The 55040-nt window shown below is 52.7% G+C and carries 67 protein-coding genes and 1 tRNA gene (2 of these 68 only partly in view); 44 read left to right on the top strand and 24 right to left on the bottom strand.

What is annotated here, in order from left to right; translation table 11 throughout:
• Together A6R74_RS02915 and pilB are read right to left on the bottom strand one after the other, a co-directional pair.
• Window positions 1-7: the 5' end (the start) of a type II secretion system F family protein gene (locus A6R74_RS02915; protein ID WP_064232961.1), read on the bottom strand. Its footprint begins 1226 nt before the window's first position; only the first 7 of its 1233 coding nucleotides appear in the window; its start codon is at window positions 5-7; the stop codon falls past the left edge of the window.
• 3 nt (window positions 8-10) lie between these two features.
• A complete protein-coding gene (pilB, locus tag A6R74_RS02910; protein ID WP_064232960.1) occupies window positions 11-1768 on the bottom strand; it encodes a type IV-A pilus assembly ATPase PilB in 1758 nt (585 codons plus the stop codon).
• A gap of 239 nt (window positions 1769-2007) precedes the next feature.
• Here pilB and A6R74_RS02905 point away from each other — a divergent pair, with 239 nt between their 5' ends.
• From A6R74_RS02905 to A6R74_RS02890, 4 genes are all read left to right on the top strand, one after another.
• Window positions 2008-2502 carry a pilin gene (locus A6R74_RS02905; protein ID WP_064232959.1) on the top strand — a complete coding sequence of 165 codons (495 nt, stop codon included), beginning with the start codon at window positions 2008-2010 and terminating at the stop codon, window positions 2500-2502.
• Between the two features lie 132 nt (window positions 2503-2634).
• The gene (locus tag A6R74_RS02900) at window positions 2635-3063 is read left to right on the top strand and encodes an anti-virulence regulator CigR family protein (RefSeq protein ID WP_064232958.1); all 429 of its coding nucleotides are present in this window, start codon (window positions 2635-2637) and stop codon (window positions 3061-3063) included.
• 94 nt (window positions 3064-3157) lie between these two features.
• Window positions 3158-3979, top strand: coding sequence for an inositol monophosphatase family protein (locus A6R74_RS02895; RefSeq protein ID WP_064232957.1), 822 nt, complete (start codon window positions 3158-3160; stop codon window positions 3977-3979).
• A 132-nt stretch (window positions 3980-4111) separates the two neighbouring features.
• Window positions 4112-4188: transfer RNA gene (locus A6R74_RS02890), tRNA-Pro, on the top strand.
• A gap of 138 nt (window positions 4189-4326) precedes the next feature.
• Here A6R74_RS02890 and A6R74_RS02885 read toward each other — a convergent pair.
• The 15 genes from A6R74_RS02885 to A6R74_RS02815 form a co-directional block, all read right to left on the bottom strand.
• Window positions 4327-5139, bottom strand: a complete 813-nt coding sequence (locus A6R74_RS02885) for a hypothetical protein (protein ID WP_064232956.1) — start codon at window positions 5137-5139, stop codon at window positions 4327-4329.
• 150 nt (window positions 5140-5289) lie between these two features.
• Entirely contained in the window at window positions 5290-6414 is a 1125-nt protein-coding gene (locus tag A6R74_RS02880; RefSeq protein ID WP_064232955.1) for a tyrosine-type recombinase/integrase, read from the bottom strand.
• A 1-nt stretch (window position 6415) separates the two neighbouring features.
• The gene (locus A6R74_RS02875) at window positions 6416-6619 is read right to left on the bottom strand and encodes an excisionase (RefSeq protein WP_039858369.1); all 204 of its coding nucleotides are present in this window, start codon (window positions 6617-6619) and stop codon (window positions 6416-6418) included.
• Between the two features lie 2 nt (window positions 6620-6621).
• Entirely contained in the window at window positions 6622-7137 is a 516-nt protein-coding gene (locus tag A6R74_RS02870) for a hypothetical protein (RefSeq protein ID WP_064232954.1), read from the bottom strand.
• Window positions 7134-7394: a hypothetical protein gene (locus A6R74_RS02865; protein WP_064232953.1), complete on the bottom strand. Its 261-nt coding sequence runs from the start codon at window positions 7392-7394 to the stop codon at window positions 7134-7136. The genes A6R74_RS02870 and A6R74_RS02865 overlap by 4 nt, the downstream gene beginning before the upstream one ends.
• Complete coding sequence (locus A6R74_RS02860) at window positions 7391-8011, bottom strand: HNH endonuclease signature motif containing protein (RefSeq protein WP_064232952.1); 621 nt, start codon at window positions 8009-8011, stop codon at window positions 7391-7393. The genes A6R74_RS02865 and A6R74_RS02860 overlap by 4 nt, the downstream gene beginning before the upstream one ends.
• Entirely contained in the window at window positions 8008-8826 is an 819-nt protein-coding gene (locus A6R74_RS02855; RefSeq protein ID WP_125410279.1) for a hypothetical protein, read from the bottom strand. The genes A6R74_RS02860 and A6R74_RS02855 overlap by 4 nt, the downstream gene beginning before the upstream one ends.
• Window positions 8823-9509 carry a hypothetical protein gene (locus tag A6R74_RS22900; RefSeq protein ID WP_064232950.1) on the bottom strand — a complete coding sequence of 229 codons (687 nt, stop codon included), beginning with the start codon at window positions 9507-9509 and terminating at the stop codon, window positions 8823-8825. The genes A6R74_RS02855 and A6R74_RS22900 overlap by 4 nt, the downstream gene beginning before the upstream one ends.
• Window position 9510: 1 nt before the next feature.
• Window positions 9511-9780, bottom strand: coding sequence for a hypothetical protein (locus tag A6R74_RS02845; RefSeq protein WP_064232949.1), 270 nt, complete (start codon window positions 9778-9780; stop codon window positions 9511-9513).
• A gap of 104 nt (window positions 9781-9884) precedes the next feature.
• Window positions 9885-10196: a hypothetical protein gene (locus A6R74_RS02840; protein ID WP_064232948.1), complete on the bottom strand. Its 312-nt coding sequence runs from the start codon at window positions 10194-10196 to the stop codon at window positions 9885-9887.
• A 12-nt stretch (window positions 10197-10208) separates the two neighbouring features.
• Window positions 10209-10532, bottom strand: a complete 324-nt coding sequence (locus A6R74_RS02835; protein WP_064232947.1) for a hypothetical protein — start codon at window positions 10530-10532, stop codon at window positions 10209-10211.
• Window positions 10529-10840 (bottom strand): hypothetical protein, encoded by a 312-nt coding sequence (locus A6R74_RS02830; protein ID WP_064232946.1) that lies wholly within the window; start codon window positions 10838-10840, stop codon window positions 10529-10531. Before A6R74_RS02830 ends, A6R74_RS02835 begins: the two co-directional genes overlap by 4 nt.
• Entirely contained in the window at window positions 10837-11250 is a 414-nt protein-coding gene (locus tag A6R74_RS02825) for a helix-turn-helix transcriptional regulator (RefSeq protein ID WP_064232945.1), read from the bottom strand. Before A6R74_RS02825 ends, A6R74_RS02830 begins: the two co-directional genes overlap by 4 nt.
• Window positions 11251-11382: 132 nt before the next feature.
• Window positions 11383-12297, bottom strand: a complete 915-nt coding sequence (locus tag A6R74_RS02820; protein WP_064232944.1) for a hypothetical protein — start codon at window positions 12295-12297, stop codon at window positions 11383-11385.
• A gap of 77 nt (window positions 12298-12374) precedes the next feature.
• Entirely contained in the window at window positions 12375-13106 is a 732-nt protein-coding gene (locus A6R74_RS02815) for a LexA family transcriptional regulator (RefSeq protein WP_082906569.1), read from the bottom strand.
• A 72-nt stretch (window positions 13107-13178) separates the two neighbouring features.
• Between A6R74_RS02815 and A6R74_RS22140 the strand changes: the two genes are divergently transcribed.
• Genes A6R74_RS22140 through A6R74_RS02780 form a run of 10 tightly spaced genes read left to right on the top strand, consistent with a single transcriptional unit; the run spans window position 13179 to window position 17602 of the window.
• Entirely contained in the window at window positions 13179-13445 is a 267-nt protein-coding gene (locus A6R74_RS22140; protein WP_082906568.1) for a hypothetical protein, read from the top strand.
• 40 nt (window positions 13446-13485) lie between these two features.
• Entirely contained in the window at window positions 13486-13815 is a 330-nt protein-coding gene (locus A6R74_RS02810; protein WP_064232943.1) for a hypothetical protein, read from the top strand.
• Window positions 13816-13819: 4 nt separating this feature from the next.
• Window positions 13820-14227, top strand: coding sequence for a hypothetical protein (locus tag A6R74_RS02805; RefSeq protein WP_064232942.1), 408 nt, complete (start codon window positions 13820-13822; stop codon window positions 14225-14227).
• Window positions 14214-15233, top strand: coding sequence for a hypothetical protein (locus A6R74_RS02800; RefSeq protein WP_064232941.1), 1020 nt, complete (start codon window positions 14214-14216; stop codon window positions 15231-15233). The genes A6R74_RS02805 and A6R74_RS02800 overlap by 14 nt, the downstream gene beginning before the upstream one ends.
• Window positions 15227-15955, top strand: coding sequence for a hypothetical protein (locus A6R74_RS02795; RefSeq protein ID WP_064232940.1), 729 nt, complete (start codon window positions 15227-15229; stop codon window positions 15953-15955). Before A6R74_RS02800 ends, A6R74_RS02795 begins: the two co-directional genes overlap by 7 nt.
• A gap of 2 nt (window positions 15956-15957) precedes the next feature.
• Complete coding sequence (locus A6R74_RS22720) at window positions 15958-16116, top strand: hypothetical protein (protein WP_165603346.1); 159 nt, start codon at window positions 15958-15960, stop codon at window positions 16114-16116.
• Window positions 16104-16232, top strand: a complete 129-nt coding sequence (locus A6R74_RS23195; protein ID WP_276204767.1) for a hypothetical protein — start codon at window positions 16104-16106, stop codon at window positions 16230-16232. The genes A6R74_RS22720 and A6R74_RS23195 overlap by 13 nt, the downstream gene beginning before the upstream one ends.
• A complete protein-coding gene (locus A6R74_RS02790) occupies window positions 16225-16536 on the top strand; it encodes a hypothetical protein (protein ID WP_064232939.1) in 312 nt (103 codons plus the stop codon). Before A6R74_RS23195 ends, A6R74_RS02790 begins: the two co-directional genes overlap by 8 nt.
• A complete protein-coding gene (locus tag A6R74_RS02785) occupies window positions 16533-17042 on the top strand; it encodes a VRR-NUC domain-containing protein (protein WP_082906567.1) in 510 nt (169 codons plus the stop codon). Before A6R74_RS02790 ends, A6R74_RS02785 begins: the two co-directional genes overlap by 4 nt.
• A complete protein-coding gene (locus A6R74_RS02780) occupies window positions 17042-17602 on the top strand; it encodes a hypothetical protein (RefSeq protein WP_064232937.1) in 561 nt (186 codons plus the stop codon). Before A6R74_RS02785 ends, A6R74_RS02780 begins: the two co-directional genes overlap by 1 nt.
• 160 nt (window positions 17603-17762) lie before the next feature.
• Here the strand turns inward: A6R74_RS02780 and A6R74_RS02775 are convergent, their stop codons facing one another.
• From A6R74_RS02775 to A6R74_RS02765, 3 genes are all read right to left on the bottom strand, one after another.
• Window positions 17763-20738, bottom strand: a complete 2976-nt coding sequence (locus tag A6R74_RS02775) for a TrlF family AAA-like ATPase (RefSeq protein ID WP_064232936.1) — start codon at window positions 20736-20738, stop codon at window positions 17763-17765.
• A 122-nt stretch (window positions 20739-20860) separates the two neighbouring features.
• Window positions 20861-22960, bottom strand: coding sequence for a COR domain-containing protein (locus tag A6R74_RS02770; protein ID WP_064232935.1), 2100 nt, complete (start codon window positions 22958-22960; stop codon window positions 20861-20863).
• 61 nt (window positions 22961-23021) lie between these two features.
• Window positions 23022-23759 (bottom strand): hypothetical protein, encoded by a 738-nt coding sequence (locus A6R74_RS02765; protein ID WP_064232934.1) that lies wholly within the window; start codon window positions 23757-23759, stop codon window positions 23022-23024.
• 319 nt (window positions 23760-24078) lie between these two features.
• Here A6R74_RS02765 and A6R74_RS02760 point away from each other — a divergent pair, with 319 nt between their 5' ends.
• The 14 genes from A6R74_RS02760 to A6R74_RS02695 all read left to right on the top strand — a co-directional run bounded on the left by A6R74_RS02760 (window position 24079) and on the right by A6R74_RS02695 (window position 34317).
• A complete protein-coding gene (locus A6R74_RS02760) occupies window positions 24079-24609 on the top strand; it encodes a glycoside hydrolase family 24 protein (RefSeq protein ID WP_082906566.1) in 531 nt (176 codons plus the stop codon).
• Window positions 24610-24667: 58 nt separating this feature from the next.
• Window positions 24668-24991, top strand: coding sequence for a phage holin family protein (locus tag A6R74_RS02755; RefSeq protein WP_064232933.1), 324 nt, complete (start codon window positions 24668-24670; stop codon window positions 24989-24991).
• A complete protein-coding gene (locus tag A6R74_RS02750; protein ID WP_064232932.1) occupies window positions 24988-25440 on the top strand; it encodes a hypothetical protein in 453 nt (150 codons plus the stop codon). The genes A6R74_RS02755 and A6R74_RS02750 overlap by 4 nt, the downstream gene beginning before the upstream one ends.
• Window positions 25441-25699: 259 nt before the next feature.
• Window positions 25700-26260, top strand: coding sequence for a terminase small subunit (locus A6R74_RS02745; RefSeq protein WP_205634131.1), 561 nt, complete (start codon window positions 25700-25702; stop codon window positions 26258-26260).
• Entirely contained in the window at window positions 26226-28151 is a 1926-nt protein-coding gene (locus A6R74_RS02740) for a phage terminase large subunit family protein (protein WP_082906563.1), read from the top strand. The genes A6R74_RS02745 and A6R74_RS02740 overlap by 35 nt, the downstream gene beginning before the upstream one ends.
• Window positions 28148-28369: a hypothetical protein gene (locus A6R74_RS02735; protein ID WP_064232930.1), complete on the top strand. Its 222-nt coding sequence runs from the start codon at window positions 28148-28150 to the stop codon at window positions 28367-28369. The genes A6R74_RS02740 and A6R74_RS02735 overlap by 4 nt, the downstream gene beginning before the upstream one ends.
• Window positions 28370-28371: 2 nt before the next feature.
• Window positions 28372-30024, top strand: a complete 1653-nt coding sequence (locus A6R74_RS02730) for a phage portal protein (RefSeq protein WP_064232929.1) — start codon at window positions 28372-28374, stop codon at window positions 30022-30024.
• A gap of 14 nt (window positions 30025-30038) precedes the next feature.
• Complete coding sequence (locus A6R74_RS02725; protein ID WP_240488147.1) at window positions 30039-31268, top strand: S49 family peptidase; 1230 nt, start codon at window positions 30039-30041, stop codon at window positions 31266-31268.
• Window positions 31269-31319: 51 nt separating this feature from the next.
• Window positions 31320-31673 carry a head decoration protein gene (locus A6R74_RS02720; protein ID WP_064232928.1) on the top strand — a complete coding sequence of 118 codons (354 nt, stop codon included), beginning with the start codon at window positions 31320-31322 and terminating at the stop codon, window positions 31671-31673.
• Window positions 31674-31729: 56 nt separating this feature from the next.
• Window positions 31730-32755 (top strand): major capsid protein, encoded by a 1026-nt coding sequence (locus A6R74_RS02715; protein ID WP_064232927.1) that lies wholly within the window; start codon window positions 31730-31732, stop codon window positions 32753-32755.
• A gap of 54 nt (window positions 32756-32809) precedes the next feature.
• A complete protein-coding gene (locus A6R74_RS02710) occupies window positions 32810-33016 on the top strand; it encodes a hypothetical protein (RefSeq protein ID WP_064232926.1) in 207 nt (68 codons plus the stop codon).
• Window positions 33016-33336 carry a head-tail joining protein gene (locus tag A6R74_RS02705; protein WP_240488146.1) on the top strand — a complete coding sequence of 107 codons (321 nt, stop codon included), beginning with the start codon at window positions 33016-33018 and terminating at the stop codon, window positions 33334-33336. The genes A6R74_RS02710 and A6R74_RS02705 overlap by 1 nt, the downstream gene beginning before the upstream one ends.
• Window positions 33333-33905: a phage tail protein gene (locus tag A6R74_RS02700; protein ID WP_064232925.1), complete on the top strand. Its 573-nt coding sequence runs from the start codon at window positions 33333-33335 to the stop codon at window positions 33903-33905. Before A6R74_RS02705 ends, A6R74_RS02700 begins: the two co-directional genes overlap by 4 nt.
• Window position 33906: 1 nt before the next feature.
• A complete protein-coding gene (locus tag A6R74_RS02695; RefSeq protein ID WP_064233175.1) occupies window positions 33907-34317 on the top strand; it encodes a hypothetical protein in 411 nt (136 codons plus the stop codon).
• A 2-nt stretch (window positions 34318-34319) separates the two neighbouring features.
• Here the strand turns inward: A6R74_RS02695 and A6R74_RS02690 are convergent, their stop codons facing one another.
• On the bottom strand, window positions 34320-34805 hold the full coding sequence (locus tag A6R74_RS02690) for a hypothetical protein (protein ID WP_125410278.1): 486 nt from the start codon (window positions 34803-34805) through the stop codon (window positions 34320-34322).
• 61 nt (window positions 34806-34866) lie between these two features.
• Here A6R74_RS02690 and A6R74_RS02685 point away from each other — a divergent pair, with 61 nt between their 5' ends.
• The 10 genes from A6R74_RS02685 to A6R74_RS22715 all read left to right on the top strand — a co-directional run bounded on the left by A6R74_RS02685 (window position 34867) and on the right by A6R74_RS22715 (window position 45721).
• The gene (locus A6R74_RS02685; RefSeq protein WP_064232923.1) at window positions 34867-35859 is read left to right on the top strand and encodes a hypothetical protein; all 993 of its coding nucleotides are present in this window, start codon (window positions 34867-34869) and stop codon (window positions 35857-35859) included.
• Between the two features lie 72 nt (window positions 35860-35931).
• Complete coding sequence (locus A6R74_RS02680) at window positions 35932-36429, top strand: hypothetical protein (RefSeq protein ID WP_064232922.1); 498 nt, start codon at window positions 35932-35934, stop codon at window positions 36427-36429.
• Window positions 36430-36650: 221 nt separating this feature from the next.
• Window positions 36651-37466: a hypothetical protein gene (locus tag A6R74_RS02675; protein ID WP_064232921.1), complete on the top strand. Its 816-nt coding sequence runs from the start codon at window positions 36651-36653 to the stop codon at window positions 37464-37466.
• Complete coding sequence (locus tag A6R74_RS22610; RefSeq protein ID WP_125410277.1) at window positions 37450-37842, top strand: hypothetical protein; 393 nt, start codon at window positions 37450-37452, stop codon at window positions 37840-37842. Before A6R74_RS02675 ends, A6R74_RS22610 begins: the two co-directional genes overlap by 17 nt.
• Window positions 37843-37946: 104 nt before the next feature.
• Window positions 37947-40769 (top strand): phage tail tape measure protein, encoded by a 2823-nt coding sequence (locus A6R74_RS02670; protein WP_064232920.1) that lies wholly within the window; start codon window positions 37947-37949, stop codon window positions 40767-40769.
• A gap of 51 nt (window positions 40770-40820) precedes the next feature.
• Window positions 40821-41165 (top strand): hypothetical protein, encoded by a 345-nt coding sequence (locus tag A6R74_RS02665; RefSeq protein ID WP_064232919.1) that lies wholly within the window; start codon window positions 40821-40823, stop codon window positions 41163-41165.
• Window position 41166: 1 nt separating this feature from the next.
• The gene (locus A6R74_RS02660) at window positions 41167-42939 is read left to right on the top strand and encodes a WD40 repeat domain-containing protein (RefSeq protein ID WP_064232918.1); all 1773 of its coding nucleotides are present in this window, start codon (window positions 41167-41169) and stop codon (window positions 42937-42939) included.
• 3 nt (window positions 42940-42942) lie between these two features.
• Window positions 42943-43659, top strand: a complete 717-nt coding sequence (locus A6R74_RS02655; protein ID WP_064232917.1) for a hypothetical protein — start codon at window positions 42943-42945, stop codon at window positions 43657-43659.
• Entirely contained in the window at window positions 43652-45094 is a 1443-nt protein-coding gene (locus A6R74_RS02650; RefSeq protein ID WP_064232916.1) for a hypothetical protein, read from the top strand. The genes A6R74_RS02655 and A6R74_RS02650 overlap by 8 nt, the downstream gene beginning before the upstream one ends.
• A 342-nt stretch (window positions 45095-45436) precedes the next feature.
• Complete coding sequence (locus A6R74_RS22715) at window positions 45437-45721, top strand: hypothetical protein (RefSeq protein WP_064232915.1); 285 nt, start codon at window positions 45437-45439, stop codon at window positions 45719-45721.
• A gap of 105 nt (window positions 45722-45826) precedes the next feature.
• Here the strand turns inward: A6R74_RS22715 and A6R74_RS02640 are convergent, their stop codons facing one another.
• From A6R74_RS02640 to A6R74_RS02630, 3 genes are read right to left on the bottom strand one after another with little or no spacing between them, the layout of a single operon-like run.
• Complete coding sequence (locus tag A6R74_RS02640) at window positions 45827-47101, bottom strand: Y-family DNA polymerase (protein WP_064232914.1); 1275 nt, start codon at window positions 47099-47101, stop codon at window positions 45827-45829.
• Complete coding sequence (locus A6R74_RS02635; RefSeq protein WP_064232913.1) at window positions 47098-47547, bottom strand: LexA family protein; 450 nt, start codon at window positions 47545-47547, stop codon at window positions 47098-47100. The genes A6R74_RS02640 and A6R74_RS02635 overlap by 4 nt, the downstream gene beginning before the upstream one ends.
• Complete coding sequence (locus tag A6R74_RS02630) at window positions 47544-47774, bottom strand: DUF1654 domain-containing protein (RefSeq protein WP_064232912.1); 231 nt, start codon at window positions 47772-47774, stop codon at window positions 47544-47546. The genes A6R74_RS02635 and A6R74_RS02630 overlap by 4 nt, the downstream gene beginning before the upstream one ends.
• Before the next feature lie 130 nt (window positions 47775-47904).
• Here A6R74_RS02630 and A6R74_RS22135 point away from each other — a divergent pair, with 130 nt between their 5' ends.
• From A6R74_RS22135 to A6R74_RS02605, 6 genes are all read left to right on the top strand, one after another.
• A complete protein-coding gene (locus A6R74_RS22135; RefSeq protein ID WP_082906561.1) occupies window positions 47905-48312 on the top strand; it encodes an SOS response-associated peptidase family protein in 408 nt (135 codons plus the stop codon).
• On the top strand, window positions 48309-48563 hold the full coding sequence (locus A6R74_RS22130; RefSeq protein WP_082906560.1) for a hypothetical protein: 255 nt from the start codon (window positions 48309-48311) through the stop codon (window positions 48561-48563). Before A6R74_RS22135 ends, A6R74_RS22130 begins: the two co-directional genes overlap by 4 nt.
• 155 nt (window positions 48564-48718) lie before the next feature.
• Window positions 48719-49702, top strand: a complete 984-nt coding sequence (locus A6R74_RS22605; protein WP_125410276.1) for a hypothetical protein — start codon at window positions 48719-48721, stop codon at window positions 49700-49702.
• A 1493-nt stretch (window positions 49703-51195) separates the two neighbouring features.
• The gene (locus A6R74_RS02620) at window positions 51196-51885 is read left to right on the top strand and encodes a hypothetical protein (protein WP_125410275.1); all 690 of its coding nucleotides are present in this window, start codon (window positions 51196-51198) and stop codon (window positions 51883-51885) included.
• A gap of 112 nt (window positions 51886-51997) precedes the next feature.
• Window positions 51998-52306: a hypothetical protein gene (locus tag A6R74_RS02615; protein WP_064232910.1), complete on the top strand. Its 309-nt coding sequence runs from the start codon at window positions 51998-52000 to the stop codon at window positions 52304-52306.
• Between the two features lie 329 nt (window positions 52307-52635).
• Window positions 52636-55040: the 5' portion of a hypothetical protein gene (locus A6R74_RS02605; protein WP_064232908.1), read on the top strand. It continues 400 nt past the right edge of the window; only the first 2405 of its 2805 coding nucleotides appear in the window; it begins with the start codon at window positions 52636-52638; the stop codon falls past the right edge of the window.

Raw genomic sequence — 55040 nt, 5'->3', positions numbered from 1 at the left:
TAGCCATGCCTTACTCCTTGCTCACTCGGTTAACCTCTTCCAGACTGGTAATGCCCTGCATGACTTTCAATAATCCACTGCGGTGAAGGCCTGTATAGCCCTCCTTACGCGCTTGTTGATCAATATCTAAGGCGTTGGCATCACGCATGATCAGTTGTCGCATTGCTTCGGTAATCGGCACTACCTCATAAATGCCAACTCGACCTTTATAACCTTGGGTACAGTGCTTGCAACCTACCGGTTTATAGATAGTTGCCTGATGGATTTCTTCGCTGCTGAAGCCTTCTTTACGCAGTGCCTCGTGGGGAATATCACTGGTCTCTTTGCAATGTATACATAGTTTGCGAGCCAGACGTTGGGCAATGATCAAACTAACGGCGCTGGCGATGTTAAACGAGGAGACGCCCATGTTAGCCAGTCGAGTCAGCGTTTCTGCCGCTGAGTTGGTATGCACTGTGGAGAGCACCAAGTGGCCAGTCTGGGCAGCTTTAACAGCAATTTCGGCCGTCTCGAGATCGCGAATCTCGCCTACCATGACCACATCAGGGTCTTGGCGTAGAAACGCCCTTAGCGCATTGGCAAAATCGAGGCCGATTTTAGGCAATACATTCACCTGATTGATACCCGAGACTTTGATTTCAACCGGATCTTCGGCGGTGCAAATATTGCGTTCCACTTTATTCAGAATATTAATGCCGGTATACAACGAAACGGTCTTGCCACTGCCAGTGGGGCCAGTGACTAGAATCATGCCTTGGGGTTGTTTTAGCGCGTGCTCATAATGGCCCCGTTGCTCGTCGGTAAAGCCCAGTTGCTCAATACCTAGCTGCGCGGTGGTAGGGTCTAATATCCTCAGCACCAGCTTTTCGCCATAAACGGTAGGCAGTGAGTTAACCCGGAAATCGAGAGAGTGGGTGCGGGAAAACTTAAGTTTTATTGCCCCATCCTGGGGCAGGCGGCGCTCGGAAATATCAAGGCGCGCCATGATTTTTAGCCGGGCTGCGATACGGTTGCGCATGGCAAAGGGTGGGCGTGCCACTTCGATTAGCATCCCGTCAACACGGAAGCGAACCCGGTAGAGGGTTTCGTAAGGTTCAAAATGGATGTCAGAGGCGCCCCGGCGGATTGCATCTAACAGAATTTTGTTCACAAACTTAACAATGGGCGCATCTTCATTATTCTGAGAAGATTCTTCCAGCGGAATTTCATGACCATCGTTATTTTGCACGCCGCTCAACGAATTAACCGTATTATCCAGCTCACCGAACTGATCAAACATGCCACGCTCGTTTTGAGCAAGGTAGCTATTGAGTGCGACCATGATTTGATCAACGGGAGCGAGGATGCCTTCAACACTAAGACCGGTCGCAAACTGTAATTCATCCAGTTGAGTCAACGTGGCGGGGTAGGGCACTGCAACCGTCAGACGATGACCGTGGCGCGCTAATGGCAGTACGTTAAGGCTCTGCAGCACTTTAATGGGATAGTCCGAAGCGGGTGGGAGTGTCGTTAGTTTCACTGCCTCCAGGTCGATGACCGGTAGCCCGTACTCCCAACCAGCCGCCAGTGTCGCTTTACTAGGGGCGACCAGACCGCTTTCAATGACATGCTGAAGTAACGATATTTCCAAGTCCGCGGCGGTGGTTTCCGCCGTGGCGGCCTGTGCGTCGGTTAACAAGCCGTGCTTAACCAAGCGCTGGGCAATGCCAAGCAGGCCGCCACGCGCAGTGGCGTGGCTTAACGTTGACTCGAAGGAGGGCTGGCTCATCAAACAACCTGTTTTACATCGATATAAGCGTCTTACCTGTACCATAAACTAATGTTTATCGGCATTAAATGGCTGGTTATGCCATTTCGCTAAAGTGGTCGTCAATTAAGCTGGTAACGCCAATAGATCGTGTTGTAAAAACACATCACGTAAGCTAGTGTAATCCTAATAAGTTTTAACTCTTTGTGAGAAATCTCCAGCCTTACAAAGACTTACTTATTCCCTAAGGAGATGCCTTCATGCCGAGTGCCGCACAAGCTATTGCACAGAACACCAAACAAGACGGTTTCACTCTGATTGAGCTGATGATTGTTATCGCTATCATTGGCGTTCTGTCGGCTGTGGCGGTGCCGCAGTACCAATCTTATATTCAGCGCGCCGAAGCGACATCCGCATATTCCACTTTGAAATCCCTGCAAACAGGATTTGATACTGCGGTGATTTCTGGGGTGAATCCTTCTGAGGAATTTCAACAAAGGGATGGAGATGGTGCGTTCGTAGACTATGTCGGCTTTAATGAAGATGATCTAACGGGTGGAAATACCCTCACTTATTCAGATTTAAATACCAATGCTCCTACAATTACCTTTAACTTTGGATCTATAGGCGCAGCTGCATCTGGTGAAGACAGTGCATCAAACACAATGTCAGTCACTAGAGAAGCGAGCAACGGCAGTTGGACTTGTGAAGCAACTATTCCTGAGAATATCCTGCCACGCGGCTGCCAAGACTAAGCCGTTAAAAAAGTAAGTCGTCAAGTTTGCTTTTACTTTCCAGCTGCTCGTTGGAGCGCCTGTTTTGTTTCCATACTTCCTACGCATTTGTTCTTTACACTGAAAGCTCTGATCTTAAGCGAGGAGCTTACAGTGAAGCCTACCAATCTGATTGCCATAAGCGCGCTTGGCGCATTGCTACTCAATAGCGCCGCCTTCGCCCAGCCTGACCATGCCTCGGCTCACGGTGCCCGTGATAAAGGCCAGCAGCATGAATCTAACCGACCTAGCCAATCCTACGATGAGCGGGTTGACTTGCCACGCATCAACGAGCGTGAACTACGTCAATTGCTGAGCCGGAATGACGCACCACGAGCAGAATCTTTGCCGCCCGGTATTCAGCGCAACCTTGAGCGTGGCAAGCCCTTACCTCCGGGTATCGCCAAACGTTTTGACGGCCAGCTAGCGTCTCAATTGCCGCGCTACCCAGGCTATGAGTGGGAGCGTGTTGGCGCCGATGTGGTGTTAATTGAAGCGGCCACACGCATCGTTGTGGAGGTGTTGGTAGACGTATTGCGCTAACCACGATCATCAAAAGTCGGTTTGACTCGAAAATTACATCTGGGCGGCTTATGGTAGAGACTCATAGCATCATCGCGTTCTAAAGGGAGATTCAATGAGCGACCATACACTAGCCGCGCGTCTTGAAATTACTATCGCTATTGCTGAAGAAGCGGGGCAGATGATTATCAAGGCGCGGGAGCAGCAGGACTTTGCCCAGCGCTTAAAAAAGGATAACGAGCTAGTCACCGATGTGGATGTGGCCGTGGACAAGCTGATTAGTCAGCGCCTGGAAGAGCACTTTCCCGGTGAAGCGCGGCTGAGTGAAGAGCTTGCCCCCGAGAGCGCTGTGCATGAAGCGGCGCCGAAACTGTGGGTGGTGGATCCCATTGATGGCACGGTTAACTTTGCCCAAGGGCTTCGCCACGTAGCGGTTTCCATTGGCTGGATGGAAGAGGGCGTCGCCAAGGTAGGCGTTGTACATGCACCGTTTTTAGGCGAAACCTTTAGCGCTGCCGAAGGCGCCGGGGCTTTCTGCAACGGTAAAGCTATACAGCCCAGTAGTGCAGATTCACTGGCCCACACCTTGGTAGGTACGGGGTTTCCCTATCGTAAAGAGGAGCGTAAGCACCTTTTGAAGCGCTTGGAAGCCGTGCTGTTTGAGTGCCAAGACGTACGTCGTAATGGCGCTGCAGCGCTCGATTTATGCGATGTAGCCTGTGGTCGCCTGGATGCGTATTACGAAAGTGTATCGCCCTGGGATTTCGTTGCAGGCTGGGTTATTGCCCGGGAAGCCGGCGCACGGGTAGGGCACTTATACCCTGTGCCTTCAGCAGTGCCGGAAGATATTTACCCAGACCATTTAATCGTAACGGCCCCCGGTGTATATGACGCCATGGCCTATCTATTACTTGAGGCAGACCAACGTAAGCCATAAAGGACGATGAGAGGCATAGCGGTGTGTGACAAATACTTGAAAAGAAAGCGCTATAAGGGCTTTTCATTTATGCAAGAAACCGCTAGTATACGCACCGTCTTGAGGCAAAGATGTAGCGGCCAATAAAGACAGCGGAGCGTGGCGCAGCTTGGTAGCGCGTTGCAATGGGGTTGCAAAGGTCGCAGGTTCGAATCCTGTCGCTCCGACCAAAAAAGTTTATTAAAAACCGTCGCTTATGGGTCAAACCTAGCGGCGGTTTTTTGTTTGTTGGTAAAATTTTGGGAATATTTTGGGAAAACTCTTGCTCTTCTGTAGCTGTTGAGCAAGGTTGCAAACACCCTAAACGGCTAGTCGTCACACAGCGCGCAACGATCCACATCATCTACGTCTATTATTAATTTTCCTGACCAAGCCTTACGCAGTTTCCCTAGTACCAGTAAATGCATTCCTTCAAGCTCCCGGTCTAATTGGAAATTAAATTTCCTTTTAAAGTCATCGTACTTCTCAGGAGTGATTAAGATGCTGAGATCATCATACTTACCAGTATTGAGCCAAAAAGATCCGTCTGCAGACATGCCTGTATCGAAAATCAATCCCCAGTAGCCCCTGAACTCGTTTGCTAAGCCCTCATCTACTGCATCAAAATTTACGAATAATTGGTTTGCTGGCAAGGAAGTGTATCGGGGTAACTCAACAATTATGTTCGAATTGCGAAACTGTTCTGATTCAATGAGCGCTTTTAGCAACGGGCGAAGTCGGCGATTCATTGGTGAGGGGCCACGAGGGCCGTCTCCGGTAAAACGTCCGCCTCTTGTATTTGCTTTATCTACATCGCTCGGATCACCGTTTACCTTATCGTGAGCGCCGTAATTGATATCGATCCGAATATGGTTCATGGGGTTCCGCAAAATATCTTGAACCTCATTACTCCCCGGGCCTTTTTTACTGGGCGGGGCACCCAAACTGCAAGTTGGAGCATGGGGCCTCGCGCCGAAGCAAGCTCCTTGTCCACTGGTAGCGGCTCTTTTGAAATAAGCAGGCCACCTACACTCAACGCAGATTAGCTGACGCCGCTTAGATGCAATTTCACTCTCACTTAACTGAGCAAAATTGGCAATGTAATAAGGTGTGCCATCCGCAGTGCAATATGCTGTATCCATGTATTGTTCCCTAGCTGTTGAGTGCTAATTTACAAACTTAAATGAAATACAAGGCACATTGCTAGGTGTTGATTGTAAAAGTTGCTTACATTTCAGCCTTTTTGCAAGCAGTTACTTTATATAGAGCTGTTGTATAGTTTCATCACCCAATTACGGCTCAAGCAACGCCTCCATCGTAAACGGATTCCCCTTAGCTTGCTGCCACCTGGTGTCATGGCCATCCAGGTAGTGCTGCGTCATGCTTTCGTCAGCGTGGCCCATGAGTACCTGGATGTCGTTGACCGAGGTGCCTTGCAGCTCCAGCAGCCGTGACCCTAACGAGCGAATTTCATGGAAGGTGGGCTGTGCGTTGGCTGGCATGCTTTTAATACTGGTTACCTGCTCGCGTAGCTTCGCGAACTCCTTGGAAAGATAATCTCCAGACACCTGCGACCAATGTGCTTTGGCTTTCCGATCGTATATGCGTGCTGGCATGCGGTGCACGATAAAAGGTGAGACGGGAGCAATTAGCCGTGATCGGCGGATAAGGTCATCCAGCGCAGGCGTTAGCTCAATAGCCACGTAGGCCGTTTTACTCCGGTCTTTCGTTTTCTGGCGAATATAGTGCAGGCGCCCATCCTTAATATCATCGTACCTGGCGGCCGTTACCTCGGCGCGCCCAAACAGGCACAACAGTGACAGCTCCATGGCGATTTGCATCCAATCGGGAGCTATCGCGTGCATGGTCTTGAATTGCTCGACCGTTAAGCGCCTGCGCTGCTTGGTATAGTGGTTAGTGGTGCGGGTCGGCGTTACAGGGTCTCTTTCGACCCAGCCTTTGGTCTGAGCAAATTGGAATATCTGCGATAGCACTGCACGGTACTGCACGTAGGCACTGCCTGGGTGGTTCTCCGTGAGATACTCGGCACACCAGCGAGTGTTGATGTGCTCGAGCAGCATATTGCCCGCATCCTTAATGAGCCGGTTCCCACGGCCGCGCTTTGCCTTTTTAGTCCAGTCCTTCAGCTTAGGATCGGCCTCCACCCATTCTTTAAGCCATGCATTGATCGCTACGTTCAGCGTTATGCCGGTTTCCCCCATCACATCAGCCACCAGGTCGCCGCCAGACATTAGTCGGGCATTCAATATGCGCGCAGCATCCTGGGCTTTAGCTCGGTCTCTGCCCATGCCATGTTTGGAACCGGTGTCTGGGCGTCGATAGGTGTAGTACCCCTTGTGCTCATACAGATTAGGCTCCAGGCCTTTGTTTTTTCTTTTCCTTGGCCGTGGTGGCATATCACGCCTCCAGTACGCTATCTGCTAACTCATTGCCGGTTTGGCGGCGCTCTGCATCTAAATCGATAAACCAGGTACCGCCGATTTTTTTAGCTGGCACGTGTCCTTCCCGGCACCAGCGGCGCATGGTGGTAGGCGAGGGCGGATTGCCCTCAAAGCGCGCACGACTCCACTGTTCCAGCTCCATTAATTTACCCGTTTTCATCATCAGTCTCCCGTAAAACGCTGGCCGCCGGGGCCCCAACCTTGTCCATTACGCCAGTCGCGTTCCTGGCGCATGGTGCTGTCGTCTATTGCCTGCTGGCGCTGCTGATCGATCAAAGCTTGCACCTCGGGGTTTTGGGCGATACGCCGCAGGTTAAGTAGCTCCTCCTGCTGGCGCTTAATGATGGCGGTGGCCACCGTGGCCAGTTCCCAGCAGTCGGTGGGTGTTTCGCCTTCATCACCCACCTTCCCCAGGCCATAACAACCGCCGCAAGGTTTATCGCGATTGCCTTTAATATGATCGTGACCAGCGCCCAGGCAAATAGGGCAGTCGTCAGAGGCAAGCGCTCGCCACTGCCTTTCCCACTCCTGCAGGCTGGTGATGCTATCGATCCCCTTATCAAGATCGCGATAAAGCACCAGCCACTTTCCTTCCAAGTCCGTTCCAGCGCCTTGGTGCTGGGCGATCTCCTGAAATTTTCCGCCACGGTCACGGTGGGTATGCGTAGCTTTGGTCATTGATGTTTCAGAGCCGGAAGCCCTTCCTCATCAATCAGCTCGCCGGTGGGCATGAAATTGCTACCTGGTGCACGCTTGAGCAGCTTGAGCCTTTCGTTTTCAGCGCGGGCGCTATCCACTAATTGCGCGGATACATCGCTAACGGCTTTTGCACGCTGGATCTCTTCTTTCAATGCATCGCCCTTGATGCTTTCATCACCCAAGCGCTCAAGCTGGGCAAACAGGTGGTTACGTAGGTCGTCGACTTTGTTTTTCATTCCTGCTTGCTCCTGCGGTTGATTTTGCGGTTCAGAGCCCCGCGCAGTTGTACTATTTGTGGCAACGGCTCGGGTAAGTTGAGATAGCTGTTACGGCGCATTAGATCGGCGCGGCTTATTAGCTCAAGGTTGGCTGGCGCGAAGTTACGCTTATCGCCATCGCGGAATATCACCGCGTGGCCCTTCGGCACCGGACGGCCATTGTGCTTTTCCCACTCAATGTGGCTGACGGATACCCAGTCCTTGGGCGGGTAGCCGGTATCTGTCAATTTTCGTTCTAGGTAGCCGTCTTTCGTTACGCGCTCGCTGTCGATCGGCAACCACGTTGCTGGTTTGTGGCCTTTCTTGAAGCGGGTGCGCTCGCTACCCGGTGGGCTGAAATTCGTGCCCTTGTTCCAGGGCGTTAAGTTAGGCTTAAAACAGCCTGGCTTTTCGCGCTCCATGTACTCGGTAGATTTCCGCCAGCCGTGGTTTATGGCCTGATTTTTGATACTGGAAGCGCTGCGGCGGAACATGCGCGCAAGGGTGGCGTTGTTGGTATCCGGGTAGTTCCTTTCCAGCGCGGCTAGATCCTCTGGCGACCATGGCTTGCCGTTGTTGGCGAGGTAGTCAGTCATGGGTTGGCCTCCATCTTTCCCTTGAACCAGCAGCCCCAATGCTTGGAGCGCGGAAAGCCCAAGCGGTCAAGATGAGGGGGAATGCTTGTTCGAGCGCTGCGATCCGAACCGTAGTGATGGCCACCGGATTTGTTCAGGTGATCAATGATATGGTCGATGTGCAGCTCTTTTTCTGGATTACCTTGAAGTAGCTTTTCTACCTCTGCCATGGTGCGCTTGAAGGGCGTCATGTACTCGGTTTCACCACCCCGGGCACCTGGCGTGGCTATTCGCATATCTGGATTCAACTGATCAATAAGGTTGCTTGCCGTGCGTCGAGATCCGGGCTGTATCGTTGGCGCCAGCTCTCGATAGAGGGTATAGCGCTGCGGAACCAATTCCGTTTCGCCGTTGAAGCGCAACTCACGTGCAGGTTGCTTATCGATAGTCACAAGCCCTATGCCAAAGTCCCTCATGACCCGCATAAGAAGCTCACTGCGGCGTGCGCGTCCGCGCTGTACCACTACCCATATCAGGTGTGGCATACCTGTTTGATCTTCACGCTCAAACAATCGCCACCGTGCCGCTTGCTCAACGACCGAAAGGTTGAAGGATTTTTTGCACTCGATGACTTGGCAAATCCCTTGGCGCGTAGCGATGAGATCCGGTCTGCCGGGGAAAAAGGCAAGGACAACCTCGGGATATATTTCCCATGACTCTTGCTGCAGCCATTGATCAGTTACCTGGGCGATTTCTGTTTCAGCCATGCATTTATCCAGGGCGCCATCCTCCTTGCCTGTGCCTTCTAAATAGACCGGCATACTCCATGTACTCACTGGCAGACCTCCCTAATATCTGAGGCGGTAAGCGTGTAGGGCTGGGTATTCAACACCTGGTAAAAAACGGGGGCGCAATAGGTGGTAGCCCATGCCTCGATGAGCGTTTGCAGCACTTGAATTTGTGGCTCGCTGGCGCTCGGGTAATCTTCAGCCACTTCGCCCGCGTCGTCTTCGGCTTGTACCTGCATGCCTTCAATCACCAGCTCATCGATGTTGGTGGTGAAGTCAGTGGCTTTAGCGTGGCGCTTGGTACCGAAATAAACCGTATCGCCCGCTTGCAGCTGGCGCTCCTCGATCAGCTCCTGCAGATCGTCATGGTTGAACATTTCGTCATTGGTCGACCATAGAATGTCAGGCGTTGTTGTCGCTTCGATGGCGGCCGTCTCGGCGCGTTCTATGGCGTCATACTGGGCAGACAGCAGGGCCATAGCCTTTTCGATGTTACGTTTCGGGTCTCTGCTGGGTTTAAACCAAGCATCGTCCCAGGGCCAAAATGCGGGCGGCTGTCCATCCAGTGCCGATTTACCACCCTGCAACACATCTTCAGCGAAACAGGCATAGCAGGCAGCTGCCGCCGCTAACTGACCCTGTGTGTAACAGTCGTCATGTGCTGCGCTAAAACCTTCTTCATTGATCTGGCGAAGGCGTTCTTCCAGGGCCTTGATAATGACGTTTGACATCTCAGTTACCTCCTAACTGCTTAAGCGGGCGTGACAAAGCGTTAATGTTGGCCAGGATGATTGCCTTCCGTCGCTCTGCTATTTCGTGAGATTTCGCGTTCTGCTCGGCGAGGTGTGCTTTCATGTCCACGTGAGCGACTAGCGCTTGCCCGCGTTTGCCTTCGTGGTAGCGCCGCGAAACGGTCGAGACATGAATCCCGTGGCGTTTTGCCAGCTCGCTAAGCGTTACTCGCTCGCCAGTGGCGGGATCTTTCGTGTATATCGCGCTCATGACTGCACCTCGCTGTCCTCATTTTTTTCGCCGGCGTCGCCCTCTGCTGGCGCTGGCGTTTTGAATATCCGGTCAAACTGTTCGTCAAAATTCATAGCGGGCCTCTACATGCCGCCAATGGCGCGCTGGGTGTCTTCGGCGGGGTAGTTGGGGTTGTGATAGCAAAACTCCGAGCGGATCCGATGGGGGAAGTGGTATCCATCGCAGTAGCATGTCTGGTACCGCCAGCCACGCCGATCCGCCCACTTGTCGATACGCAGCGTGTCGAACTCCCCACAGCTTTTGCAGCGGATGCGGCGTAGGTACTCAGCGGGGTGCTTGGCTTTTACCTGGCGAGCACCGCACGAACGGCACCGACAATGGCGGCGGCGGTTGCCGACGATGATTCGCTGGCCAAGCCGGTTGAGCATGTACATACGCCAGCCCCCTCAAAACTGAACCAGTTGCTGAAACGGCACCGTGTCGGGCATGGCCAGCTGTGCCGGTGAGTTGCCACCTGTATTCAAAGAGGGGGCAGCAGGGCGCATGCCTGGGCAACTTTCCTCGGCAATCCCTTTGTAGTCCGGCTGGCCGGTGCGCTGTTCCAGCGGTACGCCGCGGGCTTCTTCGGCGGCCCAGATCGCGACATCCGTGCAGTAGCTAACCAGCCAGTCGGATTGCTCTTCCGCTTCGCTCTGGGATAGCTGGCCCAGGACGGTGACAGCTAGGATCATGAAGGCCGCCCAAACGGCTTTGGTGGCTTGGCAGCTCATGAAACACCCCCTTGGCTGCCATTCAGCAAGCTTCTGAGGTGATCGCAGATTTCGATAAGTGCCGGGTCTTTGCCGTAAAAGCAGTCAAAACGACGATGACTTACGTGCTGTGCGCTATGAGCGGCCAGCCAGGTATGACAAAAGATGCCGTGCTGGGTGGTTTCGAGCAGGACGGCGTAATGGCCTTGCAGATTGATAGCCACCGCCATCATTTGGCAGTCAGCGATTAACGCCAGGAACTCCCTGGGTAGGCCATTGCTTTCGAACATCTTGCGGGTGCGTGCATCGATAAACGTGGTGACTTTCATGAGTACACGCTCCCCACGTCACGACGTGACACGTTACGGCTGGCGCTGACTTGCTGGCGCGTGCGAGCCGGTGGGCGGTTACGCATGGCTTCCGTATCGGCATTGATGCCGCTGACAAGCAGGGCGATAAGAAGGGGAGCGATCCAGCCGCGGCGCATGGCTTCGGCAACGGCGCCAGCGGCTTTGTAGGTGCCCAAATGCCAGTAGAGAGCTTCAGCCACCGTGCGAATTGATGCCGGAGAAACACCGCGAATTTTGGCGATTTCTTTTTGAGTTAAGCCAGCAGCTAGCCCCGCTGCTACCTGTGCTTGTACTCGAGTAGGCAGTCCGCTATTGCGTGAGCCGTAATAGCAGCACCAACCTGAAAGGCTGATGAATTCAGCATATGGCTCTGATTTAAGGTTTTGCATACCGGGCCTCGTGGTTCACGTTGAGTACACTAATCGTGAACCATAGGTACTCGTCTATCAAGTACCAAAAGTACATTATTTTTTTTGGACAAAAAAAAGCCCGCAGTTGGCGGGCTTGTGCGTCGTATAAAATTATTGCCTTGGAAGGGATCTTGTCTGGTACATCGAAGCTATCATTTGAGCTTCATTCTGACCACCAGACAAAACGCCAGCTTTCTTCAAGATATAAGTCGGGAACTTAGTAGGAAGGTATGTCTCACGAAACCATCTACGAAATTCTGGTAAGGCTGCTTCTGGATAAGCGGCAGGCTTTTGAGGGTTACTCATTGATTGAGGGTAATATTCGGGATATATGTGTTCATATTGTATACGTTCGCCAAAATGTGCTGCCAATTCATTTGCTTTCCAATGTTTTGCCCAGGTTTGTCCAACGCTAATATCGGGTATTGTACGGTCGTTTACACTTAAGCCAGCGTTGATCAAGTCAACAGCCAAACCTGAAATTTCTTGAAAAATCGAAAAATATCCTACTGGTACGGAATTACTTAATATAGATACCCGATCATGGTGGTACTTCCATTTATCTGAAGGAGTGTATTGCAGTGCATCATAGATGAAACTGCGCAAACCATATGTTGAGAAGTCCCTAAAACTTTGTAGGGCTCTGGGGTTAGGTGTTCGAGCCTCAAAAGCGTAATATTCGATGATGGCCATACATACAATGTCAGGGTATGCATAATGTGGCGATCCATCTTTAGTAATTTCTATGTACAGACTTGGTTCATTAAAGCCCTGAGCTGCCAGCCGTTCCTTTAGAAACGAAAGCCTATCTTTGGTAAGTACCGGGTTGTTAAAGTTTGCAGACCATTCCTGGGTTATGTCGTAAAGTGAACTCCTTGGAGCGCCTGAAGCTTCAGCTAAGCCGCGTTGAGTCAAATAGGGGATGCCATTTTCAAGCACCCCCATTTCTACACCATTCACATCTCTTTCAACTTCGACAGTCAGATCGAGTGCATGCTGATATGGGGGGGGCGCGGGAAAGCTCATGGCTGCTCCTAAGGTTTTGTAATCAAATAAGAAAATGGTTGCAGCGACAGTGTTACTTTATACAGTTAATTGTGGTTTCAAGGCATATGCCTTGATGGCTTCACAATAGCTCCAACATAGTGGATATGTTCAACCTCGTTTTCCATTAGGTAGACCGGTTCAAAATCATCATTAATGCTGTCAAAGCGGTACTGCCCATCCCTTAACCAAAGAAAGATCTTAATCATGCACTGGCCATCATGAGTACATACCAGCACCTCATCACCAGCGACATAGATCTGATTTGGCTCAATCACTACGTACTCATGATGCTTGATCCTGGGCATCATGCTGTTACCAACGACTTTCAAACCATATGCGTCAATATCACGGCTCTCAATCATCAAGTAGCCATCACCTTGCTCCACTGGATAATTCAGAGCCTCAAAATATCCGTTTGGCCCCAATTGCGCAGCTCCTTTTACAGGCACTCGCCTTGACCTGACTTTTACCTCAGGCCCTACAACATTGGTTCCTGAGCCATGATTCACGAGGGTAGGCTCTACAATCACATCTGGGCTTCTAGCTCCGCGACCATATTCTAGCCATTCTTCACGTACACCTAACCACCTCGATAGCTTTAACAGCTTATCGTGGGATGGGCGGGCCTCTCCATTGAGCCATTTGCTGGCAGCCTTGGGTGTTACTCCCGCCGCTTTTGCTACGCGGGCACCCATTCCATGTCCATCCCTGCCAGCTTCATTCAGTGCATTTCTTAGGCGGTCACTGAATTCCCGCATCTCATTTTGATGAACCATAGGTTCAATCATCTCACTCCTTGCGTGTACTTGCAGTACTTGTTTATCATGTACTAATAGTTCACTTATAGAGGTTTTATTTTCATGAGCGAATTGCGTAAAGCAATCGATATTATCGGCGGGCCAGCTAACTGTGCCCGTATTTGCGGCATTTCTTCTAGGGGAGTCTACAAATGGCTTCAACGTGGCTCTCTTCCAAGAACAGAGTACACGGGCGAAACCCAACATGCGCAGAAAATGGCCGCCGCTGCAAATGGAGCTTTCACCACTGAATGGTTACTCGAGCAAGCTGGCCCATCTCAGGATGAATCCAAGGTTAACTCATATAAAACCCGAATAGCTTCCTCATGAACGCGGTGAATACATATACAGGTATTTGTGAGGTGCCCAAATGCGCAAAACATTAGATCAGTTCATTGAGGACTCCAAGCCGCCCCTGGAGAAAATGGCGCAATGGGAAATAGAAAGGGAAATAGGCCTTTTAATCGAAGACATCATGGCCAAGAAAAGCAGCGCGCAGCTTCATGAAATCAGGGCTAGGAAGTTCAGGCAAGAAGCACAATTAGCGACCGAGGCCCTGAAACGATGCCGCCAGCGCCTCGGCTTACCGCTTTCTTCAATTCCAGAGTTAAGAACTAAGGCAAAAGCTCGTCAATCTCAGACCACTCTGGAAGATCAGCCGTCTTCGTTCGGATCACCTTACACGCCTCGGGAGGAATAGATACATGTTGAAACTCCCCAGCCAGCAAGACGAGCAAGTCATTCAGGTGCATTTCCCGAGTCTCACTTGGCCGCAAGTGGTGAAGTTCTGCAGCACGTGCTTGGAGTACTTCAATGCCATGAATTGGCAACCCCAATCTGCGGTAACGGCTATCCAGATTCAGCTCCAAAAACATTGCCATAAATTGCTTCAGTACTTCTCGGATGACCTGGGCTTCTTCTTGCCTTGTACATGTTTGGTAATCAATTTCTGCGTGATGGCATTCATCTCTGAAGTGGCTATCCCACAGAGCAAAGTATTCGTTTTCAGCCATGTCGCTTTCCTTCTATTAGTTGATGGTGTCGCAACTACCACCTTAGCGGTTGGCGATGTGGCTTTCTATTCAAGCGGGGTGATGTATGAGCCTGCTTAATCTGCTGGACAGGCCAATAGCCTTCAACCGCACGTTCGTTGACTTGGGCGTGGGCATTACCGGCGCTCTCATGCTTTCACAGTGCGTGTACTGGTCAACACGAACCAAAGACGATGAAGGCTGGTTCTATAAAACCCAAGCGGAATGGACGAACGAAACGGGCATGACGCGTCGGGAGCAGGAAACAGCCCGTAAGAAGTTGGTCAGTAAGGGCTATTTAAAAGAGGCGCGTCGCGGCGTGCCTTGCAAAACCTACTACCGACTGGATCGCGAAGCGATAGAAGTCGACCTGATTCAACTTGCACAAAAGCGCCATTCCAGTCTGGCGGAATCCGCCAATCAGGAATGCAGGAAAGCGCCATCCAGTATGGCGGAATCCGCCAAACAAGATTGCACAAACCCGTCAGACAGTGATGGCGGAATGCGCCCAACTATTACAGAGACTACAGCAGAGACTACGGCAGAGAGTACGCAGATTGCGCCTGGGGCTAGCCCAGCCGCTGCCGGGGGGGATGACCTGGCCGCTGACGAACCGGAAGCAAAACCCGAAGCTGAAACCGCTGGCGCTCAGGAATCCGCCGATGATCTGCTGGCGCGTATCCCCAGCGATATGCCTGGCACCCGCGACCCCACCGCCAAAACCTTCAAACCCTGGGCCAACTATGCCTGTGCTTACCGTGCCCGTTACGGCACCTGGCCGGTGTGGAACCAGAAAGTGGGCGCGAACATGAGCCAGTTGGTTGACCGAGTAGGAGCAGAACGTGCCCCTGGGGTGGCCGCCCACTACGTGAAGCTGAATAACCAGTATTACACCGCCCGAATGCACCCTGTGGGCCTGTTGTTGCAGGACTGCGAGGCGATCGCCACTCAGCTCGCCACGGGCCAGCAGGTGACCCAGGCCAGGGCGCGCCAGCTGGACAGCACGCAATCCAACCTGAGTAACGCCGAAGAGGCCAAGCGCATCATGGCCGCCCGGCGCCAACAGCAGGAGTCTTCATCATGCTAACCGCCCAAGAGTCTGACCAGGTGCTTGAACTGGTTTACGCCACGGCCGAGGTGCTGGGCCAAGAGATCCGCCCAGCTGCCGCGGTATTGATCACTGACGACCTAAGCGGCTACCCGTTTACTGAGATCCGCCGCGCCTTGGCACGCTGCCGTGCCGAGCTACACGGCAAGCTGACCTTGGCCGCGATCGTTGACCGTTTGCCCAGCGCTAAGGCGCACTTGCTGCCCAATGAGGCCTGGGCGCTGGCGCTGCGCAGCATTGATGAGAGCGAAACCGTGGTATGGACACCGGAAGTTGCCCGCGCTTTTGCCGTGGCCAAGCCGGTACTGAACGGCGGTGACCAAGTGGGGGCGCGTATGGCCTTCCTGGCGGCATACGAGCGGGAAGCCGAAACCGTTAAAGCGGAAGGGCGCCAGCCCGTTTGGGAGGTGTCGTTGGGGCATGACCAGCAACGCCGTGAAATGGTGCTTCAGGAGGCCGTGGACGCAGGCAAGCTAGCCGCGCCTAAGGTGGCGCACCTGTTGCCGCCCCCTGAAAAGCCGTTAAGCGAGGAAGGTAGGCGTCAGCGTAAGCGCATGGTTGGCCAGCTACGCGAGCTCATCAATAAACCTGGCGATGCCAAGGCGCGTCAGCGTCGCGAACAAATCGAGCGCGAAGAGGCCCGCCGTCGTGAACTGCTGGAACAAGCGGGCGCGCCGCTAGCTGCAATGGGAGGGCATTAATCATGTTAAGCCGTGTTTATCACCGGCCTAAGTGCCCGGCCTGCCAATACCGCAAAAGCGCTGCCGACTTCCGCGACCCCGGTACCGGTGAACAGCTACCAGCGTGCAAGCAGTGCATGCGCAAATCCCAACGGGGAGGTGGGCAGCGATGGATGGCATGAGCTGGTTTCTGTTGGGTGTGCTGGCGGGTGTGTTTATCGCGGTGGCCTGTGCTGCTGGCGCCTTTTGCAAGAGAGTCGAAGAGCTGAACGATCAAGGGGAGCATGACGATGGGTGAAGCATTGAAAGGTGGCCAGCAGGCACGCCGTGCCGCGTTATTGTGCCAAAACGTGCGGTTCGGTTTGTATCTGGATTGCCGCCGCCGCCAGGCAAAAGCGCTTGAATATTGGCAACTGCCCGATGGTACCCACAGCCCGGAAGATTGCGCTGATTTCATCCGTCATTCGTGTGGCATCCAAAGCCGCGCCGAGCTGGATCATAATGACACGGCGCGGGCCATGCTGGAGCGGATCGTTGCCGATTACCAACGCTGGGAGCGCCAGCAGCGAATGCTCGATCAGTTGGCCGGGGGGATGGCGTGACGTTACGAATCCAAAAACCCCGCCGTCCTCGAGCACTGACCAAAAGCGGTATGCCCCGGGCAAAGCCAGTTGACTGGGAAGGGCAGGAGCAGGCGGTGCTTATCCGTTGGCTGTATGGCGAGAAGATGCGCGGCCAACCAGTAGGCGAGTTGTTTGATGCCACCTTTCATGTACCCAACGGTGGGCACCGCAATAAGAAAACCGCAAGCGACTTAAAACGCCAGGGCGTAAAGGCAGGCGTTAGCGATCTCCCCGTTCGGCAGGCCCGCGGCGGTTGGTTTGGCTTGTACCTGGAGTTCAAGGCCACCCCGCCCAAGGATGCGCCGTTAGCCGATAGCCAATTCAAGTGGCTGGAAGATAGTGAGTACGAAGGCTACTGCGCGGTGATGGCGCGGGGACTAGACGAGGCGAAGGCAGTGCTTAGGGAATACGCCAGTTGGCCCCGCACGCAAATAGTGGGGGAACGGCTGGCGCTGGAAAGCGGTACCGAGTGGAGGAATGGGTGATGACACAGCAGAAGGGAAGCAGGATGCAGTTTGATGATTGGAAGCGGGTAGCAAACCCCTGGCGTGTCGTGGAGGCTGCGAAGAGTGATGAACGAGCGCGTGACGCTGCAGTATCCCGCATCATCGACACGATGTTGGAGCTGCAGCTGGATTGCCTTCATGAGAACCCAGGTTACCAGCCGTTCAGTGTGACGGCTCTAGCGGGAGAGATACCGGGCGGCGGTGGGCGTAGTGACCAGGCAATGTTGGCCGCGTTGCGCTACCACCCTCAAAGCGAGTGGCATAAAGCCTGCGGCGTACTGCTCGATCAACTGCCCAAACGCCAGGCCGCGGCGATGCTGATGCAGGCCGCCCGCATCCGTCCGGAGAAGATGGGCCATAGCATTTGGATGGTGACTGCCAGGCAGATGGTGGAGAGGCAGGAGGTGCTGCTTAGGGCGCTGGGGCTCAATGAGAGGGTAAGGCATTTTGAGAGTGTGGAGGCATTGCAGGTGGCGGGTAAGCGAGCGCGTAAGCGACTGTGGCAGGTGTTGGCGGTGGGGGAGGTCGGGCAGGAATAGATTGGAGTGCGTTGGCCCCAAATGATGGCCAACGCGCTTAGCTATCTCAATGCTCTAGAGGAGTGGGCATTAGGTACTGCTTTTGGCCAATACCGGCATGCCCCCAAGAGCCGTCACGATGTTGTATCTGTCGTGGACGGGCTTGCCATCATAGTCCAACCTATCGATCGAGACGGACGCGAAGACGCCTCGCTCGTTCACGGAAAGCGGCTTCGCCACCTTCAAGGATGTCACAAACCACCTTGCGGATCGCAGCGTCCTCTAGCCCACCCGATATATAGCTGATCGGAGGCAGACCACCTGAGAGATGCGGACCTGCTTCGGCGACGATGATCTGATCCGCATCGGAGTTGATCACGAGATTGGCGTTGTGTGTCACCATGATCACCTGGCGTTTCGCCTTCGCCTCGATGAACAGCGCTACCAGCTCGTCGAAGACCGACTTTGGATCAAGATTTTCCTCTGGCTGGTCGATAATCAGCGGTCTGTCGTCGGAATCGTCGAGCGCGAGGTAGAGCAGCAACAGGACGATCCCACGCGTGCCTGGGGACAACTTTCGGATATCGACACCGTCGTAGGAGATCTCGTAGCGAACGGCAATGTGTTCGGTTCCGAAAAGCCAGTGCGCGAACCGCTTCGACCACGCGCGGAATTCAGTTTGCTGCGCTGGGGAAAATGGCGCGTGCGATAAGAGGTCTTTCAGGTATTTTCCCATAAAGGCCGTCATTGCAGACTGAACCTCAGCGGCAGAGCCGGTTTCCCATGCAGATTTGAGCGATTTCGTCGCGACCGCGATCAACGAGCCGCGCCCGTAAAAAGGGCCCGCCTTACGCCGGTCGAGGAGTTCCTCTTCGGCAAATGCGCCCCAGGTCTGGACATCGGCAATCCTGCGGACTGAAAAACTCAGCTTTTTGAGCGTGCCCGATGATGAGGATAGTCGCTCCATGAGCGGTGCATACAGGCCAGCCAGCTCGTTTTGCTCGTTTATGATGGCCTCGAACACGCGGCCATATGTGGCATCGCGTTCAGTCTGCAAGTCCTTCCGTCGTGCTGCCGCGCCCTTGGCGTCAGTGAGACGTGCTTCCAAGGTCTCAAGCGCGGAATTCTCTTGCGCAATCCGCTTAGTAAGCGCTGCGTATTGCTCACGAACTAGCTTGTCCGCGCCGAATAGCGCTTCAAGTCGTGCCATCTCTGCTGTGATCGGCGCAAGCGGAAGCATCGTGAGATCTGCGTCATCGGCAATCAGGGCAACCTTGGGATCGCCGGTCGATGGCGGATCACCGTTGAGCCTGCGAACCTCGCCGTCGGCCCATGCGGTGTAGGCCGTGAGGCTAGTGTCGACATCGCCCTTATAGATCAGCAGGAACTCGTCCCACTGATTGGCACCTAGGCCACTGTTGTTGTGTCGCGCCTGGATCTGACGGAGCATTTCGGGCGCGCCGGTGGCGCGCATACTGCGAACCTCGTCCTGAAGAGCGACGTAGGTTCGGCGCTGATTGTTGTAGGCTTGTATTTTGGTTCTTAGCTTCTGCGCCGCCTCGCTGAGCTGGGTGTGCCTTGCGACCTGCGCTTCGGTACCCTTGACCACCAGCTTAGCCTGATCAGCCGTATAGCCAGTGATCAGTTTCTTCTTTTGCTCAACTTGCTTGCTCAGGCTGGCAACGAGGCTCTCTTTCTCAAGCTCGGTACCGATGCTTTCGGAGATGTCGGCGATAGCCTCCGCCTCACGCTCGCGGGCTTGCTGGAAGCGAGCGGTTCGTTGCTCGCGAAGCTCGGTGAAGTCAAGCGCCCACTCGCGGTCGTCCTGCGAGTGGGAATCGAAGATAACCCGCTCGATCTCATCGACGAGACCATCGGAGACACCCTTGGCCGAGCACAGCTCCTCGACGAATTGCTGAGAAAGATATCTCGCACGAGGGAACGACATATGGCCGTTCGCGTCACGGCCATCAAGCGCACGTGTCTCCTTTGCGCCGCCGCCCCAAGTCAGTGTCGCGGAGGCGTCCCCGATCAGTTTACGTGCGCGTGTGAGGAACGATGGGCTGGCGTTTTCGTCAGCCTCCCAGCCAGCTGGAGTTATTGCATCGCAACCAGCAGCGATCACATCGGCCAGTGCCGTCTTGCCTGATCCCCGCGCGCCAATGATGGCGACTAGGCCAGAATTGAGCGAAATCTCGGGCGTGGCCGCCCAATCTGCGTCCTCAAAGTGAACATGCGAGATGACCTGCGACGGCATTGCCGACCTTGGTGGTTTCTCGCCGACATAGGCCCGGCCTTCCGGGTCGATGCAGGCCTGTCGTAGGGCATCAAATGTCAGTGCACCCTTGATCCACGAGAAGCGATTGTCGACTGGCTGCCCAACGGACTCCTGGTCGTGGGAATCGCTGCCATGGAGACACGGCTTGCACCCGTCATAACGCGAGCGCAGTTCTTCGACACTGACGTTCCGTTGACCGATCCAGAATTCACGCTGTGCGGGGTTGCTGGAGAAAATGATGTGGGCGAATTTCTCTATTTCCTGGCGCACGGTCACGTCTGCGGCCTGACGGACGCCGGAAGTGCCGTCACTGGAACCACCAGCAACAGCGATCAAAATGTTCTTTTTCGCCCATTCGCTCTCGGCGATAACCTTTCGCAATTGATCGAAGTTGACTTTGAACTGTGTGGCGCCGTGTCGGAGCGCAGCGCCGTCGTCAGTGATGGTAGTGTCTGAATGTTTGCCCAGCTTTATCAGTTCTTCTCGCGTGCAGTCGAATCGGTCGCCAAAAGCATGGAATTGAAGGCGCTTCATGATGCGCTTCACCTCTAGGAGGTGTTCAGGGTCTTCAGGGCTGACCAACAAATGGACGTTTACGAAGCCCGTTTTCGCTGCCACGTCGAGGCGAAGCTCGATGTTAGGAAAGATTAGCGACACGTCGGGCAATCGGCCTGCGTCCTTATGCTGAAGGAATTCTTCGTATGTGTCGGTAATGTAGTAGTCAGTGACCGCGACCGCCTCGACCTTCGGCGTCAAGGCTTCGAGCGTCGAGAGGTAGGAGCTCCAGGGGTCGGATACACCGAACTGATTGTTGAGGATAGTGCCGGGCGCATGGATATGCGGCTCCCATCTATGCCATTCAGAACCGCGATTGATCACTTACATCTCCAGGTTATCATTCTTGTTTAGGTCACCACGACCCGATTCAATAGGATAGGCTTACTCCGGCTATAACCGGACACAAAAAGCGAAGCTTTTTGGGGGCAGAGTTAATGACATTGTTATGTCTTTTTCTTCAGTACTTTTTCAATCAAATAGTTAAGATTTACACCCACACCAAATATACTTGGCTTTAAATGAAGCGAAGAGTTTATTTTTTGCTCTAGCGATTCTTTTGTATCAAATTTATCTACAAGCTGATTCAACATTTCGATTATGTCATTTTCTTTACTCTCAAGCGTGCCATCGATACCCCCTAGTATTGAGCGAATATCCACAGATTCAAAGCTCTTCCGGCATTCAATAGTCTTCTTCCTCTTGCTTCTTGCGCGCTTAAGTATGCTCATATCAAAGTGATAAGGAGCGGAAGAGTCTATGCATTCAACGCAAACGCAGGGTATTCGCTCCGTAACTTTAGGGTGGTTCAATGACTGATGAATTTGATCTATTTCATTACGAATAATTGTGAGCAATTCTGCTTTTGATGATCCTTCTAGGGTAACGCTGATATTTCGCCCAAAGCGATCTGACTCAATAAGTGCATATGTATCTTCTTTTGATATGAGTACGCCGTTTTTCCAATAACTGCTGTTGTGGATTAAACGATGCAACCTTATTATGCTTCGCTCAATTATACCGGCTGGCATAAACTGATATTCGTACTTATAGGATAGCTCTTGTTCTGGCTTTTTGAGCACCCTCGGTGGTGCTGCTGGCAATCTTGTAGGAACAATGTAACTACCAGAATTCTTTATCTCAAAGCACAGCTCAAATTTCTTCAATAGCTCTAATAAGGCTGGATGTTTCTCTACGGGATAATCTTTCCAAACTCTCTTCAAAGTGCGGTTTGTAAAAAATCCACCACCGTCTATTACTTCCTTATCATCAAAAAGTATATATGCAGATGCCGTCGCCCATTCTGGTTTAAGAAACACTATCTCAGATAGAATTAGATTTTCTGAAAAATGAAGGAAAACACCTAGAACATGAAAATATTCACTTAGCCATTCAGCTTTTCTTTTATTAAGTCCAAAACTTGCACACACCTCAAAATATTCACTATAAGACATGTATGCCTTATTTGTATTTTCCAAATGTTCGCGAATTAGAACCCATGCAACAGGTACAATCTGATTAAAATGATCTAACTTTTCTACTTGTTTGACAATCTGCTTCTTGAGTTCATCAACGCCAGAATCATTAAGAGCGCTGATATTGAAAAATCCAACTATATTATCAAACTGTTTTGTAATCCGAGATGTGTCGATTTCTTTTGTTCGTTCGTCACATTTGTTCTGAACAACAATAAGTGGCGAAGAGTCGCTTAACAGGTTGACTATGTTCAGCCAATAGTCGAAGTTAAGAAAATCATCATCTGTGCGCGCGGTCCACAACAATACATAAACAGACTTCTTTGTTAAAAAATACTGATGTGTGGAGTGATATATCTCTTGACCTCCAAAATCCCAAAGATTGACTACATATTCTTGATCTTCTGGAGTTACTGTCCAGCGAAGAATGCTGATACCTTCAGTGCTAGGAGGCTTGTCATCGTGGGAAACTCCTAATACTGATCGACAGAGCTCTGTTTTTCCAACATTACCTTCACCGACTATAAGGAGTTTTGCCTCACAGAGAGTATATTTCTCTCCTTCGTCGATAGCGTGCAAGTAGTTTTTTAGTCCATCTATACTTCCATTCAATATTTCAAATGGAATATTCAGGTTGTTACCAACCACTGAGAGGACTTTTAAATTGTTAAGATTAGCTAGAGAGGGAGGTAATGATGTAAGCGCGTTTCGCCCTAAGTAAATGGTTGAGAGTGAGTCAATATCACCCAAACCATCTTCAATGGTTCTAATGTCGTTGTCATTAAAATCTATCCTGACCAAATTCCTTAATCTTCGTATGCCAAATGGAATGGTCTTAATCCGATTGTTTTGAAGGGATACTACTTTAAGATTTTTTAAATCAAATAAGAAATCCGGAAGCTCTTCAATATAGTTGGTAGAGAGATTGAGTACCTCCAAATCTGGCACCCTAAGTACACTGTTTGGCACTTCACGCAAGCCAAGTTTACTGAGATCAAGTCTAATTCCGCCTCCACTTAGACAATTCTGTAACCGGGTGTCAATCAATCTTTCTAGTTTATTATCATCCATGGAAGGATCTCATTTTGAGGAATAATACCAGCCCACAACGGCCACGTATTGATGCGCCTTGTTAGGCATAAATCTCCCAAGCTACCTCACAGGCCAAGTAATTCGATACCATAATTCGAATGATCACTCCTGGGAAGTCATCAATCGCAAGATAGCTGTATCGACCCTCCTGGACATCAACCCAGTCGTTGACCAAAACCCTTCGCTTTTCTGTAGAGCCAGACTCAGACCTCAAAGTTACTTCCATAGAGAACATGCGCTGCATATTACGTGATCCGATTTCGCCATAGAACTCTTGTATATGTGCTGCCATGAAAGATTCTTGCTGCTCTTTATGCAGCGTCTCAAGTGGCCCACACCAGAAATGATTTGGCTCATGCTGGCAAGGCTGACTTAATTCAAAAGCAGCATGACCCCGAGCGAGCTTCAGCATCACGTTTTTAACTCGATCCTCTTCCGGATCAAAAATAATCCTGTCATTAGCGATGTATTTTTGAGATTCGATTCTCGAGCGCAGTGCTGCTGATCTTTTCATTGCCCTCGCAACTGAAGGCCTTCTGATATCTTCCGGGTCGGTTGAACCGACAATCGCAGCCTCTAGCAGACAAACCAAATATTGTTCATCTTTGGAGAAACCTTGATTGCAGACCTGGCAAGCTCCTACGACGGGTAGGTTTTCCGGATAAGGTGGCTCCAAAAGAATCCGTGATGGCACATGATCCCTGGTATCAGCCTGCCCTCCGCAATAGATGCAGCCATTGATTAATCGTTCATCTGCAAAGTCTGATAGCTGATCCATTTATATGCCTAACATTGAGTATCGTGCCGTCTGCATAACACGGCTGAACCAGCTGTCGCTTCTGCCGGAAAGGCCGCTCAGGGCCGGTAACAGACTCTTAATTCACTTAATATAGGCATCTTACGATGCATTGGGAAGCTAAATCCGTCACTGCTTTCATCGAAAGAACCGTATAAATAAATTATTTGCTTCAGTGTCGTGATTCAGGCAGTATTTTATCTAAGTTGCACTAGCTCCGCGATTAGCCATCACTTTTTGAAGCCCTGCCGGTTACCCGGTGGGGCTTTTGCGTTTCTGGCTTTCCATCTCTGAGGTTGTCATGTCAGCTCACTCTCCTACTCATTGGCTTGAGGAGGCGGAACTGCTGCGCGTTGAGCCAGCACCGCCAAGAGATACCCGCGCCGGCAACGTGGCCGCCTTCCTCGACACATTGGCCTTTGCCGAAGGTACGCCACGCTTTGGCGATCAGAACGGTTTCAATGTGATTGTTGGCGGCAAGACATTCAACAACTACGACGATCACCCGCACCAGCTTGTTTGGCTGCCTGCTTATGAGATCCACTCCAGCGCAGCGGGGCGTTACCAGTTCTTGATACGTACATGGGATGACCTGGTAGAGCGGTTCCATCTCCCTGACTTTACGCCTGCTAGCCAAGATCTAGGCGCCGTTCATCTTATCCGTCAGTGCCAAGCACTTTCCCTGATCCATGACGGCCGTATCCGTGACGCCATCCACGCTTGTCGCAAAATTTGGGCGAGCCTGCCAGGTGCTGGGTATGGTCAGCGGGAGCTGGTGATTGATGAGTTGCTGAGTGTTTATAAAGCGGCTGGCGGCATTTCCATCGACTAACTGACGAGGCCCGCCCGAGAGGTGCGCCATGAACCCAAGACGAAAAGAGAAACGCCCTATGAACGGCAGAGATCCCAACTTCTGGCAAGGGCTGCTTGATTTTTTGCCTATCACTTTGGTGGCCATCCTGACGTTCACGATGGGATTTATTCGTGGCGTTCACGAGGGCGGCAGCCTAAAGAAGTCGCTGCTGGGTGCTTTGATGTGCACGCTTCTGGCGACGCCGCTGTTCCCCGTCTTCTTATGGATTGCTGAGTCTCAAGGTTGGCCACCCATCATTGCCTTCCCGCCGTGTGTGTTTCTGGCATTCCTGGGTACCGATTGGATTCGCAGTAAAGCAGACGACATCTATGAGGTTTTCATTGGGCGGTGGCGCAAATGATCGGCCAGCTTAAGCGCAATTTAATCGGCGTGGGTATAGGCGTAATCAGCATTGCTGCTGTGTATTTCTACTGGCAACACGTTACCGGCGAGCGAGACGCTTACCAAGCAGAGGCTGAGCACCAGCGTGAGCGTGCTGAGATATTGATCGAGCACCAGGAGTTGCAGCGCCAGCGCATCGAAACACTGAGCAACGCACTGGCTGAGCGTGAGCGCACGTTAAACACCATTGATGACGATATAGGCGCCAGCACCGGGGCCCTCGAACCATTGGGAGAACAAGATGCGAAAGCAGGTGACTGGCTTGATAGCGATCTGCCTGATGGGATTGTTGACTGGGTGCGCGAGCTTCAGCGATCAAGCGCTTCCAATGGAGTGCAAAAGCCCCCTGGTACCGGCACATCTAACCAACGAGCTGCCAGCGCCTACGAGGATCTTACAGAGCAATAAAGGGCTGCTGTTATTACTTGCTGAGTATGAGGCGCTACGCCGCCGGTTCAATGCAGACCGGACAGCGGTGGTGGAGATTTTAGAAAATGATTTAGGCGCTAAGTGAGGCCGTTGGCGCGCCAACCATGTGCTTAACTCGCTGTTTATCATTACAAAAAATCCACGGTTCCTCCTGAGCGGGTGCCTCTGCTGTACGGGGGCGCAGAGCCCCGATTTCGCGCTATTTATGAGATTTTTTTAATGCGAGGTTGTTGTTTAGATGTCGAGCAATAGACAACAATCACCAGAGCCATATTGGCTGAACAAAAGCCAGATGGCGGCAAGCTTGGGTATCAGTGTGCAAGCCTTTGATAAATGGGGCGTTAAGCCGGTGGCGAAGATCGGTCGAAGCGTCTATTTCGACTGCCGTTCAGTGCTAGATTTGAAGCTAGCTGAGCTAGAGGCGAAACAACAATCATCGCAACCTGGCGATGACGATATGGGCTTTGATCCGCTGCTCGAGCATAAGCGCGAACAGGAAGAGTATCTGCTGACCAAAGAGCGCCGGATCGGCCAGCAGCAGAAAAACGAACTAGCCGCTCGCAAGGTGGTGCCCAGCGAATTTGCCATCTTCACCTTATCCAAAATCGCGGCAGAGATCGCCGCCATACTCGACACGCTGCCGCTGACAATGATGCGTAAGCATCCTGATTTAGAGACGCGTCACCTAGATACTCTGATGCGGGAGCTAGCACGCGCCCGTAACCATGCCAGCGGCCTCGATAATATGTTACCGGAGCTGCTGGATGACTACTTCGACAGTATCGATTCAGCAGCTTAGGGAGTGGCGGCGATCAGTCCAGCAAGGGTTGTTAGCGCTGTTTCGACCTGCGCCGCTGACGGCTGTGGAGTGGGCTGACAAGAATTTCTACCTCTCCTCTGAGTCGAGTTACCACGAAGGGCGCTGGACAACGCTCCACTTCCAAATCGCGATCTTAAACGCGATGGGCAATGACGAGATCCGCACGGTGAATGTGGTGAAGTCGGCCCGCCTTGGTTACACCAAGATGCTGCTTGCCGCCGCCGGTTACCTGCTGGAGCACAAGAAGCGCAACATCTTAACGTTCAGCCCTACGGATACCGACGCCGAATCGTTCATGAAAACGCACATGGAAACCATGGTGCGTGATGTGCCGGTAGTGCTTGAGCTGGCGCCGTGGCACGGCATGAAGCATCGAGATAACACGCTTAGCGCCAAACGGTTCGCCAACGGCAAGCAAGTATTCGTTCATGGTGGCAAGGCTGCCCGTAACTACCGCGAAAAATCGGTGGATGTCGTCATCTATGACGAACTCGCCGCTTTTGATGAGGACATCGAAAAAGAAGGCTCGCCCACCACGCTGGGCGATAAGCGTCTTGAAGGCTCGACGTTTCCAAAGTCCATTCGCGGTTCAACGCCTAAGGTGCGTGGCCAGTGTCAGATTGAGGCGGCCGCTGAAGAGTCGCCGCATAAGCTGAATTTCCATGTGCCATGCCCGCACTGCGGTGAAGAGCAGATCCTCAAGTGGGGCGGCCCCGATGCTGGCTTTGGCATCAAGTGGGATGAGGGGAAGCCAGAAACCGCGTTCTACCTATGCGAGCACAACGGCTGCGTGATCAAGCAGCATGAGCTGCAGGATGAAAGCCGCGAACAAAGCGTCAAAGATGGCGTCTGGGTTTGTTCTGAAACCGGTATATGGACACGCGACGGGATTGATTGGTACGGCGCTGACCATGAGCCGATCCCAACCCCTGAGAGCGTAACGTTTTACTTATGGACAGTGCTGAGCCCCTTCACCACATGGGAGCGCATTGTGCGTGACTTCCTAAAGGCGAAGGGCTCACCCTCGAAGCTCAAGACTTTCGTCAACACCACGCTGGGTGAAACCTGGGAAGACGAGCTGGGCGAAAAGCTGGAATGGGAAACGATTTACGGTCGGCGTGAAGTTTACCCCCAGGTGCCCGATGCAGCTGTGGCACTGACGGGCGGCATCGACACCCAAGACGATCGCTATGAAGGCCGCGTTTGGGCGTGGGGTAAAGACGAAGAGAGCTGGCTGGTAGACCGCTGGATTCTCTACGGCGACCCTGCCGGGCCTGAGCTAAAGCGCAAGGTGGCGCAAAAGCTCCACCAGGGCTACCAACGAACGGATGGTAACTGGTTGCCGGTGATGCGCTGGTGCTGGGATTCAGGCGGGCACTACACCGATGAAGTCTACGCAATGAGTAAGCAGCAGGGCGCTTACTGGGTGATCCCGATCAAGGGCGCCAATAAGTACGGCAAGCCGATTGCCAATATGCCGCGCAAGAAGACTGCTAAAGGCGTTTTCTTGACCGAAGTGGGTACCGACAACGCCAAGGAAACGATCTACAACCGCCTCAAGCTTCAGCCGCAACCTGGCGTGGCGGTACCGGGCTGCGTCCACCTGCCCTCGAACGATCTCATTTGCGATGAGGATGAGATCAAGCAGCTCACTGCTGAAATCAAAGTCGCCAAGATCGAAAAAGGCCGACGTGTTTACCGCTGGGATGCAGGCGGCCGCCGTAACGAAGCCCTTGATTGTTTCGTGTATGCCCTCGCTGCCCTGCGGATTAGCCAGCAGCGCTTTGGCTTTGACCTCAATGACACCGCCACGCTGGCGCCGCGACCCAAGCGCAGGCGCTCCCGCGTGGCTAGAAAGAGCAGCTTATGACTACCGAAACCTATGCCGCACGCCTAAGCAAAGTGCGCGAAGCCATCGACAAAATCCTAAGCGGCTCGCAGTCGTGGCGCTTTGGCGATCGGCAGTACACCCGGGCAGACCTCCCCACGCTCTACAAAATGGAAGAGCGCTTTGAACGTATGGCCGCCAAAGAGAGAGCGGCTACCTCCTCGGGTGGTCGTAATCGCGTTCGCTACATTGGATTTTAATCATGGGCCTATTTAATCGCTTCAAGGGCAGTTCTGCTGAGCAAAAGCGCGACCAGCTAGTTCGCCAAGAGCTTGAACGCCTGGAATCTACGCAAGGCCGCACGCGCGCAAACAGTGGCAGCGAGACCCGGCACCGCGGCGCAAGCCGAATGATTCGCTCCATGCTTAGCTGGTTGCCTGGGCTGGGCAGCCCTCGGCAGGACACACCCACCGGCGAGCGCGAACTGCTGATTAGCCGTACCCGCGATGCTTACCGAAACCACATGATGGCGCGTGCCGCGGTTAATCGTGCCGCTACAAACGTGGTGGGCATGGGGCTAACGGTGCGCCCCAACGTAGACGGTGAATCACTTGGGCTAAGTGACGATGAAAGCGATGCGCTCAATGATGAGCTGGCGCGTGGGTTTCGCTTATGGGCAGAGGATCCAGCCGAGTGCGACATCGAGGCCGGACTTGATTTCTACATGCTCCAGCGGCTGGCCTTTATCAGTGCGCTTGTCAGTGGTGACGTGTTTGCCATGACACCCGATGATCAACGCCCTGGCTGCCTGTTTGGAACCAAGCTGCAGTTGATCGAAGCGGAGCGGGTCGGCAATCCATTAACCGACCTTCACACCCCGAATGAAGTCGACGGTGTGCGCACCGACAGACTGGGCAAGCCGACGCATATTCGCGTTTGCAGTGGTTATCCAAGCGACTACACCACCTCGCAGCAGTGGGAATGGTACCCGATCTTTGGCGCCCAAACGGGCCGCCGGCGAATTCTGCACCTGGTCAATGAAAAAGGGCGGCCAGGCCAAACCCGTGGTGTTCCCTATTTGGCCCCCATTCTTGAAGCGCTACAAAAGTTGGAGCGCTTCAGCCAAGCAGAGCTGACCGCTGCTGTGATCAGCGCCATGTTCACTGTGGCAATTAAACACTCGCCAAATGAAGATCCGAACATGGCCGCCGGGGGGCCCATGTGGAGCGAGGATAGCGATGATCCCAACAAGCCAGACCGGCCCGTCGTCAGCAGTTCTGATGACCAGCCGAGTGATGGCGATAACCTAACGTTGGGTGAAGGTGCTGTTTGGGATCTCGAGGAGGGCGCCGAACCGGTCACGATTAACCCTAACCGGCCGAACGCCCAGTTTGATCCGTTCTTCGTGGCCATCGTTAAAGAGATGGGCGCGGCACTGGAAATGCCCTCCGAAGTGCTTTTGATGCACTTCTCGACCAGTTACACAGCTGCCCGCGCCGCCTTCAACCAGCTTTGGAAGTTCATCAAGCAGCGCCGCCACCATCTTACGGTGCAGTTCTGCCAGCCAACCTATGAGCTGGTCATTGATGAGCTCGTGGCGCGTGGCCGTATTCAGCTACCTGGCTATAACGACCCGGTACGCCGCCGTGCTTATACCCGGGGCTTGTGGATCGGTGAACCCCTTGGCTCTCTGAATGAGCAGGTCGATGCCCGGGCCGCCACAGAGCGGATCGCCAACGGCACCAGTAACGAGCATATCGAGACCATGGCGCTGCACGGTGAGGACTGGGAAGACGTTCACCGTGACCGTGCCCGGGAAATACAGCGCAAGCGACTGGACAACGTGCCTGTCTATGTAGGCGGAAAGGTGCATTCAGAAGAGAAAGAACCCGCCAACGCAGACGCTGACGAATAAATCAGGAGACCCCCATGACACTGCCTCGCACCGCCTTCGAGCTGGCGGCTAGCCACACGTGGCTGATGACCGCTGAAGCACTCGATACCGTCATGGCCATTGCAGCGCGTGAAGGTGATGTTCAAGCGCTGGAAGCCAAGTTAGGCCGCCCGCTGGACAATACGCGCAGTGTCACCGTGCGTAATGGCGTTGCCATTATCCCCGTTAGCGGCCCTATTTTTCGTCATGCCAATTTGATGACTGAGATTAGCGGCGCAACCGCTACTGGCAGCCTAGCCACTGACATTCAGGCGGCGCTCGATAATCCATCCGTGAATACGCTGGTGCTGGATATTGATAGCCCCGGCGGTGAAGCGACCGGCATTAATGAACTTGCGGAGATGATTTATCAGGCGCGCGGTACCAAGCCAATCAAAGCCTATGTCGGCGGGCAGGCGGCCAGCGCCTCGTACTGGATTGCCAGCGCCGCCGATGAGGTGATCGTTGACGATACCGCCCAGCTGGGCAGCGTCGGCGTGGTGCTTAGCCTGCGTAAGCGCGAAGACCGGCCCGGCGAAAAGAGCTACGAGATTGTTTCCAGTAACGCGCCGAACAAGCGCCCTGATCTGGAAACCGAGGCAGGCCGTGCCCAGCTGCAAACGCGCACCGATGAGCTCGCGAACGTATTTCTCGACAAGGTGGCCCGCAATCGCGGCATTCCCCGTGAAGAGGTAAACGACCGTTTCCGCCAGGGCGGCATCGCCACTGGTGCACTTGCCGTGGCGGCTGGTATGGCCGACCGCCTCGGTTCACTAGAGAGCCTGATTGCCGAACTGGCGGGCTCCGTTTCAAAACCCAGCACCAAAAGGAGCGTCATGATGACGACCGTTAAAACGACCGCTGAGCTTCAAGCAGCCATCGAAGCGGGCACTGATCCCAGCACTATCCAGATTGCGGCCGCTGAAACCGTCGATACCGACAAAATCCGTGCCGAAGCGGCTGAAAATGAGCGAGCGCGTTGCAAAGGCATTCTTGACCTGGCATCGCCAGGCTTTGAGAAAGAAGTGGCCACCGCCATTGATGAAGGCGCCAGTGTCGAGGCGACGGGATTGGCGCTATTCAAAGCCGCCCAGGATCGCGGGATCAGTTTGCAGTCTATGCGTGCAGACGGGCAGGGCGCGCCTTCGGCCACCCCGCCGAAAGATGACGCCGAAGCGGCCGAACGCGCCGAAGGGGTCAATGCCATCACCGCCCGCTGGAAGTAACCGTCCGCCAACCGCAAGCCAATACCATTGATCGTTAAAGAGGACTTCATCATGGCTGGAATGACCGTCAAACCACACCCTAACCCCGCGGCTTTGCTATCAGGCGATTTCCCGCGCCGCTTCATGACAATCACCGTTGCCGCTGGCCAAGTACAGCCAGCTGGCGCCGTGATGGGTGAAGTGACTGCCGACGAGAAGTACATCTTGTCTGCGTCAGCCGCCGAAGACGGTAGTGCAACCCCGAGCGTCATTCTGTGGGAAGGCGTCGATGCGACGGATGGCGATGTAGAAGCCGAAGCGCTGATTTGTGGCGACGTGCGCGGTGACAAGCTCACCCTTGGCACTGGCCATACCGTCGCTTCAGTTCGCAAAGCGCTGCGTCACGTTTCCCTCTTCGTTCGATAACCCCGCTGCTATAGGCAGCCAGGCCCTTCATCGTTGATATAACCCAGGAGAAAACCATGGACTTGTTTGAACCCCGCACAATGCTGGAGGCGGTTGAGCAGATGAAGCGCGCCCGGCGTTTCCTTGGCACAACCTTTTTTGGTGCCAACCCGGTCAACTCTGTGACCCAGCACGTTGACATCGACATCCTTAAAGGCCAGCGCAAAATGGCGCCGTTTGTACGCCCTAACCGCCCTGGCAAAGTGGTTGATCGTACCGGTAGCGTTATGCGCAGCTATCAACCGCCTTACATCAAACCCAAGCTGGAAACTAACGCAGGCCAGTTGCTTGGCCATCGCCAGCCAGGTGAGCAAATCTATTCTGGCCGCACGCCGCTTCAACGTGCGGGGGATCAGCTGGCGCGGGACATGGAAGATCTGGATGACCAAATCAACCGCCGCGAAGAGTGGATGGTGGCGCAAGCCTTGACCAGCGGCCAGGTGGAAGTTGTGGGCGATGGTGTTGATGACATCATTGATTACCAGATGGCGGCCAGCCACCAGGTCACTGAATCCGTGCTGTGGACGGAAGCCACCGCTGACCCGATTGCAGACCTGCGTAAGTACAAGCGCCGCATCGCCAAAGACAGCGGCCGGACTGCAAATGCAGCCGTGATGAGCGCCGAGGCAGCTGACGCCTTCCTGGATAGTGAATCCGTCATCAAGAAGCTCAACACCCGTCGCATCGATCTTGGCATGATTCGCCCTGACGAGCTGCCGGACGGGGTGACCTATCTGGGCTACCTCAACGATCCTGGTGTTGATCTCTTCTCCTACGAAGAGTGGTACCTCGATCCAGAGAGTAATGAGCAGCCGATGATTCCCGCAGGTGGCTTGGTTATGGGGCCCACGTCCAGCCGTTGCGGCATGCTGTATGCGGCCATTCAGGACATGGAAGCCATCGAAGGCGGCATGTTCGACGTGGCGCGTTACCCGAAAAGCTGGATCGAGAAAGATCCCAGCGTGCGCTGGCTCATGATGCAGGCGGCACCGCTGCCAGGCTTCCATGAACCGGACGCCTTTGTTTACGCCAAGGTCGCTTAACCGCCCCGCTCAATGCGGGGTTTTTTGTGCCCCATAGACTAACAGGAGGCCGCTATGGCTAAACAATACGTGGTAATCCACGGACAGATTGAAAAGGGCAATGAGGTGCTGGCCAAGCTAGGCCAGCCTTACAAGCCTAAAAACAGAGCTGAAGAGGATCGTTTGGTGAAAGCGGGGGTGATTGGAGAAGCCACTGGTTCACAGAAAGCAGCCGAGTCCGACACCGACCCTTCAGCCAGCCAGGGCACGGGCGGTGAGTGATGAGCGTCTTTGACGATGAAGTACGCGAAGGTACGCGGGAAATACTGGAGGAGGCCGGTGATCCGGCTATCTTCATCGCGCTGAACGTCGACCCTGTTCCTGTCACTGTGATGCTCGATCGAGATGTGGAGCGCACCGTGGCAGGCATGCAGGGCGTAATAATGGAAGCCCGTACCGAGTTAACCGGTTACACCAGTGAACTCGGTGCTGGCGCCCGTGGTGATGTGGTGACGCTGAACGGCAAGGGCTGGCGGTTGGGCCAAAAGGCCCGCGAAGACGGTTACCTGGTGACCTGGATTGTGACGCCGGAGCGAACATGAGCCAAACCTCCCCGATCAAGATTACGGTGGATAGGCAGGCGATCCGCCGCATTGAAAGCGACCTGATGCACATCAAGAATGGCGCACCGCGCGCCATGAGCCGTGCTATCAACCACACGTTAGGCGTAACGCGTACCGAGGCCAGCAAAGAGATCCGCAAGCAGGTGAAGCTCAAAGCGGGCTACGTGCGCGACAAACTGACCGTTAAACGGGCCACCGTTAATAGCTTAAACGGTGCGATCCGAACGCCAACCCGGGGAACGCTGCTGACGCGCTACCCACACCGCGCCTACAAAGCGGGTGGGGCAGGTGTGCAGGTGAAACCAAGCGGCGGTAAAAAGCGCATGCCTGGCGCTTTCTTTATCCGGTTCGCCAACGGCGTACAGGCGATTGCTATTCGTACCCAATACGGCACTGGCCTGGGGCGAAGTGAAGGCATCAAGGTGCTTTACGGCCCCTCCACCAGCCAGGTGTTTAGCGACGTGAAAGATGACCTGCAGGCGCCCAGCGGCAATCGCTTAATGCAGCGCATGAGTTATGAATCAGAACGACTACTCAACCGGCAATGATATGACCCCTATCAGAGAGCAGATCATCGCAGCACTCGCAGAGCGGCTAAGTGCCGAGCGGGCGAACAGCATCATCGACGCCTTGCCCGCGCGCAGCCTTTGGGATGGCAGTGACGGCCTTGTGGAGCGCAACCGCTACGGCGGTGTGAGCGTGACTACCGAGGTAACGGTTGAAACCGTGCACCAGGCTGACCGCGACCACCGGCAATGGAGTACCCAGGGCAATACCATTCTGGCCGAGCTGATCTCCACGGCTACAGGCGCTGACCGAACGTTGGACGGGCTATGCGAGGACATCGCTTATACCGGCGGTACGATCTATTACCCCGAAGAGGGTAGCGACATTATTGGTGTGGATCTGGTTCTGGCGGTGCGCTGGTCGCATGCCGTGGGTGATCCTTATACGCAGTAGCGCTATTGCGATGTCCTATTGATGTGTTGCTTGTACTTGTCGAGAAAATCCTGGCATAGAGACTCTACTGGCACCTGCTTTTCATTGATATCGATATACCAGTGAGGGATCCCAGTGCCGTAGCCGCGCCAGAAGTTATCATCTCCCCAACTGGGCTCGCGATCGATAAGTTTGCCGTGGTGGTGTTGGTTTGTATTTGGCTTCATATGCTTGAGTCCATTACTGATCTCACGCAAGACATTCCATTCGGGGAACTGCTGCTTTAAATGATTCCGCATTCCTTCATCTAGTTTTTTGCCATTTTCTTTGCAATGCCAGTCGACGACATGATTGGCCGTCAAAACCGCGCTCAACAACAGTGCTGGAGAAGGTGTGTTTCGGTATTGCTCGAGCAACTCTTCTGCGATTGCCACCATATCAAGACTGCTTTCAGGCATTTTTGTAATAGGCACCTTATACCGTTCCTTGCTGAGTTCTTTGCCCGCCATGCGCGGGTTTTTTTATGCCCGCATGCCGGGCTTTTGACCACGTTCTATAGGAGGACGCCCCGTGGCGATTACCGACAACCCTAAACTGGAATACGAGTCCGGCCAATCCTTTAACGATTGGGAGCATCTAACGGATATCGGCGATGCCACCATCTTTGAGGCCACGTTTGCCCCTTGGAGCGGGCGTGCTGGCTTTGAGGCGGAAGTGCGCCCCTGGGGGCTGGCGACCGGTGGGCAGATCCGCGCCGGTACCGGCAATGACAATGTGACCGTGGCCGCATTGACCGCTTATATGCCGACTGCTGCCGGTGCTGCCAGCGATGGCTTGGTGCATGTAGCCAGTGCAGATGTGGCCATTGAGCGTGCCTCCACTGAAACCCATGTGGTTACCAGCATTACGGTGGATAACAGCGGCGCGCTTGTGGCCGTGGCTGGCGCCGAAGGGGCTACCTTCAGCGAGCAGCGCGGCGAACCGGGCGGGCCTGCATTCATCCCTGTGGACGCGGTGGAAATTGGCCAGGTACGTCTTGCCAGCGGAAGCGCTGCCCCGGTCAACGATACGGAAATTTATCAGGTGGTCGGCAACCACCAGGAGCGTTACGACAGCCCTGTTTGGCAAACCGATCCTGCCAGCGGGGAAGTCCACTTCGCAGCGGAACTGCCCAAGATCCATACGGGTAACCTGCCGAAGCGTGTCAGCATGAGAGGTTACACGCCGATCTTTGCCGAAATCCCTCGGGCCAGTAACTGGGTGCCCGCGGAAACGTCTCACTCCACCAACTCGACGCAGATCTATAACGGCACGCTGGGCAGCGTGTCGCAAACGCTCGGGCAAGCAAGCTTCACCTATTACGGTGAAGGGGATGCCACCGATCCGCTGGTTCGACTTAAAAACAATCGGCTGTGGTTTCGCTGGTACCAGAACCGCCACCGGGCACCATTCTCGCTGACCCAGGGCATTCTGGGCATCGGGCGAACGTACCCGGCAGGCGACCATGTGAATATCAGCTGTACCGTGTCTGCTGAGCAAGCCACCGTCGATTTTGAAGGCTAATGATGCCGACTAGAAGGCCTGCCATGGCGGGCTTTCATAGCTTTTTAAACAGCACTTATTGAAGGTGATGCCATGGAATTTGATGTAAACCGCTTCACCGGGGCCAGCTTTAAGCGCCGTGAAGAGGATGTGCCGGTGCCCGACCTGCGTGATTGGTTCAAAGGCGTTAAGGAAGGTGAAACCCCAACGTGGCGCGTGCGCGGCCTGAGCGGTGCGGAGTTGGCCAGCGTTAATGAGGCCCAAGCCCGCAACCGTAATCGCAATGCCATCGCGGAAGGGCTGCTATCCCAGAAAGATGCCAAGGTGACCGATGCCGTGCGTGAATTGATCGGCGCCGGTGACAGCGTGCCGGATGACCTGGCACGGCGGATTGAGATGCTGGTGATCGGCAGCGTAGAACCAGAGTGCAGCCACCAACTGGCAGTCAAACTGGCGGAAGCCTTTCCCATCGAGTTTTGGGAGCTGACCACCAAAATCACTCAACTGACCGGCCTTGGCAGCGAGCCGGGAAAGCCGAAGCGCTCTTCAGGCAGCCCGATATCCAAATCGCCCTCCAGCTCTGCGACCTGAAGGGCGAATTTCTGTTCCGCGTAAGGCCCGATCTGTTTCCCCTGGCGATGCTGACAGAGCTGGAGTGTGATCTTTGGGGGATGTATTTTGAGCAGAAATCAAATTAGTGATTTGTGATATTCATTAATTTACTCAATTGGTAAAGGAATGAAGCATCATCAATGATATATTGGCCACGTATTTTTTATGACTTCTGCTTCTGTGGAGTACAGGGATAGAGAATGTCTATACCGGCACTGAATACCAATGATGTTATGGATACAATTGCTGCGCTTGATGTAGATAGGTTGAGCGAGGGCGATTTCCAGGTTCGGTTGGTCAGGAATGAGATAAAAAAGGTTCGTAAGCACGCGCCAGCGATCGCCTATATGCTAGATGGGATTTTAAGCGCCAGACTCAATGACTACCCTACTGCGAAAAGTCATCACGAACGTTCCGTTGCCTTGGCACCTTCAGACAAAACAATTCTGTGGAACTACTCTGCATCGATGACTACTCTCGCACACTATGAGGAAGCTTCACGCATAGTTCAGCGTTTGGTTGAATTGGGCCATGCAGGGCCTCAGCATCTTGAGTCGCTAATATGGCTTTCTCTTACATCGCTGGATACAGAGGCTCTAAGCTATAATGTCGAGCTTGTCCAAAAGAGTGGTTTTGAGCCGTCTCAGATGATTGAGAGCCCTGAATTAGCGCATTCCTTATTGACGATCCTTAATTTTACTTCTGATTTTCCCAATGTCGCTCCGGATTTAAAGCGTATATACATGCACGTTCAAAATGTTCTTGAAAGTAAATCGAGCATAGTGATGGGTGTATATGCGGAAGAAGATGATTTTTATCATCAGCGTGTGCTTCACATTGGCTATCTCGTTGAGGCAGAACAGAGCGATAAAATAATTGCTCTCAATGATTTATTACTTGAGAAAATTAGTGCTGATGAAGCCATTGAGCACTGGGACATTGTTATACCTTCGTTTGTTTTAACGAAGCCTGATGGAGAAACACAAGGATTGGTTGTATATGCCAGTAACGCCTGAACAACTTCTACAAGCAACACAAAATATAGCTGAAGAACCTGCTTGTGAAATCCAACGTAGATATGCTGCTTCACGCTTTTATTATAGTTTTTTTCATTTTGCAAATCGTTGCGCAGACCAGATAGCAGATATACCTCCTTCCAAAATGAGCGGCCCTACTCACTCCAACTTAGCTGAGTTTTTTGGACGGGGATGTGCGCCAACTGGTGTTAACTCGATTAAGTTTAGACAATTAAGTATTTTGCTTAGGCAATGTCACAAAGTAAGATGCCAAGCTGATTATCGTTTACAGGACGAATTCGAAATTCATTTATTGGAACAACACAGAAATTCTTGCGAAAAGGGTGTAAATATACTGAGGGCTTTACCCTCTTGAATATGTTCTAACTTTGTATTCAAAATTCGTCATAATGAGAATTTAGCTCTTAGGAACCCGCTCAGGCGGGCTTTTTTGTGCCTGCAATTTAAGAGAGGTGGCCGATGGCTGACCTGGAACGATCCGTTGCCATCATCTTCGAAGGTGTTGACCAGATGGGTGCTGGGGTCGATAGCGCCACAAAACGCCTGGATAGCATCGTAGGATCCGCCCAAGGCGTTGTTGATCCTATCGCTAATGCCACCGCGGGCATTCTCAAGTTTGAGGCTGCACTATTGGCTGGTGGAGCGGCGGCCACCGCGCTGGCCGTCAAAATGGCGGGTGACTTTGATGCCCAGTTCAAAGAAGCCACCACGCTGGTGGATGACACCGGCGAAAGCCTGGATAAGCTGCGTGGCGATATTCTGGCTTATGGCCGCGACAGCACCCAGTCGTATGAGCAGATCAACGCCTCTGTTTACGGTGCGATTTCCGCTGGTGTGGATTACACGCAATCACTGGATGCCGTGCGCCAGGCTGAGCAGTTGGCAGTGGCCGGTAAGGGCGATCTTGATAGCTCGCTGACCGTGCTGGTTTCCACGCTGAACGCTTACGGCGACGGCATGGATCAGGCCGAGCGCTATAGCGATCTGTTGTTCCAAACTGTGCGCAGCGGCCAGACCACGCTACCTGAGTTAAGCGCTTCACTTGCCCAGGTGACCAAAACCGCTAGCTCAGGCGGCGTTGAGTTTGATGTGTTGTCAGCGGCAATAGCCACTATTACAGCGGCGGGGGCGCCTACCAGCCAGGCCATTACCCAGATCCGCGCGGCCATCGCTTCCATCATCAGCCCCACACAAGGCGCGCTAAAGTACGCCGAAGAGCTAGGTGTTGAGTTCGGTGCGACCGCGCTGCAAAGCAAAGGGCTTGAGGGCGTTCTTCGTGAAGTGGAAGAGGCCACCGGCGGCAACGTCGAAAGCATGGCGAAGCTGTTTTCCGGTAGTGAAGCACTCAACGGCGCGCTGGGGTTAATCGGTACCGGCGCGCAACGCTTTGCCGACAACCTGGACGCCATGGCGAACAGCGCGGGTGCCACGGAAGTCGCTTACGCGAAGATGGCCGACACCGTTGAGAATAACAACCAGCGCATCAGCAATGCGTTTCAGAGTCTGCTGATTACGATAGGTGACCCGCTACTGGATGAGTTTGGCGGCATCCAGCAGGCCATTGCCGCGATCTTTAACAGCATTGGTGCCAGCGTCAGCGATGGCCAACTGCAGCAGTTTGTCGACTTAATCGAAGGGGTGATGGGCTCCCTTGAGCAATCTCTACTCGATGTCGCGGAAAACCTGCCCGAAGCCCTGGAAGCCGCAGACCTGTCAGGCTTTGTGGGCGGTTTTGAAGCCGTGCGCGATGCGGTGGCGGGGCTGTTCGATAACGCGGATATCAGCACCGCCGAGGGGCTAGTGAGCGTTATTCAAACGCTGGGCAGCGGGGTTAATTTGCTGGGCGAGTTCACTGCTGGCGCGATTGAGCAGCTTGTTCCTTTTGTGGAAACCTTGGCGGAACTGGCGCAGTGGGTGACACAGCTTGACCCCGATATGATTGCCCTGGGCGGTGCCATAGGCGGTATCGCCGTTGCTGCATCCGGTATCCTCGCTGGATTGGGCGGGTTGGTCACTGTTTTGCAGGCGCTGGCGGGCTCTAGTGGCGCGGTACCCGTGGCCACCAGGGCAATAGGCGGCTTGGTCACCTCATTAGGCAAAGTCGCTGGCCCGGCTGGCGTCGCCATTTTGGCCACCCAGGGCCTGCTTGAGCTTAAAAGCACACTGGAAGAGTTTGATGAATTTAAGTTCAATTTCTCAGATGAGCTCGTTGAAGAGCTGGACAAAACCACTGGCGCTCAACGTGCGACGACAGAAGCCAGCCTTTTTAGCATCCAAAAGCTAGCGGAAGGGTACGTTAGCTTATCGGATTACTTTGATTGGGGTGATGAAGCATCGTCGGACTTTGTCCAGCTTTCAGATGCTGCCGTTGAGGCAGCTACCAAGGTCGCCGAATCTGCAGGAAGCATTGGTGGTAAGAGTGCAGAGGACGTAAAGCGCATTAGTGACGCCGCCGTGAGCGCGGCGGTAGAGGTGACCACCGCTGGAAATCAGCTAAGGGACGGCCTGGCAGCGATCGATAGCCCGCTGGTCGACCAAATTGCTGATCTACCTGGCACGCTTTCCGACGCGGCGGCGGCATTGAGTAGCGGCGAAGCGTCGATTGTTGCCACCAGTGAAGAGATCCGCGACGCACTTACCCGCGTGCAAGACGCCTTCAACCAGGGTGACATCAATGAACAGCAGTATCGCAGCCTGACCGGTGCGCTGTTGGAACTTAAAGAGAGTAGTGAGCAAGCGGCGCAAGGTCAGGAGGCGCTGACTGGCGAGGTGTTGAGCAGCGAAGAGGCGATACTCAAAGCCCGCCAGGCCGTGCTGGATCAATCCCTTGCGCTTGAAGAGCTGGCCAGCAATGAGCGCATCAAGAACATGGAGTTCGCGGTTGATTTCAAAATCGCCCAGATGCAAACGGATGCCCAAAAAGTTGAGGCGATCCTCAATGCGACCAGCTCCACGATTTCCAGTACGGCGGACGCCGCTGCCAGCATGTTCGATACGCTGGGCAGTGGCGATCTTAGTTTTATTGACCAGTTTGCAGCTCGTGATGCTATCGACCAGCAGATGAAGATCCAAGAAGAGGCTGCTGCTCAGCAGGGAAAATTGATTGATGCACAAGTAGCGCAAATGCGCGCCCGCACCCAGGCGCTGCAAAACGGTGATGGCCTGATCAAGATTGAAAGCGACGGCCTGGAGCCCGCGCTGGAGATGATCATGTGGCAGGTGCTGGAAAAAATTCAAATGCGTGCCAACGCCGAAGGCGCTGAATTCCTGCTGGGCCTGTAAGCCCTTCTAACGCTTATACCTTCACGTTAACCCCCGCTGGCGAGAAACCCTATGTATCTAATTGGATTAGCCGCGCGAGGCTACGACCCGCGCGGGGCCTTGCTATTGCCGCATCGGGCGGGCACCACACTGGGCGATGTCAACCGACGCGTTAGCCGGGTCAGCACGCTGGATGGCGGTGTTGCGGTCACCAATCGCGGCCATAGCCCTGGCGATCGCACCGTCACGCTGTCGTTTAGCGGCTTGCCCCGTGAGCTTGTCGATCAAGCCCGCCGCATGGTGCGCCTCCATGCCCGGGTCACGCTTTCCATCCCCGATGGCTGCTTTATCGGCGTGCCCAGCGAGTACGCGGAGCGCCGCCAGGAACTGACTATTTTAATTGCCGAGGAGGCGTGATATGCGCTTTGGATTCCTGAATAACTTTTCTGCGCAGCTGGCGGTGCCGCTCAGTGACACCGCCACCGAAGCTGAATTGAGCAGCGGTGCTGAGAAAATCGCTGAGGCACTGGAAAATGCTGACGCCGTAGCGCTAACGCTGTTTGTTGTCGATTCCCAGGGCAATGAAACCAAGCGCGAAGTGGTGTATGCCACAGCGGCGATGGATGCGATGGTTACTATTGAACGCGGAAAAGAAGGCGGTACTGCACAGGCATTTTCGCCAGGGAGCGGGGTCGAGGCGCGGCTAACCGCCGAATCGTTGCGAGCTATGGGGTTAAGTGACGCTCAGGCAAGTAGCCTTGAGAAGATCAATAGCGCAAGCCCTTCGATGGGCAGTCAAGCTCAAGCGACGGCACCGGGGGCGGTCGCTATCGGGCCGGGGGCTATCGCCAGCGTAGCGGGTGGTCTGCAAGTAAGCGCCGTCAGCTATGTGGCAAACACGGCTGCTCAAAGCTCCGCAATGCAAACGGTGCTGTTATCGGAAGAAATCGACCTTACTGACACCGCAGGGATCACCGAGATTGGGGCGCCTGCGGGAACGCTGATAATGCCTGACGCCATAGACGTGATAGTGACTCAAAGTGGCGGCGGCCTAAGCTATGAAGAGCAAAGCATATCGCCGTCCGGTGTGGATCGCTACGGCATATTGGCACGGGTTAGCCCGGACGAAACGCTGCTAGTTTACAAGGAAGATCTCTCCGATTTGATGATCTTCGATTTGCCGGACTTTACCACGGTAACAGATGGGCCTGCAGGGCTATCAAACGTGAAAAGTGTTGCATTTAGCCCTGATGGATCAATGCTTGCTATCGCACGGTGGAGCGGCACGCCGAGCATTGAGGTATACCATACAGTGGATTGGACGGTAGTTAGCGGAGTGCCTGTAGAGCCGCTAGGGGCGGTAAGCGTCCACTTCAGCCGTGACGGCAACTATTTAGCCATACATTACAATGATGATTCACAAGGTAACGTTGTGGTACTGAACACGTCAGACTGGAGCGTCGTGTCAACCGGCATCGCTGTCACCGGACACCCCGATGAATTAATGTTTAGCGCTGACAGCCAATACCTTACGGTCATGACGTGGGACGAAGTAAAAGTTTTTCAGGTATCGGATTGGTCAGAAGTCTCTATCGCGTCATCAATAAACCCAGGTAAAGGCATCGCCTTTTCTCCTGACAGCGCATACATGGCGCTAACATGGGCGGGTTCCAACAAAAATATACAGCTAATCGATACAAGCGACTGGAGCCTGGTTAGCGGTCTGCCAGAATTAACCAGTCACCCTGAAGATGGCACGACCGCAGTAGCATTTACCAATGACGCGCAGTATCTACTTGTAGGTACTAGCTTCGGCCCAGGGATTAGGGTGCTCAATACGTCAGACTGGAGTGAGGTTCCTGGCGTTTTTAATCAAGAGGACGGGGTAAGTGATCTTTCAATGCCGGTCGGCAACAATAATGTATACGTTAGCATTTCAAGTTTTAACTCCGAGCCGTTAGGACTTTTGGTCCCGGCCGGAGAATCGGCGTTAATCAGCGTTGGTGACGGCGAATCGTCAGATAGCTATTTATCCGATGCAGAGGTTCCAGGCGGCGGGCTTGGAAGCCGAGTTGTTTTCAGCCCGCTTTCTCACCACGGCGCCGAGACCATTAGCGTTTCTGTCGTTACCCCCAGCAATTCCGGCAAAAAAGTAAAAATGGCGGTTCGCGGCTACGTCATGGAGATTTAACCCATGCTGAACACCGATCCGCTTAACAGCCGGGCGCTGGGCACGCCTCTGCCGGTGGCCGCGGTTGATTGCCTACCCATCGTTAAACGCTTGCCAGGAAGCGTACTGAATAGCGCTCAATTAGGTAGCTGGGCACTCAACGCCAATGGCGGCACCATCGTCATCAGCTGCGATGATGGCCCAACAGGTGCGCTGTTTGATCCACTGGAACGGGTAGACGTGTATCTGCTGCTGATCGGTGAGTTGCGCGTGCCCATGTCATCGTTTCAAGCCACCATGCGGCGCACCGGTAAATCCTTTCTGCAAGCCATCGTGCCCGCCGGTGACAGTGTCTTACCCGCCTTGGAGTACGGCACGCTGATGCAGGTGCAGTTGGGCTACTACTACCCCAGTGTTGATGAGTATAACGGCCTGGAGACGATTGCCTTGGCACCGCTGCAGCAAATCAGAAGCGATGAGGGCCCGACCCGCTACACGCTGACGCTCAGCGGCTATGGCGACTTCCCACAAGCCGACCCCCTAGAGCGCATATTGCAGGGCGTACAAACCCGGTCAATCAATCAAGGCGCCCGGCGTGTGCGCTGTAACGTCGATCTGTTGTTACGGCCTGATAACTATGCGGTTGATACCAATGGAGAGCGCTTCCACGTGGGGCAGATCCAATACTTCGTCAATGCCACCAGCGCGGCCATGGAAGTGATCGAGGTGGGCGATGGGTAAGGCACGGATCCTAGCGGCACATGGTGAAGGTCGCTACACGATTGAGATTATCGAAGCTCGTGAGCGGGCGGAGTTCGCAAAACAGGAAGCCGAAGCACGGATTCAAACACTGAGAAGTGAAACCCTCTCCCTTGAGCAACGCATAGCTACCGCCCAGGCCTCCGCCAATCAAGCTGCTGCTAATCAGGATGCTGCTATTAACCAGTACCAGCAGGAAATGGTTGAGCAAGGGCAGTCCAACGTCGATCTCGAAGAGCATGCCCAGGCGCTACTTGAAGCGGCCAGCCAGCGGGATGCGCTGCGAACCGAGCAACGCAGTAAGGAGCTACGGATTGCCGCCGATGAAGCCCTGGTTGCCCGTGTGAATGCTCTGCCACCGTTGCGCCAGGTACAGGCCTGGTGCGCGGACTACACGGAAGACTTAAGCGGAGAAGTCGCCACGGCGGAAGTGCCCGGTGAAATAGGAAACGTCATCATCAAACCAGGCTTTGAAGGCAATGCCTGGAGCGCCACGGAAGATGGCGCCCTACAGCCCACCCAAGCCAGCACCCCGGCCGCTACCTTCTACAACCTGGCCATGCTGCCCGGCTGGCAGAAGTGGCGCCCCACGTTTCGTAGCGCGATCCTCACCGGCCTGGACGGCGATAACTGCTCGATCACGTTGGATGCTGCCACCAGTAGCCAGAAAGGGTTGGGCGTTAATGCGCGCGCGAGCTATAGCAATGTGCCGATCCTTTACATGAACTGCAACGGCGGTGCCTTTGAAGAGGGCGATAAGGTGCTGGTGGCCTTTGCGGGCAATGTGGAAGGGCCGACGGTGGTGGGGTTTGAACAGGCACCCAAGGTTTGCTGTACGCCGGAAGTGCTGGCGGTATACCGTAACGCAGATGCGCTTTGGCAGGTTCAATCACTCTATGGCGATTTAGCCATTTCCGGCGGCGCCACGGTGTGGCGTATCACCGATGAAAGCGGTAGCGAAGTCGTTTATAGCGGCGGCGTTGCCAAAGCCTCTGATGGCAGTTATCGGCTGGACGGCTTGCCAGATGAAGCGGATGTTGTACGCACTGAGGTGGTGACAGAGCTCTTTTATGCGGAAGACAGCAGCAAGTCAGAGGGGGATAGCATGGGAACGCTTTCGCCTCCCGCCCGTTCCGACTTTGCGGGTGGGCAGTGGCACGTATCATCCGACTTCATCGATACAGACGGCACCGTCCACAGAGGCCTAGCCTGGCCTGCCTGGGGGCAGGGGCCAATAGACACAGCGGGTAACCCTGTCATAAGTGACCCCTTGCCCGTTTTGGAGATTGGCTACGATGGCGAGGGCAGTTGGAATGGTATCACTCACAAAGGGCGGTCGATTACGTATACGAAAAACAGGCACGCTTTGGTTCTGGAGAAGGGGTGCAATGGGAAGTGGCCTGAGGACGGGGAATGATTTTTACCCAGTACACATGATCAACGTCAGTGAAGTGATTAAACTTTTCGATGTAAGAGATTGCCCACAAACTTTATAGCTGATTTCTTACATCTTCTCATTAGCAACGCTGCTATGCTAAGAACATGACGCCATAAACGCCGCTTTAAGCATGCCGCACGCGTCAAGTTGGGTAAAATATGGGTAATTAAATGGATCTTGAACGCCAGGGATGGTTTTGTTTAATATATGTCTCATTTGTTATTCGTTTTCATTTATGAAGAACTTCTATTTAGGTGTAGGTGTCAAAACGAGAGATTGCACATTAGTGCTTTCGTTAACCAATATAGGAGTTGTATTTAGATGAATAGGACTGTGATTAATGATGACTTGAAGCGTGAAATTAAAATTCCTTATGTATTTGGAGGTACTTGTGTAATACCCGTCTACGAAGATGGCTTACCCAAGATCTTTATTGATAAGGGTAAGCTATATGCTCGTAGGCGAAACGATGTGTGCCGTTTAGGTGATTACCCATCGATTGTAGAAACGTACATAACGAATGTCAGTTGCTTGAAAATGTGTCAGCTTGTTGAGCTGGATGATTCTTTAAATGCTAATGTAGAAAGATTTTTAAGCAGTCGTTGAATTAATAAAAATCTTATATAAGATAGCTTTAAGGCACTGGGCTGCCCCTTAAGTTCCATAGGAGTAATGATATGGATATATGTAATATTGCCAAGGATGGCAACTCTATGTTTTAACAGTCGCAAGCTCATCCCACCTACTGGTATACCTAGGCGTTCGGTGCTCGCAACGCAACTCCCAAGCATTGATCTTCCTTGGCATCCCAAGTCTAACTGCATTTTTACCATGCTCACGATTGAGCTTGTCCATCGTGGCCATTAGTTTCTCATTTCGAGCGCGTTTTTCATCACTCACTGGCTCAGCTAGCAGCCCCAGCTGCTCATTATCGTGATCACAGAGATCCATCAACATCACGCCGCATTTCTGATACCAAATCCCTTCCTTGAAGATCCGCTCCAGTCCGGCTATCGCAGCTTTTACCAGTTCACGGCTATCGTCAGTCGGGTGGGGAAGCGGTATTACCAAGCTTTTACTGTAACTAGGTAGGTCGCTGCGAAATCGGTTGGTTCTCACAAATACCATAATCGCCTGGGCTAAACCTTGTTGCTTACGCAATTTCTCACCTGCCCGGGACGTGTGCACGCGGATGGCTTCATGTAGGTCAACTTTGTTGTTGGTGAGGCGCCCAAAGCTGCGACTCACCATTATTTGTTGTTTTGGCTGCGTCATATCATCAAGCGGAATACAGTCATCGCCTCTCAGCTCCCAAACGATGCGCTCCATAACTACCGAGAAGTGCTTTCTCAAATGCTTGGGCGATGATTCGCGCAACTGCCAGGCTGTTTCAATACCAAGGGTACGCAGGCGGGCTGCGCTTCGACCCGCCACCCCCCAAATTTCTGTGACCGGCAACTGCTCGAGGAAAGCGCGCGTGTCATCGCTGTCCGGTTGCATAATGGCCACACCATCGAAGCCGTTCTCTTTTTTAGCTCGGTGGTTAGCGATTTTGGCGAGGGTTTTGCTGGTACTTAGTCCAACGCTAACCGGAATGCCGGTATCCCTGCGTACCTGGCGCCGCATTGCTTGGCATCGCGCTTTAAGTGTTTCGGGCTCGAACCCTTCGAAAGATAAAAACGATTCATCTATCGAATACACATCGACGTGGGGCGTGTGCTGTGACAGCACGTCAGTCACGCGGCGGCTCATATCACCGTATAGCGCATAGTTACTTGAAAGCAGCACACACTGACGGCGAATATGTGGATCGATCTGGTGCGCGGGCATGCCCATGGCCACGCCCAACTGTTTGATTTCCGCTGACCTGGCAACGACGCAGCCGTCATTGTTCGACATCACGCCTACAGCCTTGCCTTCAAGCTTGGGATTAAATACACGCTCGCAGCTGACATAGAAGTTATTACAGTCGACCAGGGCAATCATGTTGAAAAACCTGGAGCGAGTGAATGGATATTGTGTGTGACCACGCCCCACACCTGGCACTCTTTGCCTTCCAGCGGTATTGGTCGAAACTCTGGATTTGATGCAATGAGATAAGGGCGGTTGCCGATCGTGCCCAGCTTCTTGCAGGTGAGCTCACCATCCACACTCATAATCACGATATGCCCAGGCTTGGGTTCTAGCGAGCGATCAACAATCAAGAGATCCCCATCATATATTCCAGTGCCGGTCATCGATGTCCCTTTGGCGCGAAGATAATAGGTCGCGCTGGGGTGCTGAATGAGGTGATCGACAAGATCAAGCTCAGCTTCAAGGTAGTCGTCCGCTGGACTGGGAAAGCCGGTGCGTACCTCGCCAGCGGCTAGAGGCAGTTTAAGCGGAGGGGAGGTGGTATCTACGCGTCCTAGTACCGAGAGATGCATACTCATGCCATGCTCTCCTCGGGATTCCATGTGATACGTATATGCTCAGCGTCGTCGTCCATGGGGGTAAGCGTCACGTTCTCGACGGTGCTCAAGTCAGCAAGCATTTGTGCCCAATCCTCATGGCTCTCATCGTCTCGACGCTGGATCTCGACACAGTGTTTTGACTGCGCCCCTGGGCTGCCGATCTCTTTCTGCACCCGCTTGACTAGCTGTTCGTAGGATTTTGACATGAGCGTCTCCTTAAATATATGGCTTTATATACAGTATTTAAGGCAGACGATAAGCGATGAGTATCGTTAACTGCAAGTGAAGAAATGAAAGCAAGGGTGCTAAGCGCTGATTATTGGCTATCCTTCAGGCATGTTTGAAAGATTTGCTTTATTCGCCCAATTTGATCGTCTGGCCAAATTGGTCGATGCAGCAGTGCCTGATGTCGAAGCAAGCCAGCGCTATAACGTGGCGCTTGGTACCTGGATACAGGCTATACGGCAGGTCTCAGACGACGAGGCAGCTACCTTTGAAGAAATGTGGTGGGTTTATAGGCCGAAGTGGGCGAAAGATAGCGGCAGTCAACCTATTAATGCCCAGGTAGAAACGGTGGTCACCAACGCTTACTTCAAATCAGCATTCGCAAAGCATCTGGGCCTGATACCAGCGGGCGGCTGGTATGAGTGGATCAAAAACTCCAGCCCCAAACAGCCGCATTACATTTGCCGTAAGGATAGAGAGCCGTTTTCTTCGCCGGTATCTTTGCTGAGCGTGAGGTGAGCAGTCTGATTTGTGCGATTGTCACCGATCCCGGCCCTGGTAGTGCTGCAGACATGCATGTTTGGATGCTGTTGATTCTTGATGACGACAGCCTCAAGCACTTGCTAGAACCCCTGGAAATGACCGATCGGGAAACCATTCTCAGCCTGGTTCACCACATCGATGCGGATCTGATTGTGTATTTGGCGGTGTGTACAGCTATTAACAAATCGGCTGAAGGGCAGGGTGATGAGTTGATTAATCCTTCGTAGCGATCGACTAGTCGTAAAATGACCACAATCAACTAGTGGTTTAAAAAACGTTTAATTTTAAAATCCATATCTTAGGATGTAATATCTTTCCTAATCTAAAATTAATTGATTAATAAAATCTTTGTAATTTTGATTACTAACATTAGGTGATTATGATGATGGGATTACTTTGGAGAATAAATACATCATTGCTTCTAGCACTTTTTTTATCAGGTTGTGACATTTTTCCAGTGAATTCAGGGGTTCTTGAAGGACGTGTTTGGTGCGACGTCCGATATCTTGATTTAGTACCTAAACATCAAGAATACCATGCAAGTATAAGTAATATTGATAATGACAGTGATTATGCCTCTTTCAGGAAAAGATTGAGGCTTTCAAAAGCTGGATATATGTATGTCGTAGCAGCAACATTACCACTACAAAATAATGACGTTAATATAAGATATCATTTTGACAGGCCTGAGCGGCTTAGAGAAATATATGATTTAAGACGATATAGTGTTAATGGTTTCGAAGCAATGACATTTATATTATATGACGAAAATAATATACCAATAAAAACTGTTATTTCATTTGGTGGGTCAAATCAGATTAGGGACTATCTTTTACATAATTTTTGGATTCTTCCTGTTCAATATGATGACGCTCGTAACTATGTTCAAGAGGTTAGTCGCCATCCTGATACATTAGAACTCCCCATTGTTGCTGTAGGAATTTCACTTGGAGGTGGACTAGCCGTACATGTAAAGAAACAAGATGTAACTGGTCTAGTTGAGGAAGCATGGGCATTCAATTCTAGCCCTCGTGCAGGTGCTAATGGTTCGCAGAATAGCGATATCCATCTGCTTGCAAACAAGCGCGAAATACTTAATCTTTTTCCACGTACGAGGTTGGGTGCACTTCCACAAAATACAGATACTAATTTTGATCTTATAAATTCAAGTTCAATTTACGCTCATTATAGATGGGTTCTTGCTCGTCAGATATTACATTATGCTGATCTGGCTATTTATTTTGATGCTGAAAATCCTGAAGCACTTACAGAGCCAATGAAAATTTTACAGTCTCAAAAAATATCAGGTGATATATGTTCAGAGAATTTGAGAGACCAAATATCAAGAGAAAGAGCGAAAACCTAAAGACGGTAAATACACCTATGACCTTTATCATCAGCTAAGATTACAATGTAACTAGTAGATATTCATAGAGAAAATTATCCATTCTGATAGAGTATTACAGTCATTATGGCCATTAAACTCACAGTGCCGTAAAGTTTGGTGGGTAGAATCTCAGGGAGTCTGGCTGTTTATAAGTCTGATAATCTTACTTAGCATAGGTTGGGCCGTTGGCAGTTTTTACAACCGAAAACTTTTTCACCATGCGCAAAAGGCAAAGTACCGCAGAGCAGTGGTGTAATAGTAAAGCTGCCATCTTGATAGAATCTGGCCAGATGTATTGCGGCTTGGGGTTTTATTTTTCTCTATACGATAAGCCTCTATGACAACGTATTGCTCTACGTAGGGTTTGCTTTTTGAAAGGAGGGTAAAAGCAGAAATAGCCATGTTCTTCACCAAGTTTACGCCTCACGGCGTGAATATGAGTTTCGATTTTAGCGAAGTCACTCTCGTTTGCAAGCTGTGTTGGCAGGACTGCGCTAAAAGCGCCTACTTTGGATGCGATTGCGGTCACACATAGCTATGTGCCTAGATTGTGTCAGAGGCTTGCCATCTTATGTGTTTGGCTGCCCAAAATTGAGATTTTTTGCTGTTCGTTACACACTTCGACTAGTGTTTTAAGTATTAGATATCAATAATTTATGGTCGGTTTTCTCTTGATGGGTAGGTCTTGAAAACAGGCGTAGGTTAATAACCTAGCCAGGAGTATTTTCTTCCTTACGATTGCATTATCAGTGCAATGCATGTGTATGACGTTGATCATTCTTAACTGAAAACTATCACGCAACTTGTTGATATTTATAGACCGAGTTGGCCGTATTGGCTGGCGATAAATAGTCATGGTATTCGTTAATAATCAATTAGTTAAATGAAAAGGCGCGCGATAATGGGGTTGCAAAGGTCGCAGGTTCGAATCCTGTCGCTCCGACCAAAAAAGATATATAAAACGGTCACTTAGCTAATTGCTACGGTGGCCGTTTTTGTTTGCTTAAACTTTAGGTAGCAAATAGGTAGCACGCGCTGGAAGCAGGTAGGGTCAACTGGCAACAACCGATCGCTTTTCTCTCAACGCTGCATCCCCAATAATAACCTAGGAATTAACTCTCATCAGTCGAAGAAAGACTCAACAGCTAAGCGCTGGTATAGGCGCTGTCTTTTCCGAATGAGGTTGCCAGCTTTCATCCTGCTGCTGGTGTGAGCATTTGAGCATGCTACTGGCCTAATTTGCTGGCTAGATCTGTGTGTCGTTGGCATGCCAGGAGCGTTCGGACGCAAGCATTGATACATAGCTCTGAAGAAGCTGGCGGCTGCGGGCCTTCTTTTTTGCTCTCCCTCGAAGAGTAAATATAAATGCATATACCAATCCATTTTTAGCTACTGAGTAGTTCCTTTCGTGAAGAAACGTAAAACTGATTTTTTGTTAGATAAGACTTTTAATTTTTTGGAATCAATTAGTTATGACGAATTTATTTAGCGGTTCAATTACTGTTTGGTCTAGTGAGGAAATTTCTCTTTTAATGGCAGGAGCTGATCTTTCTGATTTTAAAACGGGTATTAACTACCCATTAGGTCATTTCGACGCACAAAATTCAGCTTATATTCGTTTAGCGAGCGCTGCTCAGGAGGGGTGGATTCAAGTGCGCTGGGTGGAGGTTGCCGACCTGAATGAGGAGGGGGAAGTAAATCGTGATGATGCTACTGGGTTATTTAAATGGTTAACATTGCCTGATGATAATGAGGCTTGGAAGAGCTATTGGTTCGGCCATATTCGGTTCGGTGTGCATTGGCGAGAGATTAATCGGTGGCTTAAAGACGAATTTGGAGCCAGGGAGACAGATATACCTGAAGTGTTTCGCTTCCAGCCAGAGCCTGAAGAGAGTGAGTCACCATCACCAACCAAGCTTGTCGAAGCAAATAGCCAGAAAGGCCTACTGAAAAGTAAGAGACAAGGCAATGCAATACTCGCGACGCTTCGGGAAATGGGATATGAGCCTACTGGGTATCCAAAACAGAAAGATGGTCATAGTGGGGTCAAAGCAGATGTTAGAAACAAGTTGCTTTCCTCTCGTCGCGACCTATTTACAGAAAAGTCTTTTGATAATGCTTGGCAACGGCTTCGAAATGAAGGACATATCCACGAAAAATAACCGTGCCCCACTTAGGGTACCTTCGAAATAGGGTAGGGGGGATGCTTGTAGGGGGATAGGGTCACCCCCTCATGATATGTCGCGTCACCAGTAACTACAGGAAGACGCGACAATGAACACCTACGAACAATCTCATTTTGATCTTGTTACCAACGCCTTGGCCCGTTATCGCGAGGGTTGCAACCCTGCACTGATTGAACTTCCCGAAAAGGCCGTGTTCCCTGGCCTCATCAACGCACAACCTTCTACCGCTCGAAAATCCCGGACAACAGGCATTTTGCTAGGCCGCCCCGCTTTAAAATACGTCAAACATGGCCGCACTGTACGTTATCGTCTTAAAGACGTACTCGAATGGCTGGAGGCCGGTAAGGATTACAGCAACACCGCAGAGGTGGGGCTTGCCAAAAGGGTAGAGAAATGAGCCATTCCATAAATTTTGCTCAACTTAAAATTCGGCAGTTCAATATCAAGCGTGCCCAAGTTATCGCCGACACCCCTAGTCAAGAGATTTTACGTGCTGCTGATCCTGCTACAGTCAAGAACCGTAACGCGCGTCGACTGATCCAAAAAGCTCAGAGTAAGGGTAAAAGTAAAAGAGGGGGTCAGTGATGCTAGCTTTCTCTACCTTTTTAAGTCTTGTTTTTCCATGTTGGGCGCGGCCCGGCAAAGCATTGGCCTGCCATGAGTGTATGAGCAAAATCACTGAGCTTAAAGTTCACGACCTACAGGGTATCAAGAGAGTGCATCTTGATGATTAGCTCAGAAAATAGCCCCGCTGTGGGTGCAACCACTGGCGAGGCTCAAGGTAATACTTCACACGAAAACAATAGCGCCGTTAGCGCCTCCCTGACTATTATCACGTCAACAAAACCGGCGCGCTTAACCAAGAGTTATCAGCTAGCGGATGATGGTGAACTGCTGAAGGACACCGGCGGAGATATGGTACAGGGAAGAGCCGCCGTTTATAGCGTGGATAGTCTGGCGACATTTGCCCGCTTGCTGCAATCACTCAAGCCCAACCAAGCGTTGGTTTATGGGCGCCCTGAGCGGCGGAATACCAGGCTTGTATCCAAGAGTCGCTGGCTGGAGTCGGGCCGCCCTGATGATCCGATACCCCGGAGTAAGGAGCACTTTTCATGGCCTGCTGGCGCTGGCATGATGATGGCGGACTATGACCCCGGTACGACCTCGGAGGCGCTTTCCTGTGTTGATTTGATGGAGTGCCTTCATGCTGCCTTGCCTGCGTTAGCTGACGTTGCCGCTTTGTGGTGGCCTTCATCGTCTAGCCATATTGTGAATAACGAAACTGGAGACGATTTAACCGGCCTCCGTGGTCAACGGCTGTACTGGCTTGCACTGGATGCCCGCGATATTGAGCGGGCTGGTAGGGCCCTGCAAGTGTATTTTTGGGCTGCTGGCCATGGCTGGGTAGATGTGGGTGCCGCTGGCCAACGCCTAAAGCGTACCTTGCTGGATGCGAGTGTCTGGCAGTCTAACCGGCTTGACTTTGCCGCCGGTGCTGAGTGCTTCCCACCTCTGGTGCAACAACGCGGTGAGCCGGTACTCGTCGGTGGTGCGGTGGCTGTGCTGGATACTCAAGCGGTCATTCCCGACCCTGATCCCGTCACCTTGGCCGCTGCTGAAAAGAACAAGGTTGCGGCGATGCTTGCTGCCAAGCTTGAAGCCGATACGGTGCAGGCTGACTATATCGAGGCACGCGCCAGAGAAATGGTAGGCAGCGCTGCTAGCGATGAAACGCTAGAACAGAGCCGGGAAACCGTTAGGCGTGCCCTGAATAACAATGTATTGGCTGGGGACTTCCCCATCATGTTGGTGGATGAGAATGGTAGCAAGCAAGTGCTTACCGTTGGGGATGTGTTGGATAATCCCGAGCGCTATCACAACTTCCTGACGCTTGACCCTATCGAACCGGAATACCAAGGCGGTAAGACGGTGGGTAAGCTGTACTTGATGAGCGCCCACCCAAGTCTGTATTCGTTTTCTCATGGTGGCAAAACCTACAAGCTAAGTAGGCCGCCCGTCCGAGTGGAATTAGTCAAAGGACGAACTTTTGATGTGGTAGAACAGGTGCTTGTGCTAATGCGTCGTGCACCTGATGTCTACGACTTTGGCGGCCCGTTGGTGACCGCAACCGATGGTCGCGTTTACCCGTTGGATGAACATGCCCTGAAGCACTGGCTAGGTGGCTCTACGCAATTCTGGCGCTGGCATAAACTCAAAAACGGGGAGCATGTGGAAGTGTTGGAAGATCCCCCTGTAAGTGTAGCCAAGATCCTGCTATCGCTTGGTGAGCGTCGCGCCCTAAAGAGACTAAACGCTATTATCACTGCGCCTACCTTACGCATTGATGGCTCGCTGTTGAACCTCCCCGGCTTTGATGAGGCTACCGGGTTGCTGCTGGAAATTCACAGCGAAGAAATGCACCCAGTTCCCACGCACCCAACAGGGGACGAGGTTGGAACGGCACTAAAGCGCTTGATGATGCCGTTTACTGACTTCCCGCTAGTAGGTGCCGTGGATAGAGGTGTTTTGCTTGCTGCTTTGCTAACGGCTGCTGTTCGTCCTGTACTGCCCACCGCTCCCGCTGTTGGCTTTGATGCCCCCGCTCAGGGAAGCGGTAAGACTTTGCTGGCTAAGTGCGTGGCTGTACTAGCGCTTGGGGAGGTGCCCACTATATGGCCGCATACCCACGCCCGAGATGATGAAGAAATCCGTAAACGTATCATGACCATATTGATGACCGGCACCCGCGCGGTTATATGGGATAACGTCATTGGTGTATTTGATAGTGCTGCGCTGGCTGGCGCTTTGACTTCTGAAAACTACAGTGACCGCATACTAGGCAAAACAGGCAGCGCCAACGTACCTAACAAGGCGCTATGGCTGCTGACTGGCAATAATCTAACCTTAGCCGGGGACTTGCCGCGCCGCGTACTCAAGTGCCGTATAGACCCAGAGATGGATAGCCCTTTTGCCCGTCAATTCGACGTAGATCCTGAGGCGTATTGCCAACAGCACCGCCAGCGAATGATAGCCGATGCATTAACCGTTATTCGTGGCTGGCTAGCGTCTAACGATGCACCAGCGCCGGGTAAAATGGCGAGTTTTGAAGCATGGGACACGTTGGTAAGGCA

It is taken from the genome of Halomonas sp. ALS9, assembly GCF_001651035.1.
Taxonomy (GTDB): Bacteria; Pseudomonadota; Gammaproteobacteria; order Pseudomonadales; family Halomonadaceae; genus Vreelandella.
Note: the sequence above shows the minus strand (reverse complement) of the source record. Positions and strands in the feature narration are given on the sequence as shown.

Bases quoted from the DNA above. Each gene is read 5' to 3' on its own strand.
- pilB (WP_064232960.1), bottom strand. From the start codon at position 1,768: ATGAGCCAGCCCTCCTTCGAGTCAACGTTAAGCCACGCCACTGCGCGT.
- A6R74_RS02905 (WP_064232959.1), top strand. From the start codon at position 2,008: ATGCCGAGTGCCGCACAAGCTATTGCACAGAACACCAAACAAGACGGT.
- A6R74_RS02895 (WP_064232957.1), top strand. From the start codon at position 3,158: ATGAGCGACCATACACTAGCCGCGCGTCTTGAAATTACTATCGCTATT.
- A6R74_RS02885 (WP_064232956.1), bottom strand. From the start codon at position 5,139: ATGGATACAGCATATTGCACTGCGGATGGCACACCTTATTACATTGCC.
- A6R74_RS02880 (WP_064232955.1), bottom strand. From the start codon at position 6,414: ATGCCACCACGGCCAAGGAAAAGAAAAAACAAAGGCCTGGAGCCTAAT.
- A6R74_RS02875 (WP_039858369.1), bottom strand. From the start codon at position 6,619: ATGAAAACGGGTAAATTAATGGAGCTGGAACAGTGGAGTCGTGCGCGC.
- A6R74_RS02870 (WP_064232954.1), bottom strand. From the start codon at position 7,137: ATGACCAAAGCTACGCATACCCACCGTGACCGTGGCGGAAAATTTCAG.
- A6R74_RS02865 (WP_064232953.1), bottom strand. From the start codon at position 7,394: ATGAAAAACAAAGTCGACGACCTACGTAACCACCTGTTTGCCCAGCTT.
- A6R74_RS02860 (WP_064232952.1), bottom strand. From the start codon at position 8,011: ATGACTGACTACCTCGCCAACAACGGCAAGCCATGGTCGCCAGAGGAT.
- A6R74_RS22900 (WP_064232950.1), bottom strand. From the start codon at position 9,509: ATGTCAAACGTCATTATCAAGGCCCTGGAAGAACGCCTTCGCCAGATC.
- A6R74_RS02845 (WP_064232949.1), bottom strand. From the start codon at position 9,780: ATGAGCGCGATATACACGAAAGATCCCGCCACTGGCGAGCGAGTAACG.
- A6R74_RS02840 (WP_064232948.1), bottom strand. From the start codon at position 10,196: ATGTACATGCTCAACCGGCTTGGCCAGCGAATCATCGTCGGCAACCGC.
- A6R74_RS02835 (WP_064232947.1), bottom strand. From the start codon at position 10,532: ATGAGCTGCCAAGCCACCAAAGCCGTTTGGGCGGCCTTCATGATCCTA.
- A6R74_RS02830 (WP_064232946.1), bottom strand. From the start codon at position 10,840: ATGAAAGTCACCACGTTTATCGATGCACGCACCCGCAAGATGTTCGAA.
- A6R74_RS02825 (WP_064232945.1), bottom strand. From the start codon at position 11,250: ATGCAAAACCTTAAATCAGAGCCATATGCTGAATTCATCAGCCTTTCA.
- A6R74_RS02820 (WP_064232944.1), bottom strand. From the start codon at position 12,297: ATGAGCTTTCCCGCGCCCCCCCCATATCAGCATGCACTCGATCTGACT.
- A6R74_RS02815 (WP_082906569.1), bottom strand. From the start codon at position 13,106: ATGATTGAACCTATGGTTCATCAAAATGAGATGCGGGAATTCAGTGAC.
- A6R74_RS22140 (WP_082906568.1), top strand. From the start codon at position 13,179: ATGAGCGAATTGCGTAAAGCAATCGATATTATCGGCGGGCCAGCTAAC.
- A6R74_RS02810 (WP_064232943.1), top strand. From the start codon at position 13,486: ATGCGCAAAACATTAGATCAGTTCATTGAGGACTCCAAGCCGCCCCTG.
- A6R74_RS02805 (WP_064232942.1), top strand. From the start codon at position 13,820: ATGTTGAAACTCCCCAGCCAGCAAGACGAGCAAGTCATTCAGGTGCAT.
- A6R74_RS02800 (WP_064232941.1), top strand. From the start codon at position 14,214: ATGAGCCTGCTTAATCTGCTGGACAGGCCAATAGCCTTCAACCGCACG.
- A6R74_RS02795 (WP_064232940.1), top strand. From the start codon at position 15,227: ATGCTAACCGCCCAAGAGTCTGACCAGGTGCTTGAACTGGTTTACGCC.
- A6R74_RS22720 (WP_165603346.1), top strand. From the start codon at position 15,958: ATGTTAAGCCGTGTTTATCACCGGCCTAAGTGCCCGGCCTGCCAATAC.
- A6R74_RS23195 (WP_276204767.1), top strand. From the start codon at position 16,104: ATGGATGGCATGAGCTGGTTTCTGTTGGGTGTGCTGGCGGGTGTGTTT.
- A6R74_RS02790 (WP_064232939.1), top strand. From the start codon at position 16,225: ATGGGTGAAGCATTGAAAGGTGGCCAGCAGGCACGCCGTGCCGCGTTA.
- A6R74_RS02780 (WP_064232937.1), top strand. From the start codon at position 17,042: ATGACACAGCAGAAGGGAAGCAGGATGCAGTTTGATGATTGGAAGCGG.
- A6R74_RS02770 (WP_064232935.1), bottom strand. From the start codon at position 22,960: ATGGATGATAATAAACTAGAAAGATTGATTGACACCCGGTTACAGAAT.
- A6R74_RS02765 (WP_064232934.1), bottom strand. From the start codon at position 23,759: ATGGATCAGCTATCAGACTTTGCAGATGAACGATTAATCAATGGCTGC.
- A6R74_RS02760 (WP_082906566.1), top strand. From the start codon at position 24,079: ATGTCAGCTCACTCTCCTACTCATTGGCTTGAGGAGGCGGAACTGCTG.
- A6R74_RS02755 (WP_064232933.1), top strand. From the start codon at position 24,668: ATGAACGGCAGAGATCCCAACTTCTGGCAAGGGCTGCTTGATTTTTTG.
- A6R74_RS02750 (WP_064232932.1), top strand. From the start codon at position 24,988: ATGATCGGCCAGCTTAAGCGCAATTTAATCGGCGTGGGTATAGGCGTA.
- A6R74_RS02745 (WP_205634131.1), top strand. From the start codon at position 25,700: ATGTCGAGCAATAGACAACAATCACCAGAGCCATATTGGCTGAACAAA.
- A6R74_RS02740 (WP_082906563.1), top strand. From the start codon at position 26,226: ATGACTACTTCGACAGTATCGATTCAGCAGCTTAGGGAGTGGCGGCGA.
- A6R74_RS02735 (WP_064232930.1), top strand. From the start codon at position 28,148: ATGACTACCGAAACCTATGCCGCACGCCTAAGCAAAGTGCGCGAAGCC.
- A6R74_RS02730 (WP_064232929.1), top strand. From the start codon at position 28,372: ATGGGCCTATTTAATCGCTTCAAGGGCAGTTCTGCTGAGCAAAAGCGC.
- A6R74_RS02725 (WP_240488147.1), top strand. From the start codon at position 30,039: ATGACACTGCCTCGCACCGCCTTCGAGCTGGCGGCTAGCCACACGTGG.
- A6R74_RS02720 (WP_064232928.1), top strand. From the start codon at position 31,320: ATGGCTGGAATGACCGTCAAACCACACCCTAACCCCGCGGCTTTGCTA.
- A6R74_RS02715 (WP_064232927.1), top strand. From the start codon at position 31,730: ATGGACTTGTTTGAACCCCGCACAATGCTGGAGGCGGTTGAGCAGATG.
- A6R74_RS02710 (WP_064232926.1), top strand. From the start codon at position 32,810: ATGGCTAAACAATACGTGGTAATCCACGGACAGATTGAAAAGGGCAAT.
- A6R74_RS02705 (WP_240488146.1), top strand. From the start codon at position 33,016: ATGAGCGTCTTTGACGATGAAGTACGCGAAGGTACGCGGGAAATACTG.
- A6R74_RS02700 (WP_064232925.1), top strand. From the start codon at position 33,333: ATGAGCCAAACCTCCCCGATCAAGATTACGGTGGATAGGCAGGCGATC.
- A6R74_RS02695 (WP_064233175.1), top strand. From the start codon at position 33,907: ATGACCCCTATCAGAGAGCAGATCATCGCAGCACTCGCAGAGCGGCTA.
- A6R74_RS02690 (WP_125410278.1), bottom strand. From the start codon at position 34,805: ATGGCGGGCAAAGAACTCAGCAAGGAACGGTATAAGGTGCCTATTACA.
- A6R74_RS02680 (WP_064232922.1), top strand. From the start codon at position 35,932: ATGGAATTTGATGTAAACCGCTTCACCGGGGCCAGCTTTAAGCGCCGT.
- A6R74_RS02675 (WP_064232921.1), top strand. From the start codon at position 36,651: ATGTCTATACCGGCACTGAATACCAATGATGTTATGGATACAATTGCT.
- A6R74_RS22610 (WP_125410277.1), top strand. From the start codon at position 37,450: ATGCCAGTAACGCCTGAACAACTTCTACAAGCAACACAAAATATAGCT.
- A6R74_RS02670 (WP_064232920.1), top strand. From the start codon at position 37,947: ATGGCTGACCTGGAACGATCCGTTGCCATCATCTTCGAAGGTGTTGAC.
- A6R74_RS02665 (WP_064232919.1), top strand. From the start codon at position 40,821: ATGTATCTAATTGGATTAGCCGCGCGAGGCTACGACCCGCGCGGGGCC.
- A6R74_RS02660 (WP_064232918.1), top strand. From the start codon at position 41,167: ATGCGCTTTGGATTCCTGAATAACTTTTCTGCGCAGCTGGCGGTGCCG.
- A6R74_RS02655 (WP_064232917.1), top strand. From the start codon at position 42,943: ATGCTGAACACCGATCCGCTTAACAGCCGGGCGCTGGGCACGCCTCTG.
- A6R74_RS02650 (WP_064232916.1), top strand. From the start codon at position 43,652: ATGGGTAAGGCACGGATCCTAGCGGCACATGGTGAAGGTCGCTACACG.
- A6R74_RS22715 (WP_064232915.1), top strand. From the start codon at position 45,437: ATGAATAGGACTGTGATTAATGATGACTTGAAGCGTGAAATTAAAATT.
- A6R74_RS02640 (WP_064232914.1), bottom strand. From the start codon at position 47,101: ATGATTGCCCTGGTCGACTGTAATAACTTCTATGTCAGCTGCGAGCGT.
- A6R74_RS02635 (WP_064232913.1), bottom strand. From the start codon at position 47,547: ATGAGTATGCATCTCTCGGTACTAGGACGCGTAGATACCACCTCCCCT.
- A6R74_RS02630 (WP_064232912.1), bottom strand. From the start codon at position 47,774: ATGTCAAAATCCTACGAACAGCTAGTCAAGCGGGTGCAGAAAGAGATC.
- A6R74_RS22135 (WP_082906561.1), top strand. From the start codon at position 47,905: ATGTTTGAAAGATTTGCTTTATTCGCCCAATTTGATCGTCTGGCCAAA.
- A6R74_RS22605 (WP_125410276.1), top strand. From the start codon at position 48,719: ATGATGGGATTACTTTGGAGAATAAATACATCATTGCTTCTAGCACTT.
- A6R74_RS02620 (WP_125410275.1), top strand. From the start codon at position 51,196: ATGACGAATTTATTTAGCGGTTCAATTACTGTTTGGTCTAGTGAGGAA.
- A6R74_RS02615 (WP_064232910.1), top strand. From the start codon at position 51,998: ATGAACACCTACGAACAATCTCATTTTGATCTTGTTACCAACGCCTTG.